Origin of the sequence: Streptomyces sp. NPDC051217, from assembly GCF_044455465.1 — a bacterium.
In the GTDB taxonomy this organism is placed as follows: domain Bacteria; phylum Actinomycetota; class Actinomycetes; order Streptomycetales; family Streptomycetaceae; genus Streptomyces.
The window spans coordinates 706762-747579 of record NZ_JBITEV010000002.1 but is presented as its reverse complement, the minus strand read 5'-3'; the positions used below and the strand labels follow the sequence as shown (position 1 = coordinate 747579).

The window sequence follows — 40818 nt, the reverse complement described above, 5'->3', positions numbered from 1 at the left end:
AGGGTGGGGCGATGGTCGCGGTCCAGGCGACCGAGGAGGAAGTGACGCCTCTTCTTACCGGTGGGGTGGGGATCGCGGCGGTCAATGGCCCGTCGTCGGTGGTTATTTCGGGTGTGGAGGATGAGGTGGCGGCGGTTGCTGAGCGGTTCGCGGGCCGTAAGCGGAGTCGTCTGGCGGTGTCGCATGCTTTTCATTCGCCGCTGATGGATCCGATGCTGGAGGATTTCCGTAGGGTCGCGGAGGGTGTGACGTATTCCGAGCCGGTGATTCGTCTGGTGCGGGATGTGGCGTCGGCGGATTACTGGGTCGCGCATGTGCGTGGTGCGGTGCGGTTCGCGGACGATGTGCGTCATGTCCAGGATCAGGGTGTGGTGCGGTTCCTGGAGATCGGGCCGGATGGTGTGCTGACCGCGATGGCGGGTCAGAGTGCTGGGGGGACGTTGGCGGCGGCGTTGCGTCGTGACCGTCCTGAGGTGGAGAGTCTTTTCGCGGGTGTGGGGCGGTTGTTCGCGGCTGGTGTTCCGGTGGACTGGGAGAAGGTGTTCGAGGGTCGTGGTGCGCGGCGGGTGGATCTGCCGACGTACCCGTTCCAGCGCAGGCGTTACTGGCTGATCGAGCAGTCCAAGGCCGCCGCGGGCGCGGATGCGGTGGACCACCCGCTGCTGACGTCGGGGATTGTTCTCCCGGACACGGGCGGTGTCGTGTTCACCGGACGGCTGTCCCTCGACACCCACCCCTGGCTCACCGACCACGACGTACTGGGCACCCTGTTGCTGCCCGGCACCGGACTGGTCGAACTCGCCCTGACAGCGGGCGAACAGGTCGGCTGCGGCACGATCGACGAGCTGATGCTGGAGGCACCGCTCGTCGTACCCGAGAAGGGCGCGGTCGCCGTCCGTGTCCTCGTCGGCGGACCCGACGACTCCGAGGCGCGCACCGTCGAGATCTACTCGTCCCTGGACGACGAGACCTGGACCCGTAACGCGGCCGGTGGCCTCGTCCCGTCGGCGGGAGCCCCGTCGGCCGACCTGACCCAATGGCCGCCGGCCGGGGCCAAGCCGCTCCATGTGGACGGCGCCTACGAGCGGCTCCTCGCCCGCGGTTACGACTACGGACCCACCTTCCAGGGGCTCAAGGCGGCCTGGCGGCTCGACGACGACGTCGTGTTCGCCGAGGTCGCGCTCCCGGAGGGATCGGACGCCGCCCGGTTCGGCCTGCATCCGGCGCTGCTGGACGCGGCGATGCACGTCGGGCTCATCGAGGAGGGCGACGCCTCCGGGGCACCGGAGCTGCCGTTCTCCTGGAACGGTGTCTCGCTCCACCGCGCCGGCGCCGCCGCGCTGCGCGTCCGGCTGTCGAACCAGGACCAGGACGGCACGGAGGTACTGGTCGCCGACGAGACCGGCGCGCCCGTTCTCTCGGTCGCGGCCCTGACGTCGAGGCCCGTCTCGGCCGAACAGCTACGCGCCGACGGCGAACACCGCGAGTCGCTCTTCTCCCTCACCTGGACCAAGGCTGCCGAGACACCCGCGCTGGAGACACCCGTCGTGGTGTACGAGGTTCCGCGGGCGGACGGCGACACGCCCGAGGCCGCGCACGCGGTCGCCGACCAGGTCCTGGCCCGTATCCAGGAATGGCTCGCCGACAACGGCGGGAGCGAGGAGAAACTCGCCGTCGTCACCCGTCGCGCGGTGCCGATGGAGGGCGAGGACGTCGATCTCAGCCAGGCCCCCGTATGGGGTCTTGTCCGGGCGGCGGCGGCTGAGAACCCCGGCCGGTTCCTGCTGCTCGACCTGGGGGACGGGGCCACCGTGCCGCCCCTGGTCGACCGGCCCGAGACGGCCGTTCGGGGCGGTGAGTTGCTCGTTCCCCTCCTCACCCGCGTACCTGCCGCGTCGGTCGACGCGGAGCACAACCCGTGGGACCCGGCGACGACGGTGCTGATCACGGGCGGTACGAGCGGTCTTGGCGCCATCGTCGCCCGCCACCTGGTGACCGCCCATGGCGTCCGGCACCTCGTCCTGACCAGCCGCCGGGGCGAGAAGGCGCCCGGCGCTGCGGAACTGCACGCCGAACTGACCGCCCACGGGGCGCGGGTGGACATCGAGGCGTGCGACGTGGCCGACCGCGCCGCGGTCGCCGCGGTGCTGGACCGTCACCCCGTCGGGGCGGTGGTCCACGCGGCCGGCGTCGTGGACAACGGGCTCGTCCGCGGGCTGACACCGGAGCGTATGGACGCCGTCCTGCGACCCAAGGTGGACGGGGCCTGGCACCTTCACGAGCTGACGGCCGGCCGCGAACTGTCGGCGTTCGTCCTGTTCTCCTCGATGGGCGGCCTGCTGCTGGCGGCGGGCCAGGGCAACTACGCCGCCGCGAACGTGTTCCTGGACGCCCTCGCCCGCCACCGCCACCAGGCCGGACTGCCCGTCACATCGCTGGCGTTCGGCCTCTGGGAGGCCGAGACCGGCCTCGGCGAACTGGCCGAGGCCGACCGCAAGCGCATGCTCCGCATGGGCCTGCCCGCCCTCTCGCAGGAGGAGGGACTGGCCCTGCTGGACGACGCGTTGCGTACGGGAGAGCCCGCGCTGGCGCCGTTCCGCCTCGACACCGCCGCCCTGCGGTCACGCTCGACGGACCGGCTGCCGGCGCTGCTGCGCGGGCTGGTGCCCGCCTCGCGTCGCCGTACCGGTGGACCGGGCGCGACGGGCGGCGGGGACGACGGCGCGGCGCTGCGGCGCGGCCTGGCGGCCGCCGCCGACCAGACCGAACGTGACCGGCTCCTGGTGGACCTGGTGCGGACACACGTCGCGGCGGTGCTCGGGCACGACGGTGTGGACGCCGTCCGGGCCGACCGGGCGTTCAAGGACCTCGGATTCGACTCGCTCACCGCCGTCGAGCTGCGCAACAGCCTGCGTACGGCGACCGGGCTGAAGCTGCCCGCCACCCTGGTGTTCGACCACCCGACGCCCGTCGCCGTCGCCGAGAGACTGAGCGAACAGCTGAGCGGCGAGAAGGAACCGGCGGTCTCACCGCTGGATGCCGAACTGGCGCGTCTGGAGGCGGCGTTGGCGTCGGCGACTCCCAACGAGGAGACGTCACGTCGCGTCGCCGAGCGGCTGCGCGCCCTCGCGGCAGGCTGGGCCGAGACCCACAGGCCGGACGAGAGCGAGGACACCGCACTCGAATCGCTCTCGGCCGACGAACTGTTCGACGTTCTCGACGGCGAGCTGGACACGCGGTCCGCGCCGTAGAACCGCGCCGGACCGGAACAACCATCCATAACGAGGAGAACCATCCACGTGACCACCGAAGCGACACCCACGTTCCAGCAGGCCGACGACGCGTTGATCAAGCTGCTCTCGCCGCCCTTCCCCGACGATCCGTTCCCCATCTACGAGACGCTGCAGTCGGTCAACCGGGTGCACAAGTCCGCGCTCGGCATCTACGCGCTCTCCGGGTACGAGGAGGTCACCGCGCTTCTGAAGATGCCCGACGTCCACAGCGGTGCCCGTGCCGCCGCGCAGATGCGTGAGGACTGGGCCGACCACATCTCGCTGCGGATGTACCTGAACTCGATGGTCACCCTCAACGCGCCCGACCACGGCCGTGTCCGTGGCCTGGCCAGCCGCGTCTTCACCCCCAACAAGATCAAGAAGATGCAGCCGGCGGTCGAGCGGCGGACCGACGAGCTGATCAACGACATCATCGAGAAGTCCGCCGGCGGCGAGCCGGTCGACCTCGTCGAGATGCTGGCCATGCCCTTCCCCGTCGCGGTCATCAGCGACATGCTCGGCCTCCCCTACGAGGACGGCAAGCGCACCTGGGAGCTGGCCGACGACTGGTCACGCGTCTTCTCCGGCATCTACACCGAAGAGGACCTGGTGGTCGCCGACTCCGCGGCCGAGGAGCTGACCGGATACTTCCGCGACGTGATCAAGGCGTGCCGCGCGGAGCCCAAGGACGACCTGATGTCCTCGCTCGTCCAGGAGGCCACCAACGGCAAGCTCGACGAGGAGGAGCTGCTGGCGCTCATCCTCTTCCTGTTCACGGCGGGCTTCGCGGCCACCACCAACCTCATCGCCACCGGCGTGCTCGCCCTCATGGAGCACCCCGACGAGCTGAAGCGCTGGCGCGCGGACAAGAGCATCACGCCGACGGCCGTCGAGGAGCTGCTGCGCCACACCGCCCACACCACGGCGTCGAGCCGTCTCACGACTCGCCCGATCACCATCGGCGGCACCGAGATTCCCGAGGGTGTTCTCGTCCTGGCGCTTCTCTCCGCGGCGAACCGGGACCCGGCGAAGTTCCCGGACCCGCACCGTCTGGACCTGACCCGCGACAACGGCACCCACCTGAGCTTCAGCGCCGGTGGCCACTTCTGCTTCGGCGGCAGTCTCGCCCGTATGGAGGCCGCCGATCTCTTCCCGAAGCTGATCGACACGTTCGCGACCATGGAGCTGGCCGGCACCCCCGGGCGCCGCGCCATCATGGGCCTGACCGGGTACACCTCGCTCCCGGTGCGCCTCGGCCGCTGAACGGCACGTACCAGGATCAACCCAAGAAGGAGTCCCCGCGCGAAGTTCGCGCGGGGACTCCTTTTATGAGGCCGGTACGGGGGTGTCGTCGGGAGCCGGCTCCAAGGGGCGGACGTTCCTACTCGGGTGCGGGTGCGGGTGCGGGTGCGGACTCGGTCTTCGTGAGGTCGGCCTTCGCCTCGTCCGTCGCGCTGGGTGTCCTGACATGGCGCAGCAGCAGCGCCGCGCCCACGGCGCCCACCAGCATGACGGCGCCGCCCACAGCGGCGCTGAGGTTCATACCACGGGTGAAGGCCTCCCCGGCGGCCTTGACGAGAGCGTCGCCCGTGTCGGCGGGCAGGTGTGTGGCGACTTCGGTCGCGCCCCCGAGCGAACCCTCGGCGGCCTCGGCCGCCTCGGGCGGCAGCCCGGACGTCGAGTCGGCGACGTCGCGGGTGTAGACGGCGGCACCGATGCTGCCGAGGATCGCGACGCCCAGCGCTCCGCCGAGCTGGTTGCTGGTCTCGGGCAGCGCGGCCGCGGCGCCCACGCGCTCGGCCGGAGCCGCGGAGACGATCAGGTCGGCGGTCAGCGGGATCGCCATGCCGACGCCGGCGGACAGCACACTCGCGCCGATCACCGCCATGGCCAGGTCCGAATCGGCGCGCAGCTGCGTCATGATGGCGAATCCCGCCGACGCGATGACCATGCCGGCGGCGATGATGTAGCCGGGGCGGACCTTCTTGGCCAGCCCGACGGCCACCGATGTCGTGACCGCCACCGCCAACGGCGCGGGCAGTGTCCAGAGTCCGGCCTGCAGCGGGCTCAGCCCGTAGACGAGCTGGATCCACTGGGTGGCGAACAGCAGGAAGCCGACCATCGCGAACAGGGCGACGAGGTTCACGCCGATGGACGCGGTGAACCCCCGGTCCCGGAACAGGCTCAGGTCGATCAGCGGGTTCGGGGCCCTGCGCTGCCGCATGACGAACAGCACGCCGATGACGAGGCCGGCGGCGACGACGGCCGCGTGCTCCCAGGCGAAGCCGTCGTCGGCGAGCTCCTTGATGCCGTAGATGACCGGAAGGATGGCGGCGAGGGACAGGACGGCACCGAGGACGTCGAAACGGCCCGGCTTGGGGTCGCGGTACTCCGGCAGGAGCATCGGGCCGAACACCAGGATCAGGATGGTGACCGGGATGTTGATCAGGAAGACGGAGCCCCACCAGAACTCTTCCAGCAGCGCTCCCGACACGATCGGGCCGAGCGCGGCGCCGCCGGAGAGACCGGCCGTCCAGATCGCGATGGCGGTACGGCGCTGGTTGGGGTCGTGGAACATGTTGCGGATCAGGGCGAGGGTGGACGGCGCGAGCACGGCCCCGGACATGCCGAGGACGGCGCGCGCGAGGATCAACAGCTCGGCGCTGCTCGCGTAGGCGGCGGCGAGTGACGACGCGCCGAACACGACGGCGCCGATCATCAGCAGCTTCCTGCGGCCGATGTGGTCGCCGAGAGTGCCCATGGCGATGAGCAGTCCGGCGAGCATGAATGCGTAGATGTCGACGATCCACAGCTGCTGTGTGGCGCTGGGCTCCAGCGACGCGCTCAGGAACGGCAGCGCGAAGTACAGCACGGTCATGTCCATCGACATCATGAGGACAGGGACGACGAGGACGGCGAGGCCGACCCACTCCTTCAAGGTCGCGCGTTCGGGGCTCATGGGGTCGACTCTAGATCTGTATAAGTAATCCGTCTATGTCAAATTCTGTTTAGGACGATTGTTTAAGACAGATCTCTGACCGCATGGCTAGACTCCACGCATGGGACACCGAGAGGATCTTCTGGTCGGCGCGAAGCAATGCCTGTACGACAAGGGGTACGCACGTACCACCGCCAGGGACATCGTCGAGGCGTCCGGCGCGAACCTGGCCTCGATCGGCTACCACTACGGCACCAAGGAAGCGCTTCTGAACGCCGCCATCATGGAGGCGGCCGAGGAGTGGGTCCAGGAGCTGAAGGGGGCCCTGGCCGACGTGGCGGACCTGCCCGAGGACCCGATCAAACGGTTCGAGACGGTCTGGACACGCGTGATCGAGCTGTTCGAGCGTCACCGCCCGGTGTGGGGCGCCCAGTTCGACGCGATCTCCCAGCGCGACCATGTGCCGGAGGTCCGTCGCTTCTTCGCCGAGGCGCAGCAGCAGGCGCAGAAGGGCCTGGTCCAGCTCCTCTGGGACGGCAGCGAGCTGTCGCCGGACGCCGAGGCCGCGGTCGGGCAGTTCTACCACGCGCTGCTCAGCGGCGTGATGATGCAGTGGGTGGTCAACCCGGAGCACGCCTCGACGGGCGAGTCGCTCGCCGAGGCGTTGCGGACGGTCGCGGAGAACGCCCGGCACTTCCGGTCAGGTACGGCTCTCTGACGCGGCGGCGGCCTCGCGGGCCAGCTGCGCGCGGTCGACCTTGCGGTTGGAGTTGAGCGGGAACTCCGCCACGTGCAGGAACGCCCTGGGCATCATCGGGTCGGGCAGATACGCGGACAGCTCGCGCCTCAGCGTCACCGGAGGGATGCGCTCACCGGTGTAGTAGAGGACGAGCTCCAGCCCGCCACCCGGTGCCGGGCGGGTCACCGTGGCCGCGTTCTGGACTCCCGTGCACTGGCGGACGATGTGGTCGACCTCGGCCAGCTCGACCCGGAAGCCCTGGACCTGTACCTGGGCGTCCAGCCGGCCGAGGTAGACCAACTCGCCGTCGTCCAGGCGTCGTACGCGGTCGCCGGTCCGGTACCAGCGGCGGCCGTCGCGCTCCAGGAACCGTCCCTCGTTGTCCTCGGGGTCCAGGTAACCGGGTGTCATCTGCGGTCCGGTGACGCACAGTTCGCCCTGCACCGCGGACTCGGTGTCCTCGTCCAGCAGCAGATGGTCGTGGCCGGGGTGCACCTTGCCGATCGGGACGACGCCGTTCACCGCCTGGCGCTCCGAGGCCTCGGGCGACCAGCGGTGCCCGGTGATGGTCACGGTCAGCTCCGTCGGCCCGTACAGGTTCTCGATCTTCGACTGGGGCGCGGCGACCTGCCAGTCGGCCGCGTCCTCGTGGAGGAGCGCCTCACCGGCGAAGAAGCTCCACCGCAGGGTGGGCATCGACCCGGGCTTCAGGCTGCCCATCCGCCGGATGAACGAGATGCCGCTCGGGGTGGAGAACCACACGGTCATCCGCCGGTCCGCGAAGAACGCCGGCAGATCCCGGTGGGCGGCGGCGGGGATGGCGTGCACCGGCGCCCCCTTGCCCCAGGCGCAGAACAGCTCGAACATCGCGCAGTCGAAGTTGAGGCCGACGTTCTGGCAGAACACGTCGTCGGGGCTGAAGTCGTAGCGCTCGTCCAGCAGATCGAAGTAGTGGACGTTGGCCTCGTGCGTGATCGGCACGCCCTTGGGGCGGCCCGTCGACCCCGACGTGAACAGGACGTACGCGATGTCGGACGGCAGCACGGCCTCCGGCGCGTCGAGCGCCTTCGCGGACGCGGCCTCGTCCAGGACGGGCAGATCCAGCTCGGTCTCCGCGAGCGCGGCCCGGCCGGCTCCGTCGGCGATGACCGTCGAGACCTTGGCGGCGGCGAGCATGGAACGGGTGCGCTCGGCCGGGAACCGGGGATTGAGCGGTACGACGGTGGCGCCCGAGTACAGCGCCGCCATGATCCCGACGTACGCGGTCAGGCTCTTGTCCGCCAGCACGGCGACGTTGTGCGGCCCCTGCGGAGCCCGCTCGCGCAGCGCCCCGGCCCGGTGCAACGCGAGCTCGTGCATCTCCTCGTACGTCAGGCTCTCGGCGTCCACACGGATCGCCGTACGGCCGGGCGACAGCGCCAGGCCGCTCAGAAACCGTTCGTGCAGACCGTTTCCAGGGACGGGTGTCTGGGTCATAGTCCGTACTCCGAAGAGGAAAAGGGGTGGGTAGGGGTGCCGACCGGTACTGCGCAGAGATTAGGTTGGCAGCGACGCCGACTATTCGGTAAACGTCGGGAAAACACAGGAGCCCGCATGTGGGACGAGTCTTTCGAGCAACTTCTCCGCAAACAGATTCCCTTGCTGGAACCGAATGAGGAGTTGACCGCCGAGTTGAGTCTGCGCGATTTCGGCCTGGACTCCATGGGAATGGTCTCACTGCTGTCCTCGCTGGAGGACATGTATGGCGTCCGTTTCGTCGACGATGCCCTCAACACGGACAACTTCGCGACTCCCGGAACTCTTTGGAAAACCCTCGACGCCATGCGCTGAACGGTTTCTTCCCGTGTTATGCGATCGCGCTGCGACGGCGCGGTCGCATAGCCGTGTCCGGCTTCACGGCGACCACCTCGAACGCGCTGGTCATGACCTCCACACGGCCCCACAGGGCGTCCTGCCCGGTGACGTAGACCCGCTCGGCGCCAAGGCCCTTGATCGTGTCGACGACGGCCGGCCAGCGCACGGTGTGGGTCACGGCGTCCAGCAGCAACTCCCGTACACCCTCGCCCGTCTCCACCAGCGATCCGTCGTGGTCGGACACGACGGGGACACGGGGATCGGCGAACTTGATGTCCGCGGTGACCTCGGTCGCGATCTCCTCGCGCAGCGCGGCGAACACCCCCGAGTGCATCGGCGGCCGCATGACGTACAGCGGCAGGCCGCCCGCCGCGCGGAGCCGTCCCTGCAGCCACTCCACCACGTCCTCGTACACCGACAGCATGTGGAAGTCGTGGTCGACGTGGCAGGCCACCTCGTTCCAGTCGCCCCGCGCGTCCAGCTCGGCGCGGATCTCGGCGAGCCGGTCGGCCGGGACGCGGGCGAACGACTGGGTGACGATGTCGCGGTGCTCACGTGCGAAATAGGTGTCCACGCGGCGGCCCCAGGCGAGGGTCATCTCGACCGCCTCCGCGAAAGGCAGCGCGCCCGAGTGCACCGCGGCCGCCGTGCCGCCGAAGCTGGCACCCGCGCAGGCCACCGGCTCCACGTCGTGCTCCGCGACCGTCCACTCGGCCAGCGCCAGGCAGTTGACCAGGAACGCGATCCGCGCGGGCTCCGGGAACGCGCCCACACCGTCCTGGGCCTCGCTCTCCCGGTACCGGTCGAGGAGGGAATAGCCCAGGATCCGGTCCGTCTCGGCGACGAGCCGGCGGGCCACGGGATGGGCCGCCATGAACCGCGCCGAGTCGGCGAACCGCGCCGGGCCGATTCCCGGAAAGACAATCGCCGACATATTCTCGCTCTCCCTGTTTTCCGCGCTTATCGGGTACGTTCCGAAAGCCCGTCACTTCGGTCCTGTGTTTCCGGTTCAGTCTTGTGTGGGCCCCCTGACGGCATAACCCCTAATGCCCCCTAGTTCTGGGGTGACCGGCCGGGAGTCCTTGTGGGGCGAAAAGCGCACCTGTTAGAAATGGGCTGGCATTAGTTGGTCGTCAAACGCTGAATCGAAAGGGTGGCGCATGAGCCCGAATGGAGCTCGTCCGGCCCGGGCGCACGCATCGGTGGACAATCTGCGGACTTATCTGCTGGCCGCCGCCCGGAGGGCCCCCGACCGGCCCGCCGTGATCCAGGCGGCCGCGGACGGCGGTCTGGAGACGGTCACCTACGGCGAGCTGGAGCGCCGCGTCGACGCCTTGGCCGAAGGGCTCGGCGCCCTCGGCCTGGAGGTCGGGGACCGCGTCATCCTGGAGTCCGACACCAACGCCGACGCCGTGGCGACTCTCCTCGCCTGCGCGACGCTGGGGCTGCCGTTCGTGCCCACCAGCCCCGAGGTGCCCGACGAGCGCCTCCTGACGATCATCGACAGCGCCGAGCCCGCGCTGTACCTCCAGTCCGCGCACGGGAAGCGGACCGGCATACCGGAGTCGGTCGGCACCGCCCGGTTCGGCCCCGAGGGTCTCACCGTCGAGCGTCAGCCCCTGCCGCGCGTCCGGCGCCGCCGCGTGGTGACGCCCATCGACACCGCGTACATCACCTTCACCTCGGGCACCACCGGCCGGCCCAAGGGCGTCGTCATGAGCCACCGCGGGGTCATCGCGTTCCTGCGCGGTGCGGAGGCGGCGGAGCTGATCACCTCCGAGGACCGGGTGGCGGGCACCTCGCCGCTCCAGTTCGACTTCGCGCTGTTCGACATCGGGCTCGCCCTCGGTCACGGCGCCACGCTGGTGCCCGTACCGCGCGACCGCCTCAACTGGCCCCGGCGCTTCCTGTCGTACCTGCGCGACACCGGCGCCACACAGGTCGACAGCGTCCCGTCGGTCTGGCGTCCGGTCCTTCAGCACGAGCCCGGCATGCTGGCCGAGATGGGCCAGGAGGGCGTCCTGCGCCGGATCGCGTTCTCCGGCGAGAACTTCCCCCTGGAGGAGCTGCGGCGCCTCCAGGAACTGCTGCCGAAGGCCCACTTCACCAACGGTTACGGCGCCACCGAGACGATGGCCGCGTCCATCACCGAGGTGCCCAGCCCGCTGCCCGCCGAGACCGAGCGCCTGTCGATCGGCTACGCCGTCGCGGGCGCCGAGATGCTGCTCGTCGGTCCCGACGGCGGCCCGGTGGACGAGCCGGGCGTGCTCGGCGAGATCTACCTGCGCAGCCCCTCGCTCTTCTCCGGCTACTGGAACGACCCCGAGGCCACCCGCGCCGTCGTCGTCCCCGACCCGCTCAACCCCCGTTCGGGGCAGCTGGTGTTCAAGACCGGCGACCTGGCCTCCATGGGCGAAGAAGGCGAGCTGTACTTCCACGGCCGCGCCGACTCCCAGGTCCAGATCCGCGGCAACCGCGTCGAACTGGGCGAGGTGGAACGGCGTATCGGTCAGTTCGACGGCATCACCGGCGCGGTCGCGATGATCCTGCCGCGCCCGGACGGCGACCCGCTGCTGCACGCGTTCGTCACCTGCGCCCCCGACGGCCCCGCGCCGGACGCCAAGGCGGTCGTCGCGTTCTGCCGCGCCGCGCTGCCCGCCTACATGGTCCCGCAGGGTGTGCGCGTGGTGGACGTGTTCCCGCTGACCGTCAACGGCAAGGTCGACCGCGCCGCCCTGGCCGCCCACGTGGCGTCCTGACCACCCCGATCGCCGCTATGCCTCTTTGCCCCTTTCTTCGTTGCGGAGTATGCACATGACCGAGCAGTCAAGGGCCGCGATGCTGGAACTGGTGCTGGCGCAAGCCGCAGCCGTGCTGCGCGCCGCCGATCCGGACGCCTACGGGGACGGGGCCATCCATGTGGCGGCCGACCACCCGTTCCTGGCGGGGGGCCTGGACTCACTGGGCCTGGTCCAGCTGCACCGCCGGCTCACCGCCGAGCTGGGGGTGGAGCTGCCCGTCACCGTCGGCTTCGACCACCCCACGCCGGTGGCCCTGGCGAACCACCTGGTGAACGTGGTGCACGGCACCGCCGGGGCGGGAACACCCGACGAGTCGGCGGAGGCCACCGCGCCCGCCGCCCCGTCGGCGTTCGGCGAGCCGATCGCGATCGTCGGCATCGGCTGCCGCTACCCCGGTGGCGTCACCTCGCCCGAGGACCTGTGGCGCCTCGTGGCCGACGACACCCACGTGCTCACCGACTTCCCCGCCGACCGAGGCTGGGACCTCGACCGCATCTACAACCCGGACCCGTCGGCCACCGGCGCCAGTTACGTACGGCACGGCGGATTCCTGCCGGACGCCGCCGACTTCGACGCCGACTTCTTCCAGATCAACCCCAAAGAGGCGTTGGCGATGGACCCCCAGCAGCGGCTGCTGCTGGAGACCTCCTGGGAGGCGCTGGAGCACGCCGGCATCGACCCGGACCGGCTGCGCGGCACGCCCTCGGGCGTGTTCATCGGTGTGGAGCCGCACGAGTACGGGCCCCGCACGCACGAGGCCCCCGAAGGCCTCGACGGCTACGTCCTCGGCGGGAACCTGCCCAGCGTCGTGTCCGGTCGTGTCGCCTACACCCTCGGCTTCGAAGGCCCCACCCTCACCGTCGACACCGCCTGCTCCGGCTCGCTGACCGCCCTTCACCTGGCCGTGCGCTCGCTCCAGGGCGGAGAGTGCGGGCTGGCGCTGGCCGGTGGCGTCACCGTCATCTCCAGCCCCGGCACGTTCACCACCTTCAGCCGTCAGCGCGGCCTGGCCCCCGACGGACGGATCAAGGCGTTCGCCAACGCGGCGGACGGCACCTCCTTCGCCGAGGGCGCGGGCGTGTTCGTCCTCGCCCGTCTGTCCGACGCGATGCGCGACGGACACCCCGTGCTGGCCGTCATCCGAGGCAGCGCCATCAACCAGGACGGCGCGAGCAACGGCCTCTCCGCGCCCAACGGACTCGCCCAGCAGCGGGTCATCCGCAAAGCGCTCGCCGACGCGCGTCTGACGCCGGACGAGATCGACGCGGTCGAGGCCCACGGCACCGGCACCATGCTCGGCGACCCCATCGAAGGCCAGGCCCTGGTCGCCGCCTACGGGCGCGGACGCTCCGCCGACAACCCCCTGTGGCTGGGATCGGTGAAGTCCAACATCGGACATACCGGCGCCGCCGCCGGCGCGGCCGGGATCATCAAGATGGTCCAGGCGATGCGTCACCGCACCCTGCCCCGCACCCTGCACGTGGACGAGCCGACCCCGCACGTCGACTGGTCCGACGGCACCGTCAAGCTCCTCACCGAGCCCGTCCCGTGGGAGACCACCGACGCGCCGCAGCGCGCCGGAATCTCCTCGTTCGGCGCGAGCGGCACCAACGCCCACGTCATCATCGAGGCCCCGCCCGCCGTCACCGAGACCGGCGAGGCCGTTGAACAGCCCCCGGCCGGCCGGCCGGTGCCGTTCACGCTGTCCGCCCGGGGCCAGGACGCCCTGCGCGGCCAGGCAGAACGGCTCCTGACGACGCTCGACGAGGCGTCACCGCTGGACATCGCGTACTCCGTCGCCACCACGCGCGCCGCGCTGCGCGACCGCGCCACCGTCGTCGCCGCCGACCGCGACGAACTGCGCACCGCCCTCACCGCCCTCGCCGCGGGCGAGACCGCGCCCGGACTGCTCACCGGCACCACGCTGGCCACCGGCCGTACCGCCTTCCTCTTCACCGGCCAGGGCAGCCAGCGTCCCGGCATGGGCCGCGAACTGGTGCGCGCCTTCCCGGTGTTCGCGCGGGCGCTCCAGGACGCCGCCGACCACCTCGACCTCCACCTCGACGAGCCCCTGGGCGAGGTGCTGTTCGCCGAGCCCGGCACACCGGGCGCCGAACTGCTCCAGCAGACCCGCTACGCGCAGGCCGCGCTCTTCGCCGTCGAGACCGCCATGTTCCGGCTGCTGGAGTCGTGGGGCGTCACGCCGGCCCTGCTCACCGGACACTCCATCGGTGAGATCGCCGCCGCCCACGCCGCCGGTGTCATGTCGCTGGCCGACGCGGCCCTGCTCGTCGGCACGCGCGGCACACTGATGCAGGAGCTGCCCGACGGCGGCGCGATGGTCGCCGTCCAGGCCTCGGAGGCGGAGGTCGCCCCGTACCTCACCGACAAGGTGGGCATCGGCGCCGTCAACGGCCCGGCCGCGGTCGTGCTCTCCGGCGAGACCGACGCCGTCCTCGCCGTCGCCGCCCGCTTCACCGAGGAGGGACGCAAGACGCGCCGGCTGCGTGTCTCGCACGCGTTCCACTCGCCGCTGATGGAGCCGATGCTCGACGACTTCCGCCGGGTCGCCGAGACCCTGACCTACCTGCCGCCGCGCATCCCCGTCGTGTCCAACCTGACGGGCGAGCCCGTCACCGAGTTCGACGCAGACCACTGGGTGCGGCACGTACGCGAGCCGGTGCGGTTCGCCGACCAGATGAGCCACCTGGAGTCCCAGGGCGTCACCACCTACCTGGAACTGGGCCCCGACGCCGTCCTGTCGGCCATGGGCCGTGAGTGCCTCGCCGACGGCGGCGCCGACGCCGCGTTCGCCGCGCTGCTGCGCGACGGGCACGGCGAGGAGCGCCAGACCGTCACCGCGCTCGGTCTGGCACACGCCCACGGCGTCGCCGTGGACTGGGACCGCTTCTTCGAGGGCCGCGGCGCCCGCCGCACCGCGCTGCCCACCTACTCCTTCCAGCGCAAGCGCTACTGGCTGGACTCCGGAAGCGGCCGGCCCGGCACGATCGGGCACCCGCTGCTGGACACCGCCGTCCACCTCGCCGGCGCCGACGGACTGATCCTCACCGGCCGGATGTCCACCCGGTCGCAGCCGTGGCTGGCCGACCACGTCATCGCGGGCGTCGTCCTCGTACCCGGCACCGGCCTCGTCGAACTGGCCGTCCGCGCCGGGGACGAGGCGGGCTGCGCCGCGGTCGAGGAACTCACCCTGGAGACACCGCTGACGGTCACCACCGCCGCCGGTGTCGAGGTCCAGGTCGTCGTCGGCGCGCTCGACACCACGGGCCGCCGCTCGGTCGAGATCTACTCCCGCCCCGCGGGCAGCGAGGAGAACTGGACCCGCCACGCCAGCGGCATCCTGACCGAGCACGGCCAGGGCGCCACGGCCGACCCCGCCGTCTTCACCCAGTGGCCGCCGGCCGACGCCGAGCCGGTCGACATCGAGGACCTCTACGAGCGCCACGCGGCCGGCGGATACGGCTACGGACCCTCGTTCCGGCGCGTACAGGCCGCCTGGCGCCGGGGGAACGAGGTGTTCGCCGAGGTCTCCCTCGACGAGGCGGGCGCCGACCGCTTCGGCCTGCACCCGGCACTGCTGGACGCCTCGCTGCACGCTGCCGAAGGGCCCGAGGACGACGGCCAGGTGCGGCTTCCGTTCGCCTGGCTCGGCGTCGAACTGCACGCCTCCGGCGCCACGGCCGTCCGCGTCCACCTGGTCCAGACGGGACCGGACGAGGTCCAGGTCGAGCTGGCGGACGCCAACGGGGCGCCCGTCGCCACCGTACGGTCCCTCGTCCAGCGGCCTGTGCCGATGGACGGCGTACGGACCTCCGGCGCGGGCGGCGGCTCGCTGCTGCGCGTCGAATGGACCGAGATCCAGACCCCGGCGGAGCCGGACGCCGCCGCCGGTGAGTTCCAACTGGCGTACGTCCCCGCGACCTTCCCCGGCGCTCCCGCCGACGCGGCGCGCGAGGCGACCCTGCACGCCCTGACGCTGATCCAGGACGCGCTGCGCGACGACACCCGGCTGGCGATCGTCACCCGGGGCGCCGCCTACGACCTCACCCTCGCGCCCCTGTGGGCGATGGTGCGCTCCGCCCAGGCCGAGAACCCCGGGCGTTTCGTCCTCGTCGGCACGGACCGCGACGTACCCGAGGACGAGCTGCGCGCCGCCCTGGCCTCCGGAGAGCCGCAACTCGCCCTGCGTGACGGCAAGCTGCTCGTACCGCGGCTGGCCCGCACCTCCGTACCCGAGGACCCGCGCCCCGTCGCGTGGCACCCCGACGGCACGGTACTGATCACCGGCGGCACCGGAGGCCTCGGCGGCGTCGTCGCCCGCCACCTCGTCCAGCAGCACGGAATCAAGCACCTCCTGCTCACCGGGCGACGCGGCCCCGACAGCCCCGGCGCAGCCGAACTCGTCGCAGGGCTGGCCGAGTTGGGCGCCGGCGCGACGGTTGTCTCCTGCGACGTCGCCGACCGCGACGCCGTGGCCGCTCTGCTGGAGACGATCCCCGGCGAGCACCCGCTGACGGGTGTCGTCCACAGCGCCGGAGTCGTGAGCGACGGCTTGGCCGGATCGCTCACGCCCGAGCAGGTCGGCACCGTCTTCCACGGCAAGGCCGACGGCGCCTGGCATCTGCACGAGCTCACCCGGGACCTCCCGCTCGCCGCTTTCGTGCTCTTCTCCTCCGCGGCCGGCACCCTGGAGTCCGCGGGGCAGGGCAACTACGCCGCCGCCAACGCCTTCCTGGACGCGCTCGCCGAGCACCGCGCCGCCGACGGCCTCCCCGCGACCGCCCTCGCCTGGAACCTGTGGGCGGGCGACGCGGGAATGGGCGCCCGCCTCGACGAGGTGACGCTGCGCCGCGCCGAGCGTTCCGGGCTCCCCGCCCTGAACTCCGAGGAGAACCTCGCCCTCCTCGACCAGGCGCTGCTCACCGGCGCGCCCGCACTGGTCCCGCTGCGCCTCGACGCGCCCGCGCTGCGTGCCCGTACCGAGGGCATCCCGCCGATGCTGCGCGGCCTGGTCCGCGCACCCGCCCGGCGGAACACCGCCGCCGCTGCCGCCGCGAGCGGCCCCGGCGGAGCGCTGGCCGACCGGCTCGCCGGGAAGCCGGACGCCGAACGCGAGCGGATCGTCCTCGATCTGGTGCGGACGCAGATCGCCGCGGTCCTCGGCCACGACAGCGGCACCGCGATCGACCCCCGCCGCGCCTTCACCGAGCTGGGCTTCGACTCGCTGGCCGCCATCGAGCTGCGTAACGCGCTCGGTTCGGCCACCGGGCTGCGGCTCACCTCCACGCTGATCTTCGACCACCCGACGCCGCGTGCCCTGGTCGACCACGTGCTGGAAACCGTGCGGGGGGCGGCGCCCGTCGTCGCCGCGCCGCGGGCCACCGTACGGGCCGCGACGGACGAGCCCATCGCGATCGTGGCCATGGGCTGCCGCTACCCGGGCGGCGTGACCTCCCCCGAGGAGCTGTGGCGGCTGGTCGCCGAAGGCACCGACGCCATCACGCCGTTCCCCGAGGACCGGGACTGGCACACCGAGGACATCTACGACCCCGAGCCCGGCAAGCACGGCACCACGTACACCCGCGAGGGCGGCTTCCTCCACGAGGCCGCCGACTTCGACCCCGCCTTCTTCGGTATCAGCCCGAAGGAGGCCCAGGCGATGGACCCCCAGCACCGCATGCTCCTGGAAGTCGCCTGGGAGGCCCTGGAGCGGGGCGGTATCGACCCGCTCTCGCTGAAGGGCACCGCCGCCGGTGTCTTCGCCGGCGTCATGAACCACGACTGGTCGAACCGCCCCGGCACCGTCCCCGAGGACCTCGCCGGCTTCACCGACGGCGGCGGACTGGGCAGTATCGCCTCCGGCCGTATCTCCTACACCCTCGGTCTCACCGGCCCGGCGGTCACCATCGACACCGCCTGCTCCTCCTCCCTGGTGGCCATGCACTGGGCCATGCAGTCGCTGCGGCAGGGCGAGTGCTCGCTCGCTCTGGCCGGTGGCGTCACCGTGATGGCCACCCCCGAGACATTCGTCGGGATGAGCCTGCAGAGCGGCCTGGCCGCCGACGGCCGCTGCAAGGCGTACGGCGCGTCCGCCGACGGCACCGGCTGGGGCGAGGGCGCGGGTCTGCTGCTGCTCGAACGCCTCTCGGACGCCAAGCGAGCCGGACACCCGGTGCTCGCGGTGATCCGCGGCTCGGCCGTCAACCAGGACGGCGCGTCCAACGGTCTGTCAGCGCCCAACGGCCCCGCCCAGCAGCGGGTCATCCGGCAGGCCGTGGCCTCCGCCGGACTCTCCCTCGCCGACATCGACGTGGTCGAGGGCCACGGCACCGGCACCACCCTCGGCGACCCGATCGAGGCCCAGGCGCTGATGGCGACCTACGGTCAGGAGCGCACGGGCGGCGACCCGCTGTGGCTCGGCTCGGTCAAGTCCAACCTCGGGCACACCCAGGCCGCCGCCGGTGTCGCCGGTGTCATCAAGATGGTGATGGCCATACGCAACGGCGTACTGCCCGCCACCCTGCACGCCGACACGCCCTCCCCGCACATCGACTGGACCGAGGGCGCCGTCGAACTGCTCACCGAGCGCCGGGAGTGGACGGCCGACGGCCGCCCGCGCCGCGCCGCGGTGTCCTCGTTCGGCGTCAGCGGCACCAACGCCCACGTGATCATCGAACAGGCACCGGCCCCCGGCCCCCGGGAACCGCGCGGCGAGCGCCCCGCGACCCTCCCGCTGACCGTGTCCGGGTCGTCGCCCGAGGCACTGCGCGCCCAGGCGGCACAGGTCGCGTCCTATCTGCGCGACCACGACGACGTGGACGAACTGGACGCCGCCGCCTCGCTCGTACGCGGTCGCGCCGCCCTGGAACACCGGGCCGTGATCGTGGACGCCGACCGGGACGGCCTGCTCGCCGGGCTCGACGCGCTGGCCGCCGGGAACTCGCACCCCTCCCTCGTCCAGGGTGTACGGCGCGGCGACTCGCGAGCCGTGCTGGTCTTCCCCGGCCAGGGCTCGCAGTGGCAGGGCATGGGCGTCGAACTGCTGGAGCACTCACCGGCGTTCGCGACCCGCCTCGGCGAATGCGCCAAGGCCCTGGAGCCGTACGTCGACTGGAACCTGCTCGACGTCCTGCACGGCGCCCCCGGCGCACCGGCCCTGGACGCCGTCGACGTCGTACAGCCCACGCTGTGGGCGCTGATGGTGTCGCTGGCCGAGGCCTGGCGCGCCGCCGGCGTCGAACCGGCCGCCGTGGTCGGCCACTCCCAGGGCGAGATCGCCGCCGCCTGCGTCGCCGGCGCGCTGTCGCTGGAGGACGGCGCCCGCGTCGTCGCCCTGCGCAGCCAGGTCATCCGCCAGGACCTCGCGGGCCGCGGCGGCATGATGTCGGTCGCCCTGTCCTCCGACAACGCCGCCAAGTACCTCGCCGAATGGGACGGCCGCCTCCAGCTGGCCGTCGTCAACGGCCCCGGCTCCGTCGTCGTGTGCGGCGGCCCGGAAGCCCTCGACGAACTGCGCGCCCGGCTGGACACCGACGGCGTCCAGGCCCGCCGTATCCCCGTGGACTACGCCTCCCACTCGGTGTTCGTCGAGGAGATCCGCGACCGGCTGCTGACCGAGCTGACCGGACTGACGCCCCGTACCTCGTCCGTCCCGTTCTACTCCACCGTCACCGCGGGACCGCTGGACACCGGGAGCCTCGACGCCGAGTACTGGTACGACAACCTGCGCAAGACCGTCCGGTTCGAGGAGACCACCCGGGCGCTGCTGGCCGACGGCTTCGAGATCTTCGTCGAGGCCAGCCCGCACCCGGGCCTGCTCACCGGACTCGACGAGACCGCCGAGTCCGCCGGGGTCGCCGCCACGCTCGTCGGCACACTGCGCCGCGACTCCGGCAGCCCTCGCGAATTCGTCACCTCGCTGGCCGAGGCGTACGTACGGGGCGCGGCCGTCGACTGGGAGAGCCAGTTCGTCGCAACCGGCGCCCGGCGCGTCGACCTGCCCACCTACCCCTTCCAGCGCAAGCGCTACTGGCTCCACATGACCGAGCGGCCCGGCGACGCGCTGGGCATCGGCCAGATGCCCGCCGACCACCCGCTGCTCGGCGCGGCGGTACCGCTCGCCGGGGCCGGGGGAGTGCTGCTCACCGGACGCCTGTCGCTCTCCGCACAGCCGTGGCTCGCGGACCATGTCGTCGGCGGCACCATGCTCTTCCCCGGATCGGGCTTCGTGGAACTGGCCGTCCGCGCCGGTGACGAGGTCGGCCGGGGACGCGTGGAGGAGCTGACCCTGGAGGCGCCCCTCGCCGTGCCCGAACGCGGCGGCGTGGCCATCCAGGTCACCGTCGACGCCGACCTGCGCACCGTGTCCATCCACTCGCGGCCCGACAACGCACCCGCCGACGCCGTCTGGACCCGGCACGCCCAGGGCACGCTCGCCGACGCCGGTCCCGAACCGGCCCACGAGCCGGCCTCCTGGCCGCCGCCGGGAGCCGAAGCACTCGACCTCACCGGCTTCTACGAGCCCATCTCCGAGGACGGCCTCGTCTACGGCGAGGTGTTCCAGGGCATGCGCGCCGCCTGGCGCTCCGGTGACGAGGTGTTCGCGGACATCGCGCTGCCCGAGCGGGCCGCCGCCGAGGCCCAGCGGTTCGGGCTGCACCCGGCCGTACTCGACGCCGCCCTGCACGCCACCGCGCTGCTGGCCACCGACGCCGAACGGGTCACGCTGCCGTTCGCCTGGTCCCGGGTCGACCTGCATGCCTCCGGGGCCGCCGCGCTCAGGCTGCGGATGACCCGCCTGGGCGAGGACGAGGTCGCACTGCGCCTCACCGACACCGCCGGCCGCCCCGTCGCGTCCGTCGAGTCGCTCGTCCTGCGGCCGGTGGCCGCCGGCGGGCTGACCCGGGCGGGCGCGTACGACGACTCGCTGTTCGAGCTCGTGTGGGCGCCCGCCGCGCCGGGCGCCTCCGCCCCCCGCACGGTCGTGCACCGCCTCGCCGGCGGCAACACCGCCGAAGCGGCCCACACCGAGACCGCCGCGACGCTCGGTGTCCTCCGGTCCTGGCTGGAGGACGGCGCCGAGGACGCCGTACTGGCGGTCGTCACCCGGGGCGCCGTCCCGGTCGGCGGCGAGGACGTCACCGATCTCGCCGGAGCGGCGGTCTGGGGCCTCGTCCGCAGCGCCCAGACGGAGAACCCCGGTCGCGTCGTCCTGATCGACCTGGACCCCGGCGCCGACGACACCGCCATCGACCTCGGCCCGGCGGTCGCCACGGGCGAAGCACAGCTCGCCATCCGCAACGGCACCGTCCTGCGCCCGCGCCTCGCCCGGGTCACCGCCGACCGGGGGACCGCCGCCACCGCCTTCGGCGACCGGCCCGGCACCGTCCTGATCACCGGCGGCACCGGCACCCTGGGCAGCCTCGTCGCCCGGCACCTGGTCACCACCCACGGCGTCACCGACCTGCTGCTCACCAGCCGGCGCGGCCCCGACGCACCCGGCGCCGCCGACCTGTCGGCCGAACTCACCGGGCTCGGCGCGAAGGTCGAGGTGGTCGCCTGCGACACCGCCGACCGTGACGCGCTGGCCGCCGTACTGACCGACCGCACCCTCGCCGGAGTCGTCCACACCGCGGGCGTCCTCGACGACGGGATCATCTCCTCGCTGACACCGGAGAAGATGGCCGCGGTGATGCGCCCCAAGGTCGACGCGGCGCTGAACCTGCACGAACTCACCGCGGACCAGGATCTCTCGGCCTTCGTGCTCTTCTCGTCCGCCGCCGGCGTGACCGGAGGCGCCGGCCAGGGCAACTACGCCGCCGCCAACACCTTCCTCGACGGCCTCGCCGCGCACCGGCGCGCGAACGGGCTGCCCGCACAGTCGCTCGCCTGGGGACTGTGGGAGGAGGCCAGCGGTATGACCGGCGAACTGGCCGAGGCCGACGTGGCCGTCATGCAGAACGACGGCGTCCTGCCCATCGCCTCCCAGGAGGGCCTGGCGATGCTGGACGCGGCGGGAGCGCTCGACCGGGCGTTCCTGGCGCCCGTCCGGCTCGACCTCAGCGGGCAGAGCCGCGCCGACGTGCCGTATCTGATGCGCGACCTGGTACGAGGCCCGGCCCGCCGCGTCGTCGACGTCGCCGCGCCGGCCGCCGAACCCGCCGAGAGCCTGCGCGACCGGCTGGCCCGGCTCACGCCGACCCGCCGCGAACAGGCGCTGCTCGACGTGGTCCGCGCCCAGGCCGCCGCCACCCTCGGCTTCGCCGACGCCGACGAGGTCGACGCCGAAAGGTCGTTCCGCGACATGGGCTTCGACTCCCTCGCCGCCGTGAAGTTCCGCAACGGCCTCGGTGAGGCCGTCGGGGAGCGCCTGCCCGCGACGATCGTCTTCGACCACCCGACGGCGCTCGTCCTCACCAGGCACCTGCTTGAGGAAATGGCGATCAACGAACCGGAACCCGAGCCGGAGCCGGAGCCGGCCGAGGACACCGAGGACCGCACCGCCGCGATCCAGAGCATGGACCTGGCCGAACTTCTCCGCACCGCGCGACGATCAGGAGACCCGACATGACCCAGCTGCTCGACGACACCGACCGGAGCGTATTCGCCACGGACGAGGAACTCCTGCACCGCGTGCTGACCCCCTACCGGGCCAAGCGGTGCGAGTACCTCACCTCGGTCACGGTCACCTCCGAAGGCGACCCCCGCGACGGCGGACGACTCTCCGCCGCGTGCACCTTCGAGATCCCCGAGTCCTGCTACATCGACGACACCGGGCACTTCAACTCGGTCGAGTTCAACATCTGCTTCAACCAGATGGCCTACTACCTGATGGCCAAGTCGGTGAAGGAATCGCTGGTCGAGCCCTTCTCCCGGTGGACGCTGGACCAGTTCTGGACCCGGCAGCTCGCCGACGTGTTCATCACCGACTTCAAGAGCACCTTCCGCAAGGCCATGCGCGGCCGCCGGTTCAAGGGTGAGATCGAGATCGTCGACATCGCCGAGTGGGACGCCAACGACCTGCGCGAAGCCCTGGTGATCCTGCGGACCCGGTGCCACTACGCCGACGAGCACGGTGGCGAGAGCCACGGCGAGGTCACCGCCGCCGTCACCAACCCGCCCGTGATCTGACCCCCGTCCGGACTTCGCGAAGGAAGCGACAATGAGCAGAACAGAACGGCCCGGGCTTCCTGACGGAGTCCTCGAGGTCGACATCGAGCACCTCTACAGCCGCTTCGCCGACCGCGGGCTCCAGTACGGGCCCGCGTTCCGGGGCCTGCGGTCGGTGTGGTCGCACGGCGAGGAGGTCTACGCCGACTCCGCGCTCGACAGCGCGGCCGGCAGCGACGACTACCTCCTTCACCCGGCGCTGCTCGACACCGCGCTTCAGGCCGCGCTGGTGCCGGACCTCGAACGCGACGACAGGACGTTCCTGCCCTTCGCGCTGCGGGGGATACGTGTCCACCGGACGGGCGTCCGCGCCGTCCGCATCCACACCGTCCCGGGCGACGGCGGCGTCTCCCTGGCGCTCACCGGGGACGACGGCGAACCGGTCGCCACGGTCGGCACCCTCGTCAGGCGTGCCGTCACCGCCGACCAGCTCGACGCCGCCGCGCAGCGCACCCAACTGCTGCGCGTCGCCTGGAAGTCCGTCGTCCAGCAGCCGGACCACGCCGACCAGCTGCACTGGGGATTCCTCGGCACCGACCGCATCGGACTCACCGGCGCGCTCAAGGCCACCCGCCGCTCGTTCGACTCCTACCCCTCGCTGCGCGAGCTCGACTCCGTACTGCGCGAGGGCACTTCGGTGCCGGACGTGGTCGTCGTCTCCTGCACGGACGAAGACTCGCCCGTGCGCTCCGCCGCGCAACGCGCCCTGATGCTCGTACAGGAATGGCTGGCCGACGACCGTCTGGCCAAGTCCCGTCTCGTCCTCGTCAGCAGCGGGGCCGTGGCCGCCCGCGCCGAGGAAGACCTCTCCGACGTGTCAGGCGCCGCCGTCTGGGGTCTGCTCCGCAGCGCCCAGTCCGAACACCCCGGCCGCTTCGTCCTGGTCGACGTCGACGACCCCGGTAACTCCGGCCGCGCCCTCGTCGCCGCCGTGGCCTCCGACGAGCCGCAACTCGCCGTACGCCAGGGCTCGCTGTTCCGGCCGCGCCTCGTACGGTGCCCGCCCCCGAAGGGGCGCAAGAGCCTCACCGGCACCGTGGTGATCACCGGCGGCACCGGAGCACTGGGCCGCCTGTTCGCCCGGCACCTGGTCACCCGCCACGACGTCAAGCACCTCGTACTGCTCAGCCGACGCGGGCCCGACGCACCCGGCGCCGCCGAACTGGTCGCCGAACTCGACGAGTTGGGTGCCCGCGCCGACGTGATCGCCTGCGACGCCGCCGACCGGCCCTCCCTGGAGCGCGCGCTGGCCGGCATACCCGCGCCGTCCGCCGTCATCCACACCGCCGGTGTGCTCGCGGACGCCGCGGTCGGCACCCTCACCCCGCGCGGACTGGACAAGGTCCTGCGCCCCAAGGTCGACGCGGCGCTCCACCTGCACGAGCTGATCCGGGACCCGGACTGCGCGTTCGTGATGTTCTCGTCCGTGGCGGGGCTGGCCGGCAACGCCGGACAGGCCAACTACGCCGCCGCCAACGCCGTACTCGACGCGCTCGCGCACCACCGCCGCACCCACGGCCTCCAGGGCATGTCCCTCGCCTGGGGCCTGTGGGAGAGCGAGGGCGGCATGGGCTCCGACCTGTCGGCCGCCGACCGCAACCGTATGAAGCGCTCCGGCTTCGCCCCCCTCGGGTACGACCAGGGCCTGGCTCTCTTCGACGTGGCCCTCTCCGGCGACGACGCGGTCCTCTCGCCCGTCCGGCTCAACGAGTCGGGCCTCACCGGCGACATCCCGCCCGTCCTGGAAGAACTGGCGCCCGCCCGCACCGGCAGGCACGGCGTGAGCGACACGCTCGTCAGCCGTCTCGCCGACCTGCCGGACGACGAACGCGACGCCGCGGCCGTGGAGTTCGTCCGCGCCGTGGCCGCCACCGTCCTCGGCTACGACAGCGCCGACGACATCGACCCCGACCGGGATTTCGGCGAGATCGGCCTGGACTCCATCGGCAACCTGGAGCTCAGCCGCCATCTGGCCGCCGCCACCGGCCTGCGGCTCCCCGCGACCCTCGTCTTCGACCATCCGACACCCGCAGGTCTGGCCTCCCATCTGCGTCAACTCCTTCAGGAGAGCAATTCATGAAAACTGTTGTCGTCGGCGGTGGCGTCATCGGCCTGGCAACCGCATGGCGGGCCGCGCGTGAAGGCGTCTCCGTCACCGTGATCGACCCGGCTCCCGGCAGCAAGGCGTCCCACGCCTCCGCCGGCATGCTCCCCGGTCACAGTGGACAGCTCTACGACCAGGAGGAGCTCCTGCGCCTCTGCCTGGCCTCCCGCGACCTCTACCCTTCCTTCATCGCCGAGCTGGAGGAGTTCGCTCCCGCCGGCTTCCGGCGGGACGGCGTACTGGACGTGGCGTTCGACGAGGATGCCCTGCGCGACCTCGACCAGCAGCAGGTCTTCCAGGAGTCGCTCGGCATCCGTACCGAACGCCTCACCCCCGAGGAGTGCGCCAAGCTCCAGCCGGCCTTCGGGCCCGTGCTCGCCGGCGTGCTGATGCCGGACGACGGCGCCGTCGACCCGCGTATCCTCCAGCCCGCGCTGATCACGGCCATCGAAGCCCTGGGCGGCACCGTCATCCGCAGGGGCGCCACCCGCGTCGAGGACCACACCGTTGTCCTCGACAACGGCGACAAGGTCCCCTTCGACCGCGTCGTGCTGGCCGCCGGCTGCTGGACGCACCAGATCGAGGGCCTGCCCGAGGGCGCGATCCCGGAGATCCGTCCCGTCAAGGGCCAGATCCTCCGTCTGCGCTCCGACACGCCGCTGCTCAACCTGACGTCGCGTGCCCTTTCCACGGGCGGCGCGTCCCTCTACCTGGTGCCCCGTCTGGACGGTGAGCTCGTCGTCGGCTCCACCTACGAGGAGACCGGTTACGACGAGACCGTCACCGCCGACGGCACCCAGAGCCTGCTGACCCGCGCGGCCAAGTTCATCCCCGGCGTCGGCTCCCTCCGCTTCGCGGAGATCAGCGCCGGGCTCCGCCCCGCCTCGCCCGACGGGCTCCCGGTCGTCGGCCCGACCGCGGTTCCGGACGTGTACATGGCCTCCGGCCACTTCCGGATGGGCGTCCAGCTCACTCCCATCACGGCCTCGATCATGGCCTCGTACCTGACGGACACCACCCCGCACGACTCGGCGCCGCCGTTCACCCCGCTCCGCTTCTCCTGACGGGCCCTCCGACGTCCTCCCTCCCCGCGAGCCGCGACGCGGCGATCGTGCGGGGAGGGAGGACGTTTCCGTGCCCGCGTTGCTCACCTGAGCGCGGAGCACACGGAGCACACGGAACACCACACGCGGCACAAAGACCGGCAGCCGTCCACGCGCCCTTCTCGGGCATCGTGGACGGCTGCCGGTATGTCCGGGACCAGTGCGGGCCCGAGGGTCAGTGGACCGCCGTGAGGGCGCTCAGGGTGCCCGTCGCGTTGTCGGTCCAGGAGTGGTCCTCCTCCGAGCGTGACCTGATGGTGAGCGAGCGGCCCGCCGACGGATCGTCAGGCCCCACGATCACCTGGAGAAGGGCGGCGGACTGCGACCCGAAGGTGACGGGCGCGTTCAGGACGAGTTCCGCGATCTCGTCGAGACCCACCGTCTGCGCGGCGTGGAGCGCGAGCTCGACGAAGGCCGTGCCCGGGAGGATCACGGTCCCCATGACGGTGTGGTCCGCCAGCCACGCGTGGCCGGCCAGCGTCACCCGACCGGTGAACAGGCGCGTACCGTCCGGGAGTTCGGTGGCCGTGGCCAGCAGCGGATGCGAGGCGGCCTCCAGGCCGAGACCCGCGGCCGAGCCGGCCGGGTCGGGCACCCCCAGCCAGTGGCGGCGGCGCTGGAAGGCGTACGTGGGAAGGCTGACGGCCCGCGCCCCGCGTCCCGCGAGGAACCCCGGCCAGTCGACGGCGGCACCGCACACATGGGCCTGGACCAGGCCGCCCAGGAGGGTGGCCGGCTCGGGAAGGTTCGGACGCAGCAGCGGTACGGCGGTGACGTTCGGCAGCGCCGAGCGGGTGAGCGCGGTGAGTACGCCGTCGGGACCGATCTCCAGGAAGGTGGTGACGCCCTGTTCCTGGAGCTGGTTGAGCCCGTCGAGGAACCGGGTGGTGTTGCGGATGTGATCGGTCCAGTAGGCGGCGCCGATGATCTCGGAGCCGGCCGGACGGCCGGTGACGGTGGAGACGAGGGGGATACGGGGCGCGTGGTAGGTCAGCGTCCCTGCGATGTCGTGGAAGTCCCCGAGTATGGGGTCCATGTGCGGGGAGTGGAAGGCGTGGCTCACGGTCAGCCGACGGGTGCGCCGCCCCTGGGCGGTGAACTCCAGGCCGATGTTGTTGACGTCCTCCTCGTCGCCGGAGACGACGACGGAGCGGACGCCGTTGACGGCGGCGATGCCCACACGCTCGGTGAGATGCGGGACCACCTCCTCCTCGGTCGCCTCGACGGCGAGCATGGCGCCGCCGCCGGGCAGGGCCTGCATCAGGGAGCCTCGGGCGGCGACCAGCCGGCAGGCGTCGTCCAGGGAGAGGATCCCCGCCGTGTGGGCCGCGGCGATCTCGCCGATCGAATGACCGATGAGATGCGTCGGCGTGACGCCGAAGTCGGTGGCGAGGAGCCGGGTGAGGGCCGTCTGGAAGGCGAAGAGAGCGGGCTGGGTGTAGCGGGTCTGGTTGAGAAGCGTGGGGTCGTCGGCGAAGACGACGTCCTTGACCGGGACTTCGGCCTTCAGATGCCGGTCCAGGTTGGCGCACACCTCGTCGAACGCCTCCCGGAAGACGGGATACGCGTCGTAGAGCCCCCGGCCCATGCCCGGGTGCTGGGCACCCTGGCCGGTGAAGAGGAAGGCGATCTTCTTCGAGCGGGAGTGCCCCTGGAGGGAGGCCGCACCGGAGTCCTGGGCGAGCGTGCGCAGACTCTCCACCAGCTCGTCACGGGTCGCGCCGATCACCGCGGCCTGGTGCTCGAAGGTGGTCCGCGTGGCGACCAGGGAGTACGCGATGTCGGCGGGCCGGAGGTCCGGGTGCTCGGTGACGTGGTCGACCAGGCGCTGCGCCTGGTCCCGCAGACCCTGCTCGGTCTTGGCGGACAGGAGCCAGGGGACCGTGGTGGCCTCCGGCGTCGTGCCCGGCGCCGGATCGGCCGGAGTGGGAGCTTCCTCAAGGATGAGGTGGGCGTTGGTGCCGCTGATGCCGAAGGAGGAGACGGCGGAGCGGCGCGGGTGGTCGGTCTCGGGCCAGGCGCGCGCCTCGGTGAGGAGCCGCACGTTGCCGGTGGTCCAGTCGGTCTGCGGACTGGGCTCGTCCACGTGGAGCGTCCGGGGCAGAGTGCCGTGACGCATGGCCTGGATCATCTTGATGACCCCGCCGATACCGGCGGCGGCCTGGGCGTGCCCGAGGTTCGACTTCAACGACCCCAGCCACAGCGGCTGGTCGGCGCCATGGCTCTGGCCGTACGTGGCGAGGAGTGCCTGGGCCTCGATCGGGTCGCCGAGGGGCGTACCCGTGCCGTGTCCTTCGACCGCGTCGACCTGGTCGGGGGTGAGCCCCGCGACAGCCAGGGCCGCGTGGATCACCCGCTGCTGAGCCGGCCCGTTGGGCGCGCTCAACTGGCTGCTCTTGCCGTCCTGGTTGACGGCCGAGCCGCGGATGACGGCCAGCACACGGTGCCCGTTGGCCTCGGCGTCCGACAGACGCTCCAGCAGTACGACACCGGCGCCCTCGGCCCAGATCGTGCCGTCAGCGGCACCCGCGAACGACTTGCACCGGCCGTCCGGCGCCAGCCCGCGCTGGCGGCTGAACTCCACGAACATTCCCGGCGTCGGCATCACCGCGGCACCACCGGCCAGGGCCATGGTGGATTCGCCGCTGCGCAGCGACTGGCAGGCCAGGTGAAGGGCGACCAGCGAGGAGGAGCACGCGGTGTCGACGGTGACCGCCGGACCCTCCAGACCGAGCGTGTACGCGATCCGCCCGGAGGCCACGCTGAGGGTGGTGCCCGTCAGCAGGTGACCCTCGACATCCTCGGGGCCCTGGTGGATCAGCGACGCGTACTCGTGCCCGGAGACCCCGCTGAACACGCCGGTACGGCTGCCACGCAGCTCGGCCGGCGCCAGCCCGGCGCTCTCCAGGCTCTCCCACGTGACTTCCAGCAGCAGCCGCTGCTGGGGGTCGAGGGCGAGAGCCTCGCGGGGGCTGATGCCGAAGAACTCGGAGTCGAAACGGTCCGCGTCGTAGATGAAGCCGCCCTCACGGGCGTATGTCTTCCCGGACGCGTTGGGATCGGCGTCGTACAGCTCCTCCAGGTCCCAGCCCCGGTTGTCCGGGAACGGACCGACCGCGTCGCGGCCCTCCGCGACGAGCTCCCACAGCTCCTCGGGCGTGCCGGCCCCGCCGGGGAACCGGCAGGCCATGCCCACGACCGCGATGGGCTCGCTGTCCCGCGACTCCACCTCGGCCAGCCGCTGGCGGGTCCGCTGGAGGTCAGCGGTCACCCGCTTCAGGTAGTCGCGCAGCTTGTCCTCGTTCATGATGCGACGCCGCTCCTTTGCCGAGTCATGTGCCGAGTCATGAGAGCCCCAGCTCGTTGTCGATGAAGTCGAAGATCTCGTCGTCCGTCGCGCTGTCGATCGCCACGTCCGTTCCCTGCCGTTCGGCGTCGTCCAGGCCGTCCAGCTTCCCCAGGAGGGCCTGCATCCGTGCCACGACCGCCGCACGGGCGCCGGGAGCGACGCCCCCGAGACTGCCCTCCAGCCTGTCCAGCTCGGCCACCAGCGTCTGCGGAAGCTCATCCGAGGCTCTTTCGGCCCCTTCGGGCGCCAGCTCCGCACGGAGCATGGAAGCCAGCTGAACCGGCGTGGGGTAGTCGAACAGGGTGGTCGGAGGCAGCCGGAGCCCGGTGGCCTGGTTGAGGTTGTTGCGGAACTCGACAGTGGTGAGCGAGTCGAGCCCCATGTCCAGGAACCCGTTGTCGGGATCGATGGCGTCCGGCGAACCGTGGCCGAGGACCGCGGCGACCTGGCCGTGGATGTAGGTGAGCAGGATGTCCAGCTGCGCGGCCTCGTCCTGGGACGCGAGCCGCTGCCTCAGCGCGTTCGGGGCCGTGGCGCCGCCCTGGGCCGCGGCACGCCGGCTGCGTGAGCGGACCAGTCCGTGCAGGACCGGCGGGACCGGCGCGTCGCCCTCGCCCAGCCGGGCGAGGTTGAGCTTGGCCGGCACCAGCAGTGTCCGGTCCGAGGCGAGCGCGACGTCGAGCAGAGCCAGCGCCTGCGCCGTGGGCATGGCGCCGATGCCGCCGCGGTCCAGCCGCGCCCGTCCGACCGGGTCCAGACCCGCCGTCAGTTCGCTGGTCTGTGCCCACAGGCCCCAGGCCAACGAGAGGGCGGGCAGGCCCCGCCCCCGGCGGTGGGAGGCGAGCCCGTCCAGGAAGGTGTTCGCCGCCGCGTAGTTGGCCTGACCGGGGTTGCCGATCGCGCCGGCGGCGGAGGAGAACAGGACGAACGCGGCCAGGTCCATGGACTCGGTCAGCTGGTGCAGGTGGTACGCCCCGTCGACCTTCGGCCGCATCACCGCAGACAGCCGTTCCGGCGTCAGCGAGGAGAGCGCGGCGTCGTCGAGCACACCGGCCGTGTGGAACACACCGGTCAGCGGGTGCGCGTCGGGAATCGACTTCAGAAGTCCGGCCGCCTCCTCGGCGTCCGCCGTGTCGCAGGAAGCGACGCTGACTTCGGCGCCCAGTGCCTTCAGCTCCGCGGTCAGCTCCGTCGCACCGTCCGCCGCCGAGCCCCGCCGGCTGGACAGGAGCAGATGCCGTACGCCGTGACGCTCCACGAGGTGGCGGGCCAGCAGGCTGCCGAGGGTGCCGGTGCCGCCGGTGATGAGTACGGTCCCCTCGGGGTCGAACCCGGCACCGGTGACTTCGGCGTCCCCGCCGTCCTCCTGCGTGGGCAGCGTGGCGTGCACCAGTCGCGGTACGCGCAACTCGCCCTCTCGGAGGGCCAGTTGCGGCTCTCCCGTGGCGAGTGCCGCCGGGAGCGCGGCGAGAGTGGCCGCCGAGTCGTCGATGTCGACGATCACGAACCGGTCGGGGTACTCCGACCCCGCCGTACGCATCAGACCCCATACCGCGGTCCCGGCCGGGTCCGGCACCCGCTCGCCGTCCTGCGTGGCCACCGCGTTCCGGGTCACCACCACCAACCGCGAGTCGGCGAGGGCGTCGTCCGAGACGAAGTCCCGGATCAGCTTGACCAGTTCGTCGACCGAGGTGTGGGTGTGCGCCGCCAGGTCGTCGCCGTCGAAGCGACCGGGCCCGGTCAGCACGATCCGCGGCGGCTTGGCGCCGTTCGACGCCGGCCCGCCCAGTGTGGCGAGGGTGGAGTGGTCCACCACGTCGACCCCGGCTCCGCGGAGCGCGGCCGTCAGGTCCGCCTGGCCGAGTCCCGCCCACCGGCCGCCGTCGACCGACGTCGGGGCGGCGAGGGGGTTCCAGCCCATCTCGTACAGGGCGTTGCTCTGCTGGGCGCGGGCGGCGGCGACCTGGTCGGAGGCCACCTCACGCATGGACAGACCGGTGATGGTCAGGACCGGGGCGCCGGTGGGATCGGCCACGGCCAGCGACATCAGGTCCCGCTCGGAGCGGGTCAGCCGCACCCTCAGCCGGGACGGGCCGAAGGCGTGCAGAGCCACACCGCTCCAGGAGAAGGGCAGCCGTACGGCGTCCGACCCGTACCAGAAGAGCATCAGCGGGTGCAGGGCCGAGTCGAGGAGCGCCGGGTGGATTCCGTACGCCTCCGGGTCCGTGCCCTCCGGGAGTGCGATCTCCGCGTAGAGGGTGTCACCGACCCGCCAGCCCGCCTTGAAGCCCTGGAACAGCGGTCCGTAGTCGTATCCGCGCCCGATGAAGCCGCGATAGAACTCGTCCATCTCGACGGCCTCGCCCTCCGCGGGCGGCCACACCGTCAGATCGAAGTCGGGCTCCGGCGCCGAACCGGTGAGGAAGCCACTGGCGTGGCGCGTCCACTCGGCCGCCTCCTCGGCGACCTCGCTCTCCGGTGCCGAGTAGAGGGAGAACGGTCGCCGCCCGCCCTCGTCCGCGGCACCCACGGTGACTCGCAGCTCCCGGCCGCCCTGCTCGGGCACGGCCAGGAACGCGTGGTGCGTGAGCTCTTCGATCTGGTCGCAGTCGACGTACCCGCCGGCGTGCAGCAGGAGATCCACGAAGGCGACACCCGGCAGCACGACCGTTCCGTGCACCACGTGGTCCCGCAGCCAGGGCTGCGCCTTGAGCGAGACCCGGCCGGTGAACACCGCGCCTTCCCCTTCGGGCAGAGGGATCGCCGCCGTGAGGAGGGGATGCCCCGAGCCGTTCTGCACTTTGGCGGCGGGACTTGCCTGGTCCAGCCAGTAGCGCTGGCGCTGGAAGGGGTACGTGGGGAGATCGGGGTGGCTCTGGCGGGAGGGCAGGTGGGCGGTGAGGTCGGCGGGGGCGCCGGCCGTGTGCGCGGTGGCGAGGGCGGTAAGGAGCGTGGTGGCCTCGCGGTGTCCCTTGCGGAGCACGGCTGTTGGTGTGGAGGCGTGAGTGCCGTTCGTGGTGCTGAGGGTTTCGTTGGCGAGGGTGGTGAGGACGGGGTCGGGTCCGAGTTCGAGGTAGTGGCGGGTGCCGAGCCGGTCGAGGGTGGTGATGGTGTCGGCGAAGCGCACGGCGTCGCGGACGTGCTGGACCCAGTACCCCGGGGTGGTGATGCGGTGATCGGCGAGTTCGCCGGTGAGCGCGGAGACGATCGGGAGGGTCGGGCTGTGGTACGTCAGATCGGCGGCGACGAGTTCGAACTCCTCCAGCATGGGGTCCATGTGGGGCGAGTGGAACGCGTGGGAGACCGTCAGGCGCTTGGTCTTGACCCCGGTTTCGGCGAGGGCGTCGGCGATCTGGGTGGCTGCCTTCTCGTCGCCGGAGATGACGACCGAGGTCGGCCCGTTCACGGCCGCGATGGTGACGTGGTGCTCGTGGCCTTCGAGGAGCGGGAGGATCTGTTCCTCGGTGGCGCGCAGGGAGATCATGGCGCCGTTGCCCGGGAGGGCCTGCATCAGTGAGCCGCGGGCGGCGACGAGCCGGCAGGCGTCGTTCAGCGTGAAGATGCCGGCGGCGTGGGCGGCGGTGATCTCACCGATCGAGTGTCCGGCGAGGTGGTGCGGCGTGACGCCGAACGACTCGACCAGGCGGTACAGCGCGGTCTCGACGGCGAAGAGTGCGGACTGTGTGTACCGGGTCTGGTTGAGCAGGGTGGGATCGTCCGCGAACACGACGTCCTTGACCGGGACTTCGGCGTTCAGGTGCCGGTCGAGCGTCGTGCAGACCTCGTCGAACGTGTCCCGGAACACCGGGTAGGTGTCGTACAGCTCACGTCCCATACCGGCCCGCTGCGCACCCTGCCCCGTGAAGAGGAAGGCGGTGCCGCCCTGGCGTGCTGTTCCGGTGACGACGGTGCGTGAGGTCTCCTCGTTGCTCAGCGAGCGCAGACCCGCGAGGAGTTCGTCACGACCCTCACCGACGACCACGGCTCGGTGCTGGAACTGGGACCGGGTGGCGGCGAGTGCGTGAGCGACCTGGTCCGGGCGTACCTCGGTGTCGCGTTCGAGATACGCGCTCAACTGCCGTGCCTGGTCGCGGAGCGCCTGTTCGGTCTTGGCGGACAGGAACCAGGGGACCGTGGTGACCGTCGGCTCGGTGTCGTGCACCGGCTCCGGGTGGGTCGCGGTGGGAGCTTCCTCAAGGATGAGGTGGGCGTTGGTGCCGCTGATGCCGAAGGAGGAGACGGCGGAGCGGCGCGGGTGGTCGGTCTCGGGCCAGGCACGGGCCTCGGTGAGGAGCCGCACGCTGCCCGACTCCCAGTCGATCTGGGGGCTGGGCTCGTCCACGTGGAGCGTCCGGGGGAGTGTCCCGTGGCGCATGGCCTGGATCATCTTGATGACCCCGCCGATACCGGCGGCGGCCTGGGCGTGGCCGATGTTGGACTTCAACGACCCGAGCCACAGGGGCTCTTCACGGTTCTGCCCGTACGTCGCGAGAAGTGCCTGGGCCTCGATGGGGTCACCGAGGGGCGTTCCGGTGCCGTGTCCTTCGACCGCGTCGACCTGGTCGGGGCTGAGCCCGGCGCCGGCGAGAGCGGCGTTGATGACGCGCTGCTGGGACGGGCCGTTCGGGGCGGTGAGGCCGTTGCTCGCGCCGTCCTGGTTGACGGCGGAGCCGCGGATGACGGCGAGGACGGTGTGTCCGTTGGCCTTGGCGTCCGACAGACGCTCCAGCAGGACCATGCCCGCGCCCTCGGCCCAGATGGTGCCGTCGGCAGCGCCCGCGTACGACTTGGCGCGGCTGTCGGGAGCGAGCCCGCGCTGGCGGCTGAACTCCATGAACATGCCGGGGTTGGCCATGATCGTGGCGCCACCGGCGAGAGCCATGGTGGATTCGCCGTTCCGCAGGGACTGGCACGCGAGGTGCATCGCGACGAGCGAGGACGAGCAGGCCGTGTCGACGGTGACCGCCGGACCCTCCAGACCGAGCGTGTACGAGATACGTCCCGAGGCGACACTCGCCGTCGTACCCGTCAGCAGGTAGCCCTCGACGGGTTCGTCACTCTGGTGGGTGAGCGAGACGTACTCCGCGGCCGCGACGCCGGCGAAGACGCCGACCGGCTTGCCACGCAGGGTGTCGGGGCGGATGCCCGCGTTCTCGAACGTCTCCCAGGTCGTCTCCAGCAGCAGTCGCTGCTGGGGGTCGAGGGCGAGAGCCTCGCGGGGGCTGATGCCGAAGAACTCGGGGTCGAACCGGTCGGCGTCGTAGAGGAACCCGCCCTCACTGGCGTACGACTTCCCGCGCACGTCCGGGTCGGCGTCGAAGAGGTTCTCGATGTCCCAGCCACGGTTGTCGGGGAAGGCACCGACCGCGTCGCGCTCGTCCACGACCAGCTGCCACAGCGCCTCCGGCGTGTCGGCACCGGGGAAGCGGCAGCCCATGCCCACGATCACGATCGGGTCGGCCGCGTCGCTCCGCGACGACGCGCTGCGCGTGGTGCGGCGAGCCACCTGGGCGCCCGCCTCCGCCTGTCCGCTGCCCACCAGCTGGCCCCGGATGTAGCCGGCCAGCACGGTGGGGGTGGGGTAGTCGAAGAGCAGCGTGGACGGGAGTCGCATCCCGGACGCCTTGTTGAGCGAGTTGCGCAGCTCCACGGAGCTGAGCGAGTCGAAACCGAGCTCCTTGAACGAGTGCACGGGGTCGATCGAGTTGGGCGATCCGTGTCCGAGGACGGTGGCCACGTGGTTGCGCAGGAAGTCAAGGATGATCTTGTCCTGCTCGGCCTCCGGGCGGCCCGCGATCGCCTGGCCCAGTGCCCCGGCCTCCGCTCCGGCGCCGGCCGGGCGGGCGGCGCTGCGCGGCGGCGTACGGACCAGGCCGCGGAAGACCGGCGCGACCGGGACCGTGGCGGCGCGGGCTCGCAGCCCGGCCAGGTCGAGCTTGGCCGGGACCACCACGACCTGATCGGTTTCGAGGGCCGCGTCGAAGTGGCCGAGTGCCTGTTCGGCGGGCATCGGCAGCAGCCCGCCGCGGTTCATCCGCGCCTGGTCCTGCTCGTCGAGCGTGTCGGCCATGCCGCTCTCCCACAGGCCCCACGCGAGGGACTTCGCGGGGAGTCCGGCGGCCCGCCGGTGCTCGGCGAGTTCGTCGAGGAAGACGTTCGCGGCCGCGTAGTTGGACTGTCCGGGAGAGCCCAGGACTCCGACCACCGACGAGAACATGACGAAGGCGTTCAGATCCATGTCGCGGGTCAGCTCGTGCAGGTTCCACGCGCCGTCCACCTTCGGGCGGAGCACCCCGTCGAACCGCTCGGGAGTCAGCGCCGTGACGATGCCGTCGTCGAGAGTTCCGGCGCAGTGGACCACCGCGCCGAGCGGGTGCTCCTGCGGCAGGCTCGCCAGGAGCGCCTCAAGCGCCTCCCGGTCCGCCGTGTCGCAGGCCGCGATCGTGACCTCGGCGCCGAGTTCGGCGAGCTCTTCGGTGAGGGTGCTGCCCGCCGTACGTCCGCGCCGGCTCGTCAGCAGCAGCTTCTTCACGCCGTGCCCGGTGACGAGGTGACGGGCGAGAAGGGTGCCCAGTGCGCCGGTGCCGCCGGTGATGAGGACCGTCTTGTCCGGGTCGAACGGCGCCGCTGAAGCGGTCGGGCCGGAGTCCGCGGGGCTTGCGCCGACACGGGCGAGGCGAGGGGCGAGAAGCCGGCCGTCGCGAACGGCCAGTTGGGGTTCGTCGGTGGCGAGAGCGGCCGAAAGGGCCCGCAGGGACGAATCCGATGTGTCGAGGTCGATCAGTGTGAACCGGTCGGGGTGTTCCGTCTGCGCGGTGCGGATCAGTCCCCACACCGCCGCTCCGGCCAGGTCGGCCCCGTCGCCGGTACCCATGGACATCGCGCCCCTGGTGAGGACCACCAGTCGGGAGTCCGGCCGATCGTCGGACAGGATCGCCTGGACGAGGCCGAGTACGCGGTGCGTGAAGGAGCGGGCGGTCCCCGCCGGGTCGGTGCCGGGCTCGGAGACGCACCAGGCGAAGACCACGTCCGGCCTGGTGGTGTCGTCTCCCGGTGTCGTCGGAAGCGTGATGGCGTCCCGCTCCACCTCTACCGCCGCGCCGAGCGGCGAGAGGGCCGCCGCGACCTGGGCGTTCCCCGGGTCGGCGACCACTGCCCACTTGGCGCCGGCGCTCTGCGTCTTGTCCTCGACCGACTGGACGTCGGTCCAGTCGACCTTGTACAGCTCCCCGGCGTCGGCCGCACGGGTGGCGGCGAGCTGGTCGGCGCCGACGGTACGCATGGCGAGGGAGTCGATCGTCATGACCGGCGTCCCCGTCTGGTCGGCGATGACCAGTGACGCGGTGTCGGGTGTGGTCCACGTGTGGCGGATCCGCAGGGAACTGGCCCCTGTCGCGTGGAGGGAGACACCGGCCCAGGAGAACGGCACCCGGATCGAGTCGTTCGCCTCGGTCTCTCCCATGATCAGCGCGGCCGGCTGGAGAGCCGAGTCGAGCAGACCGGGGTGGATGCCGTAGTCGCCCGGATCCGCGCCGGTGGGCAGGGAGACTTCCGCGTACGTCGTGTTGCCGTCCTGCCAGGCCTTCTTGAGCCCTCGGAACAGCGGTCCGTAGCCGAAGCCCCCGTCCGTGACCCGGCGGTAGAACTCCGCCACGTCCATGGTGTCCGAGATGTTCGGCGGCCAGACCTCGTTCCTGAGCGACTCGGCGCCCGCGGGGACTTCCCTGCGTTCGGCTCCGAGCGCTCCCGTGGCGTGGAGGGTCCAGTCGGTCTCGACCGGAACGTCCTCCGGTCGGGAGTAGAACGCGAAGGCCCGGCTTCCGGAGTTGTCCGCCGGCTCGATCAGAAGCCTCAGCTGGAGGGCGGAGCGCTCCGGCACGGCGAGGAAGACATGGTGGGTGAGTTCCTCGATGTGCTCACAGTCCACATGGCGTGCCGCGTGGAGAAGGAGGTCGACGAAGGCCACACCGGGGACGATCATCGTCCCGAAGATGATGTGCTCGGCCACCCAGTCCGGATCGTTCCCTGAGACGCGGCCGGTGAACAAGTGCCCGCCGCCGTCCGGGAGTTCGGCCAGCGTGGTCAGCACCGGGTGACTGGTCGCCGTGAGTCCCAGACCGTCGGCGCCCGAGGTGGGCTTCGCCGCCTCCAGCCAGTAGTGCTGGCGCTGGAAGGGGTAGGTGGGCAGGCCGGGGGCGGGGGTCGATGTCTCGCCGATCACGGGGGTCCAGCGGACCTGCGTGCCATTGGCGTGCGCGGTGGCCAGGGCGGTGAGGAAGCTCTGGTTCTCGTCCCGGTCGCGGTGCAGGGTGGCGACGTGGATGGCGTCGACATCGTCCGGCACGCTGTCCTGCGCCATGGCGGTGAGGACGGGGTCGGGTCCGAGTTCGAGGTAGTGGCGGGTGCCGAGCCGGTCGAGGGTGGTGATGGTGTCGGCGAAGCGGACCGCGTCCCGGACGTGCTGGACCCAGTACTGCGGGGTGGTGATGTAGTGGTCGGCGAGCTCGCCGGTGAGCGCGGAGACGATCGGAACCTTCGGGCTGTGGTAGATCAGCTCTCCGGCGACGAGTTCGAACTCGTCCAGCATGGGCTCCATGTGGGGCGAGTGGAACGCGTGGGAGACCGTCAGACGCCGCGTCTTGACACCGGTCTCGGCGAGAGCGCCGGCGATCTGGGTGGCTGCCTCTTCGTCGCCCGAGATGACGATCGCGTTCGGGCCGTTGACCGCCGCGATGGTGACGTGGTGCTCGTGGCCTTCGAGGAACGGGAGGATCTGCTCCTCGGTGGCGCGCAGCGAGATCATGGCGCCGTTGGCCGGCAGGGCCTGCATCAGCGATCCACGCGCGGCGACGAGTCGGCACGCGTCGTCGAGGGAGAAGATACCCGCGACGTGCGCGGCGGCGATCTCACCGATCGAGTGGCCCGCCAAGTACTGAGGCGTGACACCGAACGACTCGACCAGGCGGTACAGCGCGGTCTCGACGGCGAAGAGAGCGGACTGCGTGAACCGGGTCTGGTTCAGAAGCGCGGGATCGTCGGCGAAGACGACGTCCTTCACCGCGGCTTCCGCGTTCAGGTGCCGGTCGAGGGTGGCGCAGACCTCGTCGAACGTGTCCCGGAAGACCGGGTACGTGTCGTACAGCTCCCGGCCCATGCCGGCCCGCTGCGCACCCTGTCCCGTGAAGAGGAACGCGGTCTTGCCGGGGTGAGGCGTGCCACGGACCAGCGCCGGAGACGGCTCACCGAGGGTGAGCGCGCCCAGCGCGCCGTCGAACGCCTCGTGCTCGTTCCCGAACACCACGGCCCGGTACTGGAACTGGGCCCGGGTCGTGGCGAGTGCGTGGGCGACCCGGTCCGGACGCACCTCGGGGTTGAGTTCGAGGTACGCGCGCAACCGCTGCGCCTGGTCGCGGAGCGCCTGGTCCGTTTTGGCGGAGAGGAGCCAGGGGATGAGGGCCGCCCGGGGGGCGTCCTGCACCTGGTCGTCCTCGGCGGGCTCCGGCGTGACCGGGGCCTGTTCGAGGATGACGTGCGCGTTGGTGCCGCTGATGCCGAAGGAGGAGACGGCGGAGCGGCGCGGGTGGTCGGTCTCGGGCCAGGCACGGGCCTCGGTCAGCAGCCGCACATTGCCGGAGGTCCAGTCGATGTGCGGGCTGGGCTCGTCCACGTGGAGCGTCCGCGGCAGAGTGCGGTGGCGCATGGCCTGGATCATCTTGATGACCCCGCCGATACCGGCGGCGGCCTGGGCGTGACCGATGTTGGACTTCAACGATCCGAGCCAGAGCGGTTCTTCACGGTCCTGGCCGTACGTCGCCAGCAGTGCCTGCGCCTCGATCGGGTCACCCAGCGGGGTGCCCGTGCCGTGCGCCTCCACCGCGTCGACCTGGTCGGCGGCAAGACCCGCGCCGGCCAGCGCGGCCTTGATGACGCGCTGCTGAGAGGGACCGTTCGGAGCGGTGAGGCCGTTGCTCGCACCGTCCTGGTTGACCGCCGAGCCACGGATGACAGCCAGCACGGTGTGTCCGTTGGCCTTCGCGTCCGACAGACGCTCCAGCAGGACCATGCCCGCGCCCTCGGCCCAGATGGTGCCGTCCGCCGCACCGGCGAACGACTTGCACCGGCCGTCGGGCGCCAGCCCGCGCTGGCGGCTGAACTCCAGGAACATGCCCGGGTTGGCCATGACCGTGGCGCCACCGGCGAGAGCCATGGTGGATTCGCCGCTCCGCAGCGACTGGCACGCCAGGTGCATCGCGACCAGAGACGACGAGCAGGCCGTGTCGACCGTGACCGCCGGACCCTCAAGTCCCAGCGTGTAGGCGACTCGCCCGGAGGCGACACTCGCCGTCGTACCCGTCAGCAGGAATCCGTCGACAGGCTCGCTGCCCTTGTGGACGAGGGAGCCGTACTCCTGGGTGACGACACCGGCGAAGACGCCGACCGGCTTGCCACGCAGGGCGTCGGGGCGGATGCCCGCGTTCTCGAACGTCTCCCACGTGGTCTCCAGGAGGAGGCGCTGCTGCGGGTCGAGCGCGAGAGCCTCTCGGGGGCTGATCCCGAAGAACTCGGGGTCGAACCGGTCGGCGTCGTAGAGGAACCCGCCCGTGCGGGCATAGGTCCTCCCGCGCACATCCGGGTCGGGATCGAACAACTCCTCCAGATCCCAGCCGCGGTTGGCGGGGAAGGAGCCGATGGCGTCCACCCCCTCCGTGACCAGCCGCCACAGCTCGTCCGGTGTGGTGGCGCCACCGGGGTAGCGGCAGCCCATACCGATCACGGCGATCGGGTCGTCGTCGTCGCGCGGGGCCACCGGGACGACGGCGGTGTCCACCGCGTCCTCCACCACGGCCTCGTCGTCGACGAGTTCGTCCCTGAGGTGGGTGATCAGCGCGTCGGGCGTGGGGTGGTCGAACAGCATCGTGGACGGCAGGTGCAGCCCCATCGACTCGCCCAGCACCATGAGGAGTTCGATACCGGCGAGCGAGTCGAAGCCGAGGTCCTTGAACGAGCTCTCGGGATCGATGGCGAGCGGCGAGCTGTGACCCAGGACGGCCGCGACATGCTTGCGCAGAACCTCCAGGAGGAGTTCGCGCTGCTCGTCCTCGGACACGCCGGCGAGCCGCCGGCGCAGTGACGACTCGTCGACGGCCTCGCCGCCACGCTCGGCGGGCGGTGCCTGGGCCGGGAGCAGTTCGGCGAGCAGCGGCGACAGCATCGAGGCCCGCTGCGAGTGTGCGCCGGAGACATCGACACCGGCGGGCACGAGCACGGCTCGCGCCGTCGCGAGGGCCGAGTCGAAGAGGCCGAGCGCCCGCTCGGTGGGCATCGGCGCCAGTCCGCCGCGGTTCATGCGCGCCCGGTCCTGCTCGTCCAGGGTGTCGGCCATGCCGGCTTCCCACAGGCCCCACGCGAGGGACTTCGCGGGGAGCCCGGCGGCCCGGCGGTGCTCGGCGAGCTGGTCGAGGAAGGAG

At 71.7% G+C, this 40818-nt stretch carries 14 protein-coding genes (1 of these 14 only partly in view); 9 read left to right on the top strand and 5 right to left on the bottom strand.

From position 1 onward, the window contains the following. Together ACIBBB_RS08265 and ACIBBB_RS08260 are read left to right on the top strand one after the other, a co-directional pair. The coding region (locus ACIBBB_RS08265) for an SDR family NAD(P)-dependent oxidoreductase (RefSeq protein WP_398980015.1) at positions 1-3251 on the top strand (3251 nt) is incomplete at its 5' end. Positions 3252-3299: 48 nt separating this feature from the next. After that, the gene (locus tag ACIBBB_RS08260; protein ID WP_398980013.1) at positions 3300-4535 is read left to right on the top strand and encodes a cytochrome P450; all 1236 of its coding nucleotides are present in this window, start codon (positions 3300-3302) and stop codon (positions 4533-4535) included. A 118-nt stretch (positions 4536-4653) separates the two neighbouring features. Here ACIBBB_RS08260 and ACIBBB_RS08255 read toward each other — a convergent pair whose 3' ends face one another. Beyond that, positions 4654-6231, bottom strand: a complete 1578-nt coding sequence (locus tag ACIBBB_RS08255; RefSeq protein WP_398980011.1) for an MFS transporter — start codon at positions 6229-6231, stop codon at positions 4654-4656. Between the two features lie 100 nt (positions 6232-6331). On the opposite strand from ACIBBB_RS08255, the gene ACIBBB_RS08250 reads away from it, so the two are divergent. After that, positions 6332-6928 carry a TetR/AcrR family transcriptional regulator gene (locus ACIBBB_RS08250; protein ID WP_398980009.1) on the top strand — a complete coding sequence of 199 codons (597 nt, stop codon included), beginning with the start codon at positions 6332-6334 and terminating at the stop codon, positions 6926-6928. Here ACIBBB_RS08250 and ACIBBB_RS08245 read toward each other — a convergent pair. Further along, positions 6911-8425: an amino acid adenylation domain-containing protein gene (locus ACIBBB_RS08245; RefSeq protein ID WP_398980007.1), complete on the bottom strand. Its 1515-nt coding sequence runs from the start codon at positions 8423-8425 to the stop codon at positions 6911-6913. The genes ACIBBB_RS08250 and ACIBBB_RS08245 overlap by 18 nt on opposite strands. Positions 8426-8542: 117 nt before the next feature. On the opposite strand from ACIBBB_RS08245, the gene ACIBBB_RS08240 reads away from it, so the two are divergent. After that, positions 8543-8779 (top strand): acyl carrier protein, encoded by a 237-nt coding sequence (locus tag ACIBBB_RS08240; RefSeq protein WP_398980005.1) that lies wholly within the window; start codon positions 8543-8545, stop codon positions 8777-8779. A gap of 16 nt (positions 8780-8795) precedes the next feature. Here the strand turns inward: ACIBBB_RS08240 and ACIBBB_RS08235 are convergent, their stop codons facing one another. Beyond that, positions 8796-9737 (bottom strand): ACP S-malonyltransferase, encoded by a 942-nt coding sequence (locus ACIBBB_RS08235; protein ID WP_398980003.1) that lies wholly within the window; start codon positions 9735-9737, stop codon positions 8796-8798. 226 nt (positions 9738-9963) lie between these two features. Between ACIBBB_RS08235 and ACIBBB_RS08230 the strand changes: the two genes are divergently transcribed. From ACIBBB_RS08230 to thiO, 5 genes are read left to right on the top strand one after another with little or no spacing between them, the layout of a single operon-like run. Beyond that, the gene (locus ACIBBB_RS08230) at positions 9964-11562 is read left to right on the top strand and encodes an AMP-binding protein (RefSeq protein WP_398980001.1); all 1599 of its coding nucleotides are present in this window, start codon (positions 9964-9966) and stop codon (positions 11560-11562) included. A 55-nt stretch (positions 11563-11617) separates the two neighbouring features. Continuing rightward, positions 11618-22195 (top strand): SDR family NAD(P)-dependent oxidoreductase, encoded by a 10578-nt coding sequence (locus ACIBBB_RS08225; protein WP_398979999.1) that lies wholly within the window; start codon positions 11618-11620, stop codon positions 22193-22195. Next, positions 22192-22755 carry an FcoT family thioesterase gene (locus tag ACIBBB_RS08220; protein WP_398979997.1) on the top strand — a complete coding sequence of 188 codons (564 nt, stop codon included), beginning with the start codon at positions 22192-22194 and terminating at the stop codon, positions 22753-22755. The genes ACIBBB_RS08225 and ACIBBB_RS08220 overlap by 4 nt, the downstream gene beginning before the upstream one ends. Before the next feature lie 31 nt (positions 22756-22786). Next, positions 22787-24874 (top strand): type I polyketide synthase, encoded by a 2088-nt coding sequence (locus ACIBBB_RS08215; protein WP_398979995.1) that lies wholly within the window; start codon positions 22787-22789, stop codon positions 24872-24874. Continuing rightward, positions 24871-25962 (top strand): glycine oxidase ThiO, encoded by a 1092-nt coding sequence (thiO, locus tag ACIBBB_RS08210; protein WP_398979993.1) that lies wholly within the window; start codon positions 24871-24873, stop codon positions 25960-25962. The genes ACIBBB_RS08215 and thiO overlap by 4 nt, the downstream gene beginning before the upstream one ends. Before the next feature lie 214 nt (positions 25963-26176). Here thiO and ACIBBB_RS08205 read toward each other — a convergent pair whose 3' ends face one another. Further along, positions 26177-29311, bottom strand: coding sequence for a type I polyketide synthase (locus tag ACIBBB_RS08205; protein ID WP_398980076.1), 3135 nt, complete (start codon positions 29309-29311; stop codon positions 26177-26179). Positions 29312-29345: 34 nt separating this feature from the next. Continuing rightward, positions 29346-40818: the 3' portion of an SDR family NAD(P)-dependent oxidoreductase gene (locus ACIBBB_RS08200; protein WP_398979992.1), read on the bottom strand. The gene runs 7676 nt beyond the window's last position; the window shows 11473 of its 19149 coding nt (coding positions 7677-19149); the start codon falls outside the window, past its right edge — the gene reads right to left on this strand; its stop codon occupies positions 29346-29348.

Excerpts from the sequence above, each read along its gene's own strand:
- ACIBBB_RS08255 (WP_398980011.1), bottom strand. The coding sequence starts at position 6,231 with ATGAGCCCCGAACGCGCGACCTTGAAGGAGTGGGTCGGCCTCGCCGTC.
- ACIBBB_RS08250 (WP_398980009.1), top strand. The coding sequence starts at position 6,332 with ATGGGACACCGAGAGGATCTTCTGGTCGGCGCGAAGCAATGCCTGTAC.
- ACIBBB_RS08245 (WP_398980007.1), bottom strand. The coding sequence starts at position 8,425 with ATGACCCAGACACCCGTCCCTGGAAACGGTCTGCACGAACGGTTTCTG.
- ACIBBB_RS08240 (WP_398980005.1), top strand. The coding sequence starts at position 8,543 with ATGTGGGACGAGTCTTTCGAGCAACTTCTCCGCAAACAGATTCCCTTG.
- ACIBBB_RS08235 (WP_398980003.1), bottom strand. The coding sequence starts at position 9,737 with ATGTCGGCGATTGTCTTTCCGGGAATCGGCCCGGCGCGGTTCGCCGAC.
- ACIBBB_RS08230 (WP_398980001.1), top strand. The coding sequence starts at position 9,964 with ATGAGCCCGAATGGAGCTCGTCCGGCCCGGGCGCACGCATCGGTGGAC.
- ACIBBB_RS08225 (WP_398979999.1), top strand. The coding sequence starts at position 11,618 with ATGACCGAGCAGTCAAGGGCCGCGATGCTGGAACTGGTGCTGGCGCAA.
- ACIBBB_RS08220 (WP_398979997.1), top strand. The coding sequence starts at position 22,192 with ATGACCCAGCTGCTCGACGACACCGACCGGAGCGTATTCGCCACGGAC.
- ACIBBB_RS08215 (WP_398979995.1), top strand. The coding sequence starts at position 22,787 with ATGAGCAGAACAGAACGGCCCGGGCTTCCTGACGGAGTCCTCGAGGTC.
- thiO (WP_398979993.1), top strand. The coding sequence starts at position 24,871 with ATGAAAACTGTTGTCGTCGGCGGTGGCGTCATCGGCCTGGCAACCGCA.